57 protein-coding genes and 1 pseudogene (1 of these 58 running past the window's edge) are annotated in these 53,333 nt (G+C 74.6%); 26 read left to right on the top strand and 32 right to left on the bottom strand.

Translation table 11 applies throughout. From position 1 onward, the window contains the following. The 6 genes in view from ACI6QG_RS15215 to ACI6QG_RS15190 are tightly spaced (at most 34 nt apart) and all read left to right on the top strand, a layout consistent with a single transcriptional unit that may run on beyond the window. Positions 1 to 1,314: the 3' portion of an ethanolamine ammonia-lyase subunit EutB gene (locus tag ACI6QG_RS15215; RefSeq protein ID WP_407025428.1), read on the top strand. Its footprint begins 39 nt before the window's first position; 1,314 of the gene's 1,353 nt are visible here — the last part of the coding sequence; the start codon falls outside the window, past its left edge; its stop codon occupies positions 1,312 to 1,314. Next, on the top strand, positions 1,314 to 1,997 hold the full coding sequence (gene eutC, locus ACI6QG_RS15210; RefSeq protein WP_407025427.1) for an ethanolamine ammonia-lyase subunit EutC: 684 nt from the start codon (positions 1,314 to 1,316) through the stop codon (positions 1,995 to 1,997). Before ACI6QG_RS15215 ends, eutC begins: the two co-directional genes overlap by 1 nt. Beyond that, positions 1,994 to 2,926 carry a tripartite tricarboxylate transporter substrate binding protein gene (locus ACI6QG_RS15205; protein WP_407025426.1) on the top strand — a complete coding sequence of 311 codons (933 nt, stop codon included), beginning with the start codon at positions 1,994 to 1,996 and terminating at the stop codon, positions 2,924 to 2,926. Before eutC ends, ACI6QG_RS15205 begins: the two co-directional genes overlap by 4 nt. Next, positions 2,923 to 3,321, top strand: coding sequence for an alternative ribosome rescue aminoacyl-tRNA hydrolase ArfB (arfB, locus tag ACI6QG_RS15200; RefSeq protein WP_407025425.1), 399 nt, complete (start codon positions 2,923 to 2,925; stop codon positions 3,319 to 3,321). The genes ACI6QG_RS15205 and arfB overlap by 4 nt, the downstream gene beginning before the upstream one ends. Before the next feature lie 14 nt (positions 3,322 to 3,335). Beyond that, on the top strand, positions 3,336 to 4,478 hold the full coding sequence (locus ACI6QG_RS15195) for a Gfo/Idh/MocA family protein (protein WP_407025424.1): 1,143 nt from the start codon (positions 3,336 to 3,338) through the stop codon (positions 4,476 to 4,478). 34 nt (positions 4,479 to 4,512) lie between these two features. Further along, the gene (locus tag ACI6QG_RS15190) at positions 4,513 to 5,748 is read left to right on the top strand and encodes an Hsp70 family protein (protein ID WP_407025423.1); all 1,236 of its coding nucleotides are present in this window, start codon (positions 4,513 to 4,515) and stop codon (positions 5,746 to 5,748) included. Between the two features lie 13 nt (positions 5,749 to 5,761). Here the strand turns inward: ACI6QG_RS15190 and ACI6QG_RS15185 are convergent, their stop codons facing one another. Continuing rightward, positions 5,762 to 6,256 carry a hypothetical protein gene (locus tag ACI6QG_RS15185; protein ID WP_407025422.1) on the bottom strand — a complete coding sequence of 165 codons (495 nt, stop codon included), beginning with the start codon at positions 6,254 to 6,256 and terminating at the stop codon, positions 5,762 to 5,764. Between the two features lie 73 nt (positions 6,257 to 6,329). On the opposite strand from ACI6QG_RS15185, the gene ACI6QG_RS15180 reads away from it, so the two are divergent. Next, positions 6,330 to 7,043 carry a HugZ family pyridoxamine 5'-phosphate oxidase gene (locus tag ACI6QG_RS15180; RefSeq protein ID WP_407025421.1) on the top strand — a complete coding sequence of 238 codons (714 nt, stop codon included), beginning with the start codon at positions 6,330 to 6,332 and terminating at the stop codon, positions 7,041 to 7,043. Here ACI6QG_RS15180 and ACI6QG_RS15175 read toward each other — a convergent pair. Continuing rightward, the gene (locus tag ACI6QG_RS15175) at positions 7,018 to 7,725 is read right to left on the bottom strand and encodes a PEP-CTERM sorting domain-containing protein (RefSeq protein WP_407025420.1); all 708 of its coding nucleotides are present in this window, start codon (positions 7,723 to 7,725) and stop codon (positions 7,018 to 7,020) included. The two genes, ACI6QG_RS15180 and ACI6QG_RS15175, sit on opposite strands and share 26 nt — an antisense overlap. Positions 7,726 to 8,051: 326 nt before the next feature. Between ACI6QG_RS15175 and ACI6QG_RS15170 the strand changes: the two genes are divergently transcribed. The 3 genes from ACI6QG_RS15170 (at position 8,052) to ACI6QG_RS15160 (ending at position 10,629) form a co-directional block, all read left to right on the top strand. Continuing rightward, complete coding sequence (locus ACI6QG_RS15170) at positions 8,052 to 9,641, top strand: phosphoenolpyruvate carboxykinase (protein WP_407025419.1); 1,590 nt, start codon at positions 8,052 to 8,054, stop codon at positions 9,639 to 9,641. Positions 9,642 to 9,800: 159 nt separating this feature from the next. Continuing rightward, complete coding sequence (locus ACI6QG_RS15165; protein ID WP_407025418.1) at positions 9,801 to 10,238, top strand: hypothetical protein; 438 nt, start codon at positions 9,801 to 9,803, stop codon at positions 10,236 to 10,238. A gap of 1 nt (position 10,239) precedes the next feature. Continuing rightward, entirely contained in the window at positions 10,240 to 10,629 is a 390-nt protein-coding gene (locus ACI6QG_RS15160; RefSeq protein ID WP_407025417.1) for a DUF2237 family protein, read from the top strand. A 6-nt stretch (positions 10,630 to 10,635) separates the two neighbouring features. Here ACI6QG_RS15160 and ACI6QG_RS15155 read toward each other — a convergent pair whose 3' ends face one another. From ACI6QG_RS15155 to ACI6QG_RS15145, 3 genes are read right to left on the bottom strand one after another with little or no spacing between them, the layout of a single operon-like run. After that, complete coding sequence (locus tag ACI6QG_RS15155; RefSeq protein ID WP_407025416.1) at positions 10,636 to 11,826, bottom strand: MFS transporter; 1,191 nt, start codon at positions 11,824 to 11,826, stop codon at positions 10,636 to 10,638. A 1-nt stretch (position 11,827) separates the two neighbouring features. After that, entirely contained in the window at positions 11,828 to 14,704 is a 2,877-nt protein-coding gene (gene polA / locus ACI6QG_RS15150) for a DNA polymerase I (protein WP_407025415.1), read from the bottom strand. Continuing rightward, positions 14,688 to 14,909 (bottom strand): zinc-finger domain-containing protein, encoded by a 222-nt coding sequence (locus ACI6QG_RS15145; protein WP_407025414.1) that lies wholly within the window; start codon positions 14,907 to 14,909, stop codon positions 14,688 to 14,690. The genes polA and ACI6QG_RS15145 overlap by 17 nt, the downstream gene beginning before the upstream one ends. Before the next feature lie 91 nt (positions 14,910 to 15,000). Here ACI6QG_RS15145 and ACI6QG_RS15140 point away from each other — a divergent pair, with 91 nt between their 5' ends. Beyond that, a complete protein-coding gene (locus tag ACI6QG_RS15140; protein ID WP_407025413.1) occupies positions 15,001 to 16,062 on the top strand; it encodes an alpha/beta fold hydrolase in 1,062 nt (353 codons plus the stop codon). On the opposite strand, the gene ACI6QG_RS15135 is transcribed toward ACI6QG_RS15140, so the two are convergent. Further along, complete coding sequence (locus ACI6QG_RS15135) at positions 16,050 to 16,520, bottom strand: rhodanese-like domain-containing protein (protein WP_407025412.1); 471 nt, start codon at positions 16,518 to 16,520, stop codon at positions 16,050 to 16,052. The genes ACI6QG_RS15140 and ACI6QG_RS15135 overlap by 13 nt on opposite strands. Beyond that, on the bottom strand, positions 16,517 to 16,831 hold the full coding sequence (locus ACI6QG_RS15130) for an ArsR/SmtB family transcription factor (RefSeq protein WP_407025411.1): 315 nt from the start codon (positions 16,829 to 16,831) through the stop codon (positions 16,517 to 16,519). The genes ACI6QG_RS15135 and ACI6QG_RS15130 overlap by 4 nt, the downstream gene beginning before the upstream one ends. 52 nt (positions 16,832 to 16,883) lie before the next feature. On the opposite strand from ACI6QG_RS15130, the gene ACI6QG_RS15125 reads away from it, so the two are divergent. The 4 genes from ACI6QG_RS15125 (at position 16,884) to ACI6QG_RS15110 (ending at position 21,021) form a co-directional block, all read left to right on the top strand. Continuing rightward, positions 16,884 to 17,735 (top strand): MBL fold metallo-hydrolase, encoded by an 852-nt coding sequence (locus ACI6QG_RS15125; protein WP_407025410.1) that lies wholly within the window; start codon positions 16,884 to 16,886, stop codon positions 17,733 to 17,735. Further along, positions 17,732 to 18,403, top strand: a complete 672-nt coding sequence (locus tag ACI6QG_RS15120) for a winged helix-turn-helix domain-containing protein (RefSeq protein WP_407025409.1) — start codon at positions 17,732 to 17,734, stop codon at positions 18,401 to 18,403. Before ACI6QG_RS15125 ends, ACI6QG_RS15120 begins: the two co-directional genes overlap by 4 nt. A 147-nt stretch (positions 18,404 to 18,550) precedes the next feature. Next, complete coding sequence (locus ACI6QG_RS15115; protein ID WP_407025408.1) at positions 18,551 to 19,852, top strand: sensor histidine kinase; 1,302 nt, start codon at positions 18,551 to 18,553, stop codon at positions 19,850 to 19,852. Beyond that, positions 19,849 to 21,021, top strand: a complete 1,173-nt coding sequence (locus ACI6QG_RS15110) for a 3-hydroxybenzoate 6-monooxygenase (RefSeq protein WP_407025407.1) — start codon at positions 19,849 to 19,851, stop codon at positions 21,019 to 21,021. Before ACI6QG_RS15115 ends, ACI6QG_RS15110 begins: the two co-directional genes overlap by 4 nt. Positions 21,022 to 21,033: 12 nt before the next feature. Here ACI6QG_RS15110 and ACI6QG_RS15105 read toward each other — a convergent pair whose 3' ends face one another. Continuing rightward, the gene (locus ACI6QG_RS15105; RefSeq protein ID WP_407025406.1) at positions 21,034 to 21,960 is read right to left on the bottom strand and encodes a pirin family protein; all 927 of its coding nucleotides are present in this window, start codon (positions 21,958 to 21,960) and stop codon (positions 21,034 to 21,036) included. 55 nt (positions 21,961 to 22,015) lie between these two features. Between ACI6QG_RS15105 and ACI6QG_RS15100 the strand changes: the two genes are divergently transcribed. Beyond that, positions 22,016 to 22,897: an HAD family hydrolase gene (locus ACI6QG_RS15100; RefSeq protein ID WP_407025405.1), complete on the top strand. Its 882-nt coding sequence runs from the start codon at positions 22,016 to 22,018 to the stop codon at positions 22,895 to 22,897. Next, positions 22,894 to 23,811, top strand: a complete 918-nt coding sequence (locus ACI6QG_RS15095) for a phosphotransferase family protein (RefSeq protein ID WP_407025404.1) — start codon at positions 22,894 to 22,896, stop codon at positions 23,809 to 23,811. Before ACI6QG_RS15100 ends, ACI6QG_RS15095 begins: the two co-directional genes overlap by 4 nt. Here the strand turns inward: ACI6QG_RS15095 and ACI6QG_RS15090 are convergent. The 13 genes from ACI6QG_RS15090 to ACI6QG_RS15030 all read right to left on the bottom strand — a co-directional run bounded on the left by ACI6QG_RS15090 (position 23,802) and on the right by ACI6QG_RS15030 (position 34,458). Then, positions 23,802 to 24,665 carry a DMT family transporter gene (locus ACI6QG_RS15090; RefSeq protein ID WP_407025403.1) on the bottom strand — a complete coding sequence of 288 codons (864 nt, stop codon included), beginning with the start codon at positions 24,663 to 24,665 and terminating at the stop codon, positions 23,802 to 23,804. The genes ACI6QG_RS15095 and ACI6QG_RS15090 overlap by 10 nt on opposite strands. A 27-nt stretch (positions 24,666 to 24,692) precedes the next feature. Then, entirely contained in the window at positions 24,693 to 25,520 is an 828-nt protein-coding gene (locus tag ACI6QG_RS15085; RefSeq protein WP_407025441.1) for an NAD(P)-dependent oxidoreductase, read from the bottom strand. Further along, entirely contained in the window at positions 25,520 to 26,485 is a 966-nt protein-coding gene (locus tag ACI6QG_RS15080; RefSeq protein ID WP_407025402.1) for a Bug family tripartite tricarboxylate transporter substrate binding protein, read from the bottom strand. Before ACI6QG_RS15080 ends, ACI6QG_RS15085 begins: the two co-directional genes overlap by 1 nt. Further along, positions 26,482 to 27,306 carry an ABC transporter substrate-binding protein gene (locus ACI6QG_RS15075; RefSeq protein ID WP_407025401.1) on the bottom strand — a complete coding sequence of 275 codons (825 nt, stop codon included), beginning with the start codon at positions 27,304 to 27,306 and terminating at the stop codon, positions 26,482 to 26,484. The genes ACI6QG_RS15080 and ACI6QG_RS15075 overlap by 4 nt, the downstream gene beginning before the upstream one ends. Continuing rightward, positions 27,303 to 28,313 carry an amidohydrolase family protein gene (locus ACI6QG_RS15070; protein ID WP_407025400.1) on the bottom strand — a complete coding sequence of 337 codons (1,011 nt, stop codon included), beginning with the start codon at positions 28,311 to 28,313 and terminating at the stop codon, positions 27,303 to 27,305. Before ACI6QG_RS15070 ends, ACI6QG_RS15075 begins: the two co-directional genes overlap by 4 nt. Continuing rightward, positions 28,313 to 29,281: a catechol 2,3-dioxygenase gene (locus tag ACI6QG_RS15065; protein ID WP_407025399.1), complete on the bottom strand. Its 969-nt coding sequence runs from the start codon at positions 29,279 to 29,281 to the stop codon at positions 28,313 to 28,315. The genes ACI6QG_RS15070 and ACI6QG_RS15065 overlap by 1 nt, the downstream gene beginning before the upstream one ends. Before the next feature lie 37 nt (positions 29,282 to 29,318). Next, the gene (locus ACI6QG_RS15060; protein ID WP_407025440.1) at positions 29,319 to 30,269 is read right to left on the bottom strand and encodes a LysR family transcriptional regulator; all 951 of its coding nucleotides are present in this window, start codon (positions 30,267 to 30,269) and stop codon (positions 29,319 to 29,321) included. 32 nt (positions 30,270 to 30,301) lie between these two features. Beyond that, entirely contained in the window at positions 30,302 to 30,694 is a 393-nt protein-coding gene (locus tag ACI6QG_RS15055) for a phasin family protein (RefSeq protein ID WP_407025398.1), read from the bottom strand. 75 nt (positions 30,695 to 30,769) lie between these two features. Next, positions 30,770 to 31,396 (bottom strand): TetR family transcriptional regulator, encoded by a 627-nt coding sequence (locus ACI6QG_RS15050; RefSeq protein ID WP_407025397.1) that lies wholly within the window; start codon positions 31,394 to 31,396, stop codon positions 30,770 to 30,772. A 36-nt stretch (positions 31,397 to 31,432) separates the two neighbouring features. Continuing rightward, positions 31,433 to 32,188, bottom strand: coding sequence for an ABC transporter permease (locus ACI6QG_RS15045; RefSeq protein ID WP_407025396.1), 756 nt, complete (start codon positions 32,186 to 32,188; stop codon positions 31,433 to 31,435). After that, positions 32,185 to 32,913 carry an ABC transporter ATP-binding protein gene (locus ACI6QG_RS15040; protein WP_407025395.1) on the bottom strand — a complete coding sequence of 243 codons (729 nt, stop codon included), beginning with the start codon at positions 32,911 to 32,913 and terminating at the stop codon, positions 32,185 to 32,187. The genes ACI6QG_RS15045 and ACI6QG_RS15040 overlap by 4 nt, the downstream gene beginning before the upstream one ends. Beyond that, positions 32,910 to 33,926: an ABC transporter substrate-binding protein gene (locus tag ACI6QG_RS15035; RefSeq protein ID WP_407025394.1), complete on the bottom strand. Its 1,017-nt coding sequence runs from the start codon at positions 33,924 to 33,926 to the stop codon at positions 32,910 to 32,912. The genes ACI6QG_RS15040 and ACI6QG_RS15035 overlap by 4 nt, the downstream gene beginning before the upstream one ends. Before the next feature lie 73 nt (positions 33,927 to 33,999). Then, entirely contained in the window at positions 34,000 to 34,458 is a 459-nt protein-coding gene (locus tag ACI6QG_RS15030; RefSeq protein WP_407025393.1) for a hypothetical protein, read from the bottom strand. Between the two features lie 75 nt (positions 34,459 to 34,533). On the opposite strand from ACI6QG_RS15030, the gene ACI6QG_RS15025 reads away from it, so the two are divergent. Both ACI6QG_RS15025 and panC read left to right on the top strand, forming a co-directional pair. After that, positions 34,534 to 36,075 carry an acetolactate synthase large subunit gene (locus ACI6QG_RS15025; RefSeq protein ID WP_407025392.1) on the top strand — a complete coding sequence of 514 codons (1,542 nt, stop codon included), beginning with the start codon at positions 34,534 to 34,536 and terminating at the stop codon, positions 36,073 to 36,075. Positions 36,076 to 36,109: 34 nt separating this feature from the next. Further along, positions 36,110 to 36,940, top strand: a complete 831-nt coding sequence (panC, locus tag ACI6QG_RS15020) for a pantoate--beta-alanine ligase (RefSeq protein WP_407025391.1) — start codon at positions 36,110 to 36,112, stop codon at positions 36,938 to 36,940. An 88-nt stretch (positions 36,941 to 37,028) separates the two neighbouring features. On the opposite strand, the gene ACI6QG_RS15015 is transcribed toward panC, so the two are convergent. The 6 genes from ACI6QG_RS15015 to ACI6QG_RS14990 form a co-directional block, all read right to left on the bottom strand. Next, entirely contained in the window at positions 37,029 to 38,720 is a 1,692-nt protein-coding gene (locus tag ACI6QG_RS15015; RefSeq protein ID WP_407025390.1) for a dihydroxy-acid dehydratase, read from the bottom strand. Further along, positions 38,717 to 39,433, bottom strand: a complete 717-nt coding sequence (locus ACI6QG_RS15010) for a ribonuclease activity regulator RraA (protein ID WP_407025389.1) — start codon at positions 39,431 to 39,433, stop codon at positions 38,717 to 38,719. The genes ACI6QG_RS15015 and ACI6QG_RS15010 overlap by 4 nt, the downstream gene beginning before the upstream one ends. A gap of 49 nt (positions 39,434 to 39,482) precedes the next feature. Next, positions 39,483 to 40,403 (bottom strand): bifunctional riboflavin kinase/FAD synthetase, encoded by a 921-nt coding sequence (locus ACI6QG_RS15005; protein ID WP_407025388.1) that lies wholly within the window; start codon positions 40,401 to 40,403, stop codon positions 39,483 to 39,485. Then, a complete protein-coding gene (locus tag ACI6QG_RS15000) occupies positions 40,400 to 40,981 on the bottom strand; it encodes an LOG family protein (RefSeq protein WP_407025387.1) in 582 nt (193 codons plus the stop codon). Before ACI6QG_RS15000 ends, ACI6QG_RS15005 begins: the two co-directional genes overlap by 4 nt. Before the next feature lie 322 nt (positions 40,982 to 41,303). Next, positions 41,304 to 41,705: a MaoC family dehydratase gene (locus ACI6QG_RS14995; RefSeq protein ID WP_407025386.1), complete on the bottom strand. Its 402-nt coding sequence runs from the start codon at positions 41,703 to 41,705 to the stop codon at positions 41,304 to 41,306. A 55-nt stretch (positions 41,706 to 41,760) separates the two neighbouring features. Next, positions 41,761 to 42,234, bottom strand: a complete 474-nt coding sequence (locus ACI6QG_RS14990; RefSeq protein ID WP_407025385.1) for a hypothetical protein — start codon at positions 42,232 to 42,234, stop codon at positions 41,761 to 41,763. 124 nt (positions 42,235 to 42,358) lie between these two features. Here ACI6QG_RS14990 and ACI6QG_RS14985 point away from each other — a divergent pair, with 124 nt between their 5' ends. After that, positions 42,359 to 43,606: a hypothetical protein gene (locus ACI6QG_RS14985; RefSeq protein WP_407025384.1), complete on the top strand. Its 1,248-nt coding sequence runs from the start codon at positions 42,359 to 42,361 to the stop codon at positions 43,604 to 43,606. Between the two features lie 55 nt (positions 43,607 to 43,661). On the opposite strand, the gene ACI6QG_RS14980 is transcribed toward ACI6QG_RS14985, so the two are convergent. Together ACI6QG_RS14980 and ACI6QG_RS14975 are read right to left on the bottom strand one after the other, a co-directional pair. Further along, a complete protein-coding gene (locus tag ACI6QG_RS14980) occupies positions 43,662 to 44,399 on the bottom strand; it encodes an SDR family NAD(P)-dependent oxidoreductase (protein ID WP_407025383.1) in 738 nt (245 codons plus the stop codon). Positions 44,400 to 44,410: 11 nt separating this feature from the next. Continuing rightward, the gene (locus ACI6QG_RS14975; protein ID WP_407025382.1) at positions 44,411 to 45,511 is read right to left on the bottom strand and encodes a TMEM43 family protein; all 1,101 of its coding nucleotides are present in this window, start codon (positions 45,509 to 45,511) and stop codon (positions 44,411 to 44,413) included. A gap of 63 nt (positions 45,512 to 45,574) precedes the next feature. Here ACI6QG_RS14975 and ACI6QG_RS14970 point away from each other — a divergent pair, with 63 nt between their 5' ends. From ACI6QG_RS14970 to ACI6QG_RS14960, 3 genes are all read left to right on the top strand, one after another. Then, positions 45,575 to 47,383: an ABC-F family ATP-binding cassette domain-containing protein gene (locus ACI6QG_RS14970; protein ID WP_407025381.1), complete on the top strand. Its 1,809-nt coding sequence runs from the start codon at positions 45,575 to 45,577 to the stop codon at positions 47,381 to 47,383. Continuing rightward, entirely contained in the window at positions 47,380 to 47,739 is a 360-nt protein-coding gene (locus ACI6QG_RS14965; protein ID WP_407025380.1) for a YkvA family protein, read from the top strand. The genes ACI6QG_RS14970 and ACI6QG_RS14965 overlap by 4 nt, the downstream gene beginning before the upstream one ends. 74 nt (positions 47,740 to 47,813) lie before the next feature. Beyond that, positions 47,814 to 49,271, top strand: a complete 1,458-nt coding sequence (locus ACI6QG_RS14960) for a hypothetical protein (RefSeq protein ID WP_407025379.1) — start codon at positions 47,814 to 47,816, stop codon at positions 49,269 to 49,271. A 14-nt stretch (positions 49,272 to 49,285) separates the two neighbouring features. On the opposite strand, the gene ACI6QG_RS14955 is transcribed toward ACI6QG_RS14960, so the two are convergent. Further along, positions 49,286 to 50,065 (bottom strand): enoyl-CoA hydratase, encoded by a 780-nt coding sequence (locus ACI6QG_RS14955; RefSeq protein WP_407025378.1) that lies wholly within the window; start codon positions 50,063 to 50,065, stop codon positions 49,286 to 49,288. A gap of 83 nt (positions 50,066 to 50,148) precedes the next feature. Here ACI6QG_RS14955 and ACI6QG_RS14950 point away from each other — a divergent pair, with 83 nt between their 5' ends. Together ACI6QG_RS14950 and ACI6QG_RS14945 are read left to right on the top strand one after the other, a co-directional pair. Beyond that, positions 50,149 to 51,321: a CaiB/BaiF CoA transferase family protein gene (locus ACI6QG_RS14950; protein ID WP_407025377.1), complete on the top strand. Its 1,173-nt coding sequence runs from the start codon at positions 50,149 to 50,151 to the stop codon at positions 51,319 to 51,321. Positions 51,322 to 51,325: 4 nt separating this feature from the next. Beyond that, positions 51,326 to 52,501, top strand: a complete 1,176-nt coding sequence (locus tag ACI6QG_RS14945) for an enolase C-terminal domain-like protein (RefSeq protein ID WP_407025376.1) — start codon at positions 51,326 to 51,328, stop codon at positions 52,499 to 52,501. Here the strand turns inward: ACI6QG_RS14945 and ACI6QG_RS14940 are convergent. Continuing rightward, the gene (locus ACI6QG_RS14940) at positions 52,488 to 52,667 is read right to left on the bottom strand and encodes a DUF3606 domain-containing protein (protein ID WP_407025375.1); all 180 of its coding nucleotides are present in this window, start codon (positions 52,665 to 52,667) and stop codon (positions 52,488 to 52,490) included. The genes ACI6QG_RS14945 and ACI6QG_RS14940 overlap by 14 nt on opposite strands. A 50-nt stretch (positions 52,668 to 52,717) precedes the next feature. Between ACI6QG_RS14940 and ACI6QG_RS14935 the strand changes: the two genes are divergently transcribed. Continuing rightward, positions 52,718 to 53,236 (top strand): endonuclease III domain-containing protein, encoded by a 519-nt coding sequence (locus tag ACI6QG_RS14935; protein ID WP_407025374.1) that lies wholly within the window; start codon positions 52,718 to 52,720, stop codon positions 53,234 to 53,236. On the opposite strand, the pseudogene ACI6QG_RS14930 reads toward ACI6QG_RS14935, so the two are convergent. Continuing rightward, positions 53,217 to 53,333 (bottom strand): annotated as a pseudogene (locus ACI6QG_RS14930) (IS5/IS1182 family transposase); the annotation flags it as partial. The gene ACI6QG_RS14935 and the pseudogene ACI6QG_RS14930 overlap by 20 nt on opposite strands.

The raw sequence follows: 53,333 nt of genomic DNA, 5'->3' as shown, positions 1-53,333 counted from the left end.
TTCGACGACCTGCGCGCGCTGCTGGCCAAGGCCACGCCGCCGCGCTCGGGCGACATGCTGGCCGGCGTGGCGGCATCCAGCGCGGGGGAACGCGTGGCGGCGCAGCGGGCGCTCGCCGACCTGCCGCTGCGCCGCTTCCTGCACGAGTGGGTCATCCCGCCGGAGGCGGACGACGTGACGCGCCTCATCATCGCCCAGCATGACGCGGCGGCCTTCGCGCCGGTGGCCTCGCTGACGGTGGGCGCGCTGCGCGACTGGCTGCTGGCGGCGGAACCGCGGCAGGTCTCGGCGCTGGCGCGCGGGCTGACGCCGGAGATGGCGGCCGCCGTCACCAAGCTGTGCCGCGTCAGCGACCTCGTTTCCATCGCGCGCAAGTGCCGCGTGCGCACGCGCTTCCGCACCACGCTGGGCGGCGCCGACACCCTGGCGATCAGGCTGCAGCCCAACCACCCGACCGACGACCCGCGCGGCGTGGCGGCGGCCATCCTGGACGGGCTGCTGCTGGGCGCCGGCGACGCCTGCATCGGCATCAACCCCGCCACCGACAACCTCGACGCCGTGCGCCGCCTGCTGGAACTGCTGGCCGAGGTCATCACGCGCTACGACATCCCCACCCAGGGCTGCGTGCTGTGCCACGTGACGACGAGCCTGCTGGCGATGGAGGCCGGCGCCCCGGTGGACCTAGTGTTCCAGAGCATCGGCGGCACCCAGCGCACCAACGACTCCTTCGGCGTCTCGCTGGCCATGCTGCGGGAGGCGCAGGACGCCGCGCAGGCCCGCCACCCCGGCGCCAACGTGATGTATTTCGAGACCGGCCAGGGCAGCGCATTGTCGGCGAACGCGCATCATGGCGTGGACCAGCAGACGGTCGAGGCCCGCGCCTATGCGGTGGCGCGCCAGTTCGACCCGCTGCTGGTGAACAGCGTGGTCGGCTTCATCGGCCCGGAATACCTGTTCGACGGCAAGCAGATCCTCCGCGCCGGGCTGGAGGACCATTGCTGCGGCAAGCTGCTGGGCCTGCCGATGGGCGTGGACATCTGCCACACCAACCACGCCGAGGCCGACCCCGACGACATGGACGCGCTGCTGCTGGCGCTGGCCGCGGCGGGCGTCACCTACATCATGGGCGTGCCCGGCACGGATGACGTGATGCTGGCCTACCAGAGCACCTCCTTCCACGACGGCCTGACGGCCCGCGCCCTGTCCGGCCGCGGCCCGGCGCCGGAATTCGCCGCCTGGCTGGAGCGCATGGGCATCGGTGACGGCGCGCGCATCCCGGCGGCGCTCTCGCCCGCGCTGATCGGGCTGGCGTGATGCTGCCCGCCCATCTGCGCCGCTTCACCGAGGCGCGCGTGGCGCTGGGCCGCGCCGGCACTGCCCTGCCGACGAAGGCGCTGCTGGACCTCGCCGAAGCGCACGCCGCGGCGCGCGACGCGGTGTGGTCCGCGCTGGACCCCGCGCCCTTCGCCGCGCCCGTGGTGCATTCGCGCGCGCGGGACCGGCGCGAATACCTGCTGCGCCCCGACCTCGGCCGGCAGGCGCGGGCGGAGGACCTGTCCGCCCTGACGCGCAGCGGCGGTATCGTCGTGGTGGTGGCCGATGGCCTCTGCGCCGCGGGCGTGCAGGCGCATGGCCCGGCGCTGCTGCGCGCTTTCGCCGCCGGCTGGCCTGTGGTGGTCGCGTTGCAGGCCCGCGTGGCGATCGGCGACGCCATCGGCGCCGCGATGGGCGCCGAGGCGGTGGTGGTGATGATCGGCGAGCGCCCGGGCCTTTCGGCGCAGGACAGCGTCGGCCTCTACCTCACCTGGGCGCCGCGCCCCGGCCGCACGGATGCCGAGCGCAACTGCATCTCCAACATCCGCCCGGGCGGGATGACGGCGTCGGATGCGGCTGCCAAGCTGCGCTGGCTGCTGCGCGGGGCGCGCGCGCTGGGCGCCACCGGCGTGGCGCTGAAGGACGACATGCCGATGCAGCGCCACCTGGAGGAACCACCATGACGCGCCTGCTCGCCGCCCTGCTGCTGCTCGCCCTGCCCGCCATGGCGCAGGATTTCCCCGCGCGCCCCGTGCAGCTGATCATCCCCTTCCCGCCCGGCGGCAACACCGACCTGATGGCCCGCGCCCTGCAGGCGGAATTGTCGCGCGAACTCGGGCAGACGGTGGTGGCGGTGAATCGCGGCGGCGCCGCCGGCGCCATCGGCAATGCCGAGATCGCCCGCGCCCGGCCGGACGGCTACACCATCGGCATCAGCCCCAACAACGCGATGACCACGCAGCCCTTCCTGCAAGGCGCGTCCTACACGCCCGACAGCTTCCGCACCCTGTGCCTGGTCTATGACAACCCGCAGGTGCTGATCCTCGGCCGCAACGCGCCGTTCCGCGACCTGACGGGGATGATCGCCCATGCGCGCACGGGGCGGGAGGCGCTGGTCTTCGGCACGCCCGGCGTCGGCTCCACCCAGCACATCCTGATGGCGCAGCTGCTGGCGGCGGCGGGCGTGACGGGGCTCAACGTGCCCTTCACCGGGGCGGGGCCGATGGCGCAAGCCGCCTTGGGCGGGCAGATCATGGCCTTCATCGAATCCGCCGCCATCCCGGCCGCCACCGGCCTGCCGGTCGCCGCCGTGCTGGGCGCCGCCCGCCTGCCCGGCCTGCCCGACGCGCCGAGCACCGCCGAGGCCGGCTTCCCGATGCAGGGCACCACCTATGGCGGCCTGATCGCCCCGGCGGGCTTGCCGGATGCCGTGGCCGCCACCATCGAGCGCGCCTGCGAGCGCGCCGTGCGCAGCGAGGGCTTCCGCGCCGCCGCCGAGCGGTTGAACGGCGTGCCCAGCTTCACCGACGGCGCCACCCTGCGCGCCCGCTTCGCCGCCGAGGCCGCCTCCAACCAGGCGCTGCTGCGCCAACTGGGCATCGCGCGCGAATGACGCCCGACCCCGCCCTGATCGAGGAGGATTTCCTGCGCGCCTCCGGCCCCGGCGGCCAGAACGTCAACAAGCTGGAAACCGCCGTGCAGCTCCGCTTCCGCGCCGCCAAGGCGGGCTACGGCGAGCGCATCTGGCTGCGCCTGCGCACGCTCGCCGGCCGGCGCATGACCAAGGACGGCGTCCTGGTCATCACCGCGCAGGAGCACCGCACGCGCGAGCGCAACCGCGAGGAAGCGATGGCCCGGCTGGTGGCGATGCTGGAGGAGGCGCACAAGCCGCCCCCGCCCAAGCGCCGCCCCACCAAGCCCACCCGCGGCAGCCAGACCCGCCGCATGGACAGCAAGACCAAGCGCGGCACCACCAAGGCGCTGCGCGGGAAGCCCACGCCCGACTGAGGCGTTGGGGGCGGATGGATCGCCGCACCCTGCTCGCCGCCGCCCCCGTCCTCGCCGCCGGCGCGGCCGCCGCCCAGCCGGCCGCCCCCGCGCTGGTTGGCCGCCCGATGCCCAAGCTGGAGGCCGAGCCCTTCCTGCCGCCGGAACGCCGCGTCGGCTTCGCCGTGGTCGGGCTGGGCAAGTTCGCGCTGAACCAGATCCTGCCGGCCTTCGGCGCCTGCCGGAAGGCGCGCCTCGCCGCCGTGGTCAGCGGCGACGCCGGGAAGGCGCGGCGAGTCGCCGCCCAGCACGGCGCCCCCGCCACCTATTCCTATGACTCCTTCGAGGAGGTGGCGCGCAACCCCGAGGTGCAGGTGGTCTACGTCATCCTGCCCAACATCTTCCACCGCCCCTTCACCGAGCGCGCGCTGGCCGCCGGCAAGCACGTGCTGTGCGAGAAGCCGCTGGCCACCACCAGCGCCGACGCCCGCGCCATGATCGCCGCCGCGCGCGCCGCCGGCCGCCTGCTGATGACCGCCTACCGCGCGCAATACGAAGGCTTCAACCGCGAGGCCATCCGCCGCGTCCGGGAGGGCGAACTCGGCCCGCTGCGCCTCATCACCTCCGACCACGGCCGCCCGGTGAAGCCGGAGGAACCGGCCGACGAATGGCGCATCCGCAAGGCCATTGCCGGCGGCGGGTCGCTGCACGATGTCGGCATCTACGCCGTCAACGCCATGCGCTACCTCTCCGGCGAGGAACCCGCCGAGGCGCTGGCCACCATGACCACCGACCCCCGCTTCCCCGAGGTGGAGGACCGCGTCACCTGGCAGTTCCGCATGGCGTCCGGCCTGCTGACGCAGGGCAGCACCTCCTACTCCTACCGCGAGACCAAGCGCCTGTCCGTGCTGGGCGAGAAGGCGACGCTGCGCATGGACCCCGCCACCGATTACGACCTGCGCCGCATGTGGATCGCGCCCGAGGGCGAGACGGAGACGGAGGTGCTGCTGCCGCTGCGCAACCAGTTCGCCGCGATGATGGACCACATGGCCGGCTGCGTGCTGGACGGCACCGCGCCCCGCACCCCGGGCGAGGAAGGCCTGCGCGACCTGCTGGCCATCGAGGCCATCCACGAATCCGCCCGCAGCGGAACCTGGGCGCGCGTGGCGGCGATTTGACGCGCGCGCCGGGCCGGGCTTCAACCCGCGCCCCATGCGCGCCAACGCACCCTCGGTCGGCATCGACTTCGGCACCACCAACACCGTCATCGCCCTGCGCGGCGGCGCGACGGACCCTGCGCGCTCCGTGCTCTGCTTCGCGCACGGGCACCCGCCCGCCGCGGGCGCCGCCGCCATCGCGCGCTACCTGGAGGACCCGCTGGCCGCGCGCCTCATCATGTCCATGAAGAGCTACCTCGGCCAGCGCTCCTTCACCGAGACGCGCATCGCCGGCCGCGCCTGGACGCTGGAAGGGCTGGTGGCGCTGTTCCTGCGCGAGGTGCTGGCCCCGCACCGCGAGGCGCTGGCGGGCGCGCGCGTCACCGTCGGCCGCCCGGTGCGCTTCGTGGGCGAGCGCGCCGACCACGAGCTGGCCGAGCGCCGGCTGCGCGCCGCCTGCGCCCAGGCCGGGCTGGACGACGTGAGGCTGGCGCTGGAGCCCGCCGCTGCCGGCCAGCGCTTCGCCGCCACGCTGCACGGGCCGGCGACGGTGCTGGTGGCGGATTTCGGCGGCGGCACCTCCGACTTCTCCGTGCTGCGCTTCGACGGCGCCGAGGTGCGCGCGCTGGGCCATGCCGGGCTGGGGCTGGCCGGCGACGCGCTGGATTTCCGCATCATCGACCACGCCCTGTCGCCCCTGCTGGGCAAGGGCACCACCTACGAGGTGATGGGCCAGCCGATGCCGGTGCCCGCGGGCTGGTACCTGTCCTTCGCGCGCTGGCACCTGCTGTCGCTGATGCGCGCCCCCCGCACCCTGCGCGACATCGAGGCGGTGACGCGCACCGCCGAGCACCCGGAGCGCCTGCGCGCCCTGCTGCGCCTGATCGAGGACGAAGCGGGCTACGCGCTGTACCAGGCCGTCGCCGGCGCCAAGGCCGCGCTGTCCCGCGCCGAGGCCACCACCATCGACTTCGCGCATGAGGGCACGCGGCTGCAGGCCGAGGTGACGCGGGCGCAGTTCGAATCCTGGATCGCGCCCGAGCTGCGCCGCATCGGCGAGGCGGTGGACGCCGCCCTGCGAGACGCCGGCAGCCCGGCGGTGGACCGCGTCTTCCTCACCGGCGGCACCTCCCTGGTGCCCGCCATCCGCCGCCTGTTCGAGGCGCGCTTCGGCGCCGCGCGCGTGGCCGCGGGGGGCGAGTTCACCTCGGTCGCGGAAGGGCTGGCGCTGATGGGCGGCGCGACGCCTCAGACCCCGATGGCGCGTCGCGGGCCAGGTCCCGGCCCTTGACCGCCCCGGCGCGTCACGGCTGGCGGGGCCGCGCCACCACCGGGCCCATCACCTGGCCGTCGCGGTAGACGAACACCACGGGCAGCAGGCTGCCGGCCTCGTGCACCGCCACCGCGCGCCCGTCGGAGGCGGGAGCCAGCGCGTAGGTGCGCGCGCAATCCGGCAGGGGGAAGGAGCGCACGGCCTCGGCGCGCACCGCCACCAGCACGTGGCGCAGCGCGCAGCCGGGCACGCTGCCGGCCAGCAGCGCCAGCCCCTCCTCGCCCAGGCGGGTGGTCGCCACCAGCCGCGCATCCTGCAGGCCGCGCAGCCCGGACACCGGCACCGCGCCCTCCGGCGCGCCCACCAGCACGAAGACGCCGTCGCGCAGCGGCTCGATGCGCCCCTCGCCGCCGCCATGCAGCGGCACCGGGCCGATGGCGGCCGGGAAGGGCTCGGCCGGCGGCGGGGGCGACGCGCAGGCCGCCAGCAGCGCGAGGAGGAGCGGGATGGGCGCATGGCGGGGCATGGGTCCACCCTGCGCCGCCCCGCGCCGGGCGGTCAACGCTTGACCCGCCGCCGCGCCGCGCCACCCTTCCCGCATGACCGAGGACACCGCCTTCCAGGCCCGCCAGCTCATCCGCGCCGCCCGCAGCGCCACCCTCGCCACCCAGGCCGACGGCCAGCCCTTCGCCGCGCTGGTGACGCCCGCCACCGCGCCGGACCTGTCGGTGCTGCTCTGGCTTTCCACGCTCAGCGAGCACACCCGGCAGCTGGGGCGCGAGGGGCGCTGCGCCCTGCTGTTCACCGGCGAGGCGGAAACGGCGAACCCGCAGACCGCGCCGCGCGTCACCCTCACCGGCGTGGCGGAGCGCATCGAGGACGCGGCGCTGAAGGCGCGCTGGCTGGCCCGCCACCCCTACGCCGCCCTCTACGCCGATTTCAGCGACTTCGCCCTGTGGCGGGTCCGCCCGGGCGCCGCCCTGCTGGTGGGCGGCTTCGCCCGCGCCACCCGCCTGCGCGCCGAGGCGCTGGCCCCGGGCCACGAGGCGGTGGCGGCCGCCGAGGCCGGCATCCTGGCCCATGTGAACCAGGACCACGCGGACGCCGTGCGCGCCATCGCCGCCGCGCTGGGCGGCGCCGACGGCCCCTGGCGCCTGTCCGCGGTGGACCCGGAGGGCTGCGACCTGCTGCTGGGGGAAGCGGTGCTGCGCCTGCCCTTCGCCGCCCCGGCCCGCAGCCCGGACGCGGTGCGGGCGGCGCTGGTGCGCGCCGCCCGCGAAGCGCGGCTCAGCCGCGGCGGCGCAGGCCGGTGAGGCCCAGCAGCCCCAGCCCGAACAGCGCCATCGCGCCCGGCACCGGCACGCCCACCGGCGGCGGCGGCGGCGGCACCACCGGGTTGGGGATGGCGATGGCGTAGAAGGTTTCCTGCCCGCCCTGCGCGTCGGACAGCGAGGCGCTGAGGCCGATGCGGGTCAGCGGGTCGCTGAAGGCGGTGCCGGCGGCGGCGATGCCGGCGGCGTCCAGCCCGAAGATGAAGCCGGAATTGCCCGTGCCGGTGTTGGTGTTGGTGAAGGTGATGCCCGCCGCCAGCGACTGCGTGAACAGCGACGTGCCGTTGCTGCCGTAGAGCGTCAGCACCAGCGAGTTGAGGTTGATGGAGCCGCCCGCCGGCTCGGAGGCGTTGAAGACGATGCGCAGCTCATTCGCCTCGTCGGCGCCGATGGCGCCCAGGGTGCGGGTCTGGGTCTGCGAGGCGCCGGTCTGCGCGTCGCCGGTGCGGACGTCCGCGGTGCCGTTCCAGGAGACGGAGCCGGTTTCCGTGGTGGCGCCGCCCCTGCGCTGCAGGGTCAGCACGGTGTTCACCGTGCCCAGCCCGGTGCCGCCGATCTCGCCCTGGCCGAGCAGGACCAGGGCGGCCTCCGCCGGGCGGGGCGCGGCGGACAGGGCGGCGACGGCGGCGGCCGCGAGGGTGAGGGTCTTCCAGGGCGCCTTCATCTTGCGGTTCCTTGCCAAGTCATGCAGCCCGGAGCAAATGGGCCGCCCGCCCAGAAAAGCAATCATCGTGCCAGAAATTGGATGATCTCTGGATTTCTGCTTTTCCAGGGCCTTGCTCAATGTGGGAGCGATGCGGGCCGCTCTTTCGCCCCCGAGGTGTAAACCCCGCCGACTCCCTGCGGCGTCATGGACGCGTGCTGCACCTGCGTCCCCACGCGGTTGACCACCCGCGCGGGCGCGCCGTATTTCCGCCGCAACCGTGTCGGATTGCGAGCGCCGCCGGGGCCTCGCGCGCCGCCGGGCGAACGCAACACTGGGATTCTCGCATGACCGCACCCGCCCTCGCCGGAACCGGCGTCGCCGCTGCCGCCACGGTCCACGCCAACCTGTCCGCGCCGGCGCTGGTGCAGCACGCGCTTTCCCGCAACGAGGGGCGGCTTTCCGCCGACGGTGCCTTCATCGCGCTCACCGGCCAGCACACCGGGCGCTCCGTGCAGGACAAGTTCGTGGTGGACGACCCCGAGGTGACGGCCGAGGTCTGGTGGGGCAAGGTCAACCAGAAGATGGACCCGGCGAAGTTCGCCGGGCTGGCCGGCAAGGTGCGCGGCTGGCTGGCCGCCCGCCCCGTGCTGTTCACCCAGGACCTGTATGCCGGGGCCGACCCGGCGCACCGCATCCGCGTGCGGCTGGTCACCACCAACGCCTGGCACGCCATGTTCGCCCGCAACATGTTCATCCGCCCGCCGGCGGACGAGCTGGAGGGCTTCACCCCCGACTTCACCATCCTGCACGCCCCGGAATACGAAGCCGACCCGGCCGCCGATGGCTGCCGCACCTCCACCTGCATCGCGCTGAGCTTCGCCGCGCGCACCATCCTGATCGCCGGCACCTCCTATGCCGGCGAGATCAAGAAGAGCATCTTCACCGTGATGAACTGGCTGCTGCCGGCGCGCGGCGTGCTGCCGATGCATTGCTCGGCCAATGTGGGCAAGGCGGGCGACACGGCGCTGTTCTTCGGCCTCTCCGGCACCGGCAAGACCACCCTGAGCAGCGACCCCGAGCGCGCGCTGATCGGCGATGACGAGCATGGCTGGAGCGACACCGGCGTGTTCAACTTCGAGGGCGGCTGCTACGCCAAGGTCATCAAGCTGTCCAAGGAGGCCGAGCCGCAGATCTGGGACGCCTCCCACCGCTTCGGCGCCGTGCTGGAGAACGTGGTGGCCGACGAGCGCGGCGCGCTGGACCTGGACGACAACCGGCACACGGAGAACACGCGCTCCTGCTACCCCATCGAGTTCATCCCGAACACGGTGGCGGGCGGCGTGGCCGGGCTGCCGCGCAACGTGGTGATGCTGACCGCCGACGCCTTCGGCGTGCTGCCGCCCATCGCCAAGCTGTCGCCCGCCCAGGCGATGTACCACTTCCTCAGCGGCTACACCGCGCGCGTGGCCGGCACGGAGAAGGGGCTGGGCAAGGAGCCGCAGGCCACCTTCTCCACCTGCTTCGGCGCCCCCTTCCTGCCGCGCCACCCCGAGGTGTACGGCCAGATGCTGGCCGAGCGCATCGCGCGCGACGGCGCCGATTGCTGGCTGGTGAACACCGGCTGGACCGGCGGCGCCTACGGCACCGGCAGCCGCATGTCCATCAAGCACACCCGCGCCCTGCTGCGCGCGGCGCTCGACGGCTCGCTGGCGCAGGTGGAGTTCGTGCAGGACCCGTTCTTCGGCCTGATGATCCCCAAGTCGGTGCCCGGCATCCCGGCCGAGGTGCTGAACCCGCGCGACGCCTGGGCCGACAAGGCCGCCTATGACCGCACCGCGCGCGAGCTGGTGGCCCGCTTCGAGCAGAACTTCGAGACCTTCGCCGGCGCGGTGGGCGAGGACGTGAAGGCCGTCGCGATCAAGGCGGCCGCCTAAGCGGCCGCCTTGATCGCCCTTTTTTGTGCCCTCACCGCAGCGGCCGAAGGCCGCTGCTACGCCGGGCGGCGGGCATCCGCCCGCCTTGGCTTCGCCACCCTGAAGGGTGGCGGCGTCCGCCGTGCGGCCGCATGCTCGGGGGGCGTCGCTTTGCTTGCCTTGGGAGCGCTGGTTGCGCTTCCGGTCATCGCTGCGCCTGCTTTCGCCCAGGCGCCCGCCCCGCCCGACTGCCGCAACGCCCGCGCCGCCCTGCGCGACATGGGCCTGCGCGCCGTCGAGTCGCAGACGCTGCGCGAAGCCTGCGGCCTGCGCGAGCCGCAGGTGATGGCCCAGGCCGCCGCGCTGGAGGAACAGGTGCTCGCCATCCTCGCCCGCATCGCGCCCGACTGGCCGAACGACGCCGTGCGCACCGACTTCGCCCGCGCCCGCGCCGCCCTGCGCCGCCAGTGGCGCACCGACACCGCCAGCCCCATCCGCCCGGATTCCTGCGGGCGCGAGGAACCGCAGCCCCAGCGCCTCGCCCGCCTCGCCGAGGCCCGCGCCGTGCTGGAGGCCGAACAGCGCCCCGGCGGCGCCCTGGCCTGCATGCCGCGCTGAGATGCCCGACGGCGCCTCCTTCGGCGGCGGGCCCTCGCCGCGCAACGTGCTGGGCGGGCCGCTGGCCGATTGCTCGCACGACCCCCTCACCGGCTGGCACCGCGACGGCTGCTGCCGCACCGACGCGCAGGACCACGGCTCGCACACCGTCTGCGCGGTGATGACGGCGGAGTTCCTGGCCTTCTCGCGCGCCGCGGGCAACGACCTCTCGACGCCGCGCCCCGCCTACCCCTTCCCCGGGCTGCACCCCGGCGACCGCTGGTGCCTGTGCGCGATGCGCTGGGAGCAGGCGCGCCAAGCCGGCTGCGCCCCGCGCGTGGTGCTGGACGCGACCAACATGGCCGCCCTGCGCCACTGCGCGCTGGAGGATCTGCGCGCCCACGCGGCCTGACGCAGGCTACTCCGCCGCGGCCGCCACCCGCACGGCGCGCCGCCGCTCGCCCCACAGCGCCATCGCCACCGCCAGCCCCATGAAGCCCGCCGCGCCGGCGAACACCCCCTGCGGCTGCCCGTGGTCCAGCATCCAGCCCCAGATGGGCGGGCCCACCACGCCGCCGATGTTGAAGCCGGTGCTCACCACCCCGAACACCGCCCCGGCCTGGCCCGGCGGGGCGGCGGCGCGCACCAGCATGTCGCGCGAGGGCATGATGAGACCGGACAGGAAGCCCGAGGCGCCCATCACCGCCACCAGCGGCGCCACCCCCATCGGCACCAGCCCGCCCAGCAGGATCAGCGCCCCGGCCGCCGCGAAGCCGCCGGCCGCCACCAGCCCGTGCCGGCGCGTGCGGTCGGCCACCCAGCCGCCGGCCAGCACCCCGGCCGCGCTCATCGCCAGCCAGGCGGTCAGCGCCATGTTGCCGTGCACCAGCGACAGCCCCTGCCCCTGCTCCCAGGCCGAGACGGCGAAGGAGCCGACGGCGCCGGAGCTGAGGGCGATCATCACGAAGAAGCCGGTCATCAGCAGCACGGTGGGCGACAGGATGCGCGGCGCCCCGGCGGCGGCGGCGGCGCGGGGCGGGCCCATGCGCTCGCCCGCGGCCTCGCGCAGCAGGGGCAGGGCGGCCAGCGGCCCCAGCAGCCCCACCGCCACCAGCGCCCCCGCCGCGCCGAACAGCCACGCAGCCCCCAGCATGAAGGCCGGCGCGACGGCGGAGCCGAGGTAGCCGGCGAAGGTGTGCAGCGAGAAGGCGCGCCCCACGTGCTTCTCCGCCACCGCGGCGCCCAGGATGGCGTAGTCGGCGGGGTGGTAGACGGCGTTGGCCAGCCCGGCCAGCACCGCGGCCAGCAGCAGCCCGGCGTAGCTGCCCATCAGCCCGGCCAGCACGAAGGCCAGCCCGCCCAGCAGCAGCCCGCCCACCAGCGCCCGGCGCGGCCCGAAGCGGTCCACCCAGAAGCCCATGGGCGCCTGGGTCAGCGCGCTGACCACGTTGAACAGCGTCAGCACCAGCCCCAGCTCGACGAAGCCCACCCCGAAGGAATCGCGCAGCAGCGGGAACAGCGGTGGCAGCGCCAGGATGTGCACGTGCGAGACGAAATGCGCCCCCGACACGCTGCCCAGGATCCGCCGCTCCTCCCGCGCGAAGCTCACCTCAATGCGCCTCCGCCCAGGTGCGGCCGTGGCCGATCTCCACCAGCAGGGGCACGCGCAGCGCCGCCACCCCCTCCATCACGCCCTTCAGCAGGGCGGCGGTGGGCTCCACCTCCCGCTCCGGTACCTCCAGCACCAGCTCGTCATGCACCTGCAGCAGCAGGCGCGCGCCCAGCCCGGCCTCGTCCAGGGCGCGGGGCACGCGCACCATGGCGCGCTTGATGACCTCCGCCGCGCCGCCCTGGAAGGGGGCGTTGATCGCCTGGCGCTCGGCGCCGGCGCGGAAGGCGGGGTTGCGGTCGTCGATGTTGCGGATCCACAGCCGCCGCCCGAAGGGCGAGAGCACGTGCTTGCTGGCCCGCGCCTCCTCCTTGATGCGCTCCATCGCCGCCAGGATGCCGGGATAGCGGGCGAAATAGGCGTCGATGACGCCCTTGGCCTCGCCGGTCGGGATGCCCAGCCGCCCGGCCAGCCCGAAGGCGCTCATGCCGTAGATGATGCCGAAGTTCAGCGTCTTGGCGCGGCGGCGGGCCTCCTTGTCCACCGCTTCCAGCGGCAGGCCGAAGATGTCGGCCGCCGTGCGGGCATGGATGTCCTGCCCCGCCTGGAACGCCTCGACCAGCGAGGGCACCTCGGCCAGGTGCGCCAGCAGCCGCAACTCGATCTGGGAATAGTCGGCGGCCATCAGCACGTGCCCGTCCTCGGCGATGAAGGCGCGCCGCAGCCGCGCGCCCTCCTCCGTGCGGATGGGGATGTTCTGCAGGTTGGGCTCGGTGCTGCTCAGCCGCCCGGTGCTGGTGATGGCCATGGAGAAGTCGGTGTGCACGCGGCCATCGGCGGCGATCTGCGCCGTCAGTCCCTCCACGTAGGTGGATTTCAGCTTGGCCAGCTGGCGCCATTCCAGCACGGCGCGCGGCAGGGCGTGGCCCTGGGCGGCCAGGTCCTCCAGCACCGCGGCGTCGGTGGAATAGGCCCCCGTCGCCTTGGACTTGCGGCCGCCCTTCAGCCCCATCTCCTCGAACAGGATCTCGCCCAGCTGCTTGGGCGAGCCGATGGCGAAGGGCCGCCCGGCCAGCTCGTGGCAGCGCGCCTCCAGCACCACCAGGCGCTCGCTGAAATCGGCGCCGATGCGCTCCAGCTCGGCGCGGTCCAGCCGGATGCCGCGCTGCTCCATCGCCATCAGCACCGGCACCATGCGGCGCTCCACCTGCTCGTAGGTGGCCAGCGCCTTCTCCGGCAGCAGGCGGGGCTTCAGCAGCTGCCACAGGCGCAGCGTGACGTCGGCGTCCTCGGCGGCGTAGGCCACCGCCTTGTCCAGCGGCACCTGCGCGAAGGGGATGCGCGCGCGCCCGGTGCCCGTCACCTCGTTGTAGGACAGGCAGGCATGGCCCAGGTGCAGCTGCGCCAGCTCGTCCATGCCATGCCCGTGGCGCCCGGCATCCAGCGCGTAGGACACCAGCATCACGTCGTCGAAGGGGGCCACGCGCAGCGCGCCGTTCTGCGCCTGGGCCAGCACCTCCAGGTCGTACTTGGCGTTCAGCAGCAGCTTGAGGACCGTGGGGTCCTCCAGCACCGGGCGCAGCGCGGCCGCGGCGTCGTCGAAGGCAATCTGGCGCGGCGCCTCGGGCGCGGCCTCGCCCGGCGGGGCGGCGGGCTCGCCGCCCAGGCCGCCCAGGCTGCCCTGCGCCGCCGCGCGCGGGTCCGCGGGGCCGGGCCCGTGGCGCAGCGGCACGTAGGCGGCCTCGCCCGGTGCGACGGCGAGGCAGATGCCGATCACGCGGGCGTGCAGCGCGTCCAGGCTGTCCGTCTCGGTGTCCAGCGCCAGCACGCCGGTCTCGCGCGCGCGCAGCAGCAGCTGGTTCAGCGCGTCGAGGTCCTGGATGGCGCGGTAGGGGCCGAAGGACAGCGCCGTCACGTCCACCGCGGCGGGCGCGGGTGCCGCGGCCGGGGCGGCGCTGCGGCGGAAATCCTGCTTGCCCTCGGCGGCCGCCCCCAGCCCGGTGCGGCCGAGGATGGAGCGGAAGTTGTTCTCCTCCAGGAAGGCGCGCAGCCGCGCCGGCTCCGGCGCGCGGGTCGCCAGCGCCTCGACCGGCTGGGGCAGCGGCGCGTGCTCGTCCAGCGTCACCAGCTTCAGCGAGATGCGGGCGTTCTCCGCATGGGCCAGCAGGGTTTCGCGCCGCTTGGGCTGCTTGATCTCCGCCGCGCGGCTCAGCAGCGTCTCCAGGTCGCCATACTCGGCCAGCAGCTGGGCGGCGGTCTTGACGCCGATGCCGGGCACGCCGGGCACGTTGTCCGTCGCGTCGCCGGCCAGGGCCTGCACCTGGGCCACCATGGCGGGCGCCACGCCGAACTTCTCCCTCACCTGCGCCTCGCCGATCTCGGCGCGCTTGATGGGGTCCTGCATCACCACGCCGGGGCGGATGAGCTGCATCAGGTCCTTGTCGCTGCTCACGATGGTGACGCGCCCGCCCTGGGCGGTGAACGCCCGCGCATAGGCGGCGATCAGGTCGTCGGCCTCGAAGCCCGGCTGCTCCACCTGCGCCACGCCGAAGGCCTCGGTCGCCTCGCGGATCAGGGCGAATTGCGGCACCAGCTCCGGGTCGGGCTCCGGGCGGTGGGCCTTGTATTGCGGGTAGATCTCGCTGCGGAAGGTCTTGCGGGCGGCGTCGAACACCACGGCCAGGTGGCTGGCCGTGTGCTCGCGCAGGAAGCGCTCCAGCATCTGGGAGAAGCCGAAGACGGCGTTGACCTGCGTGCCGTCCGGCCGCGTCACCGGCGGCAGGGCGTGGTAGGCGCGGAAGATGTAGCCCGACCCGTCCACCAGGACGAGGTGCGGCTGCTCCGCCTCCGTGGTGCCGGCCTCAGTGATGGTCGTCATGCCCCGCGCCCTCGGCCAGCACGAAGGTGCGCGAGCAGTAGGGGCAGGTGACGCTGTCGCCCTCGATGCGCAGCGCCACCTTGGGGTGGCCCAGCGCCACCGAGCCGCCGTCGCACATCGGGGTGCGCGTGGTGACCATGATGCGCTCGGCCGGCGTCACGCCGGGCACGGGGCGGGGGGAGTAGCCGGTGGTCTTGTCGCGCATGGGTGGGGAACATCCGTCGGGGCGTTGCGTCGCGCCCGACCATAGCGCGGCGGGGTTCGACGGGCGACCCCGCGCCCCTATGCTGGGGGGCGTGACCCGCCGCGCCGCCCTGCTCTGCCTCGCCCTGCTGCCCGCCTGCACCCCCGTCACCCGCGGCGCCGGGCCGCCGGTGGGCCCGGCGCGCGTGGAGCCCGGCTGGAGCGCCCCGCTGCCGCGCGCCGCGCCGCGCCTGGGCTGGGCCTTCGGCACCCAGCCCCCCCTGCCCCGCCCCGCCGGGCCGGACCCGGTGGCGGCGCTGGTGATGCCCGACGGCATGCGCCTGCCGCTGCGCCGCTGGCAGCCGCCGGGGCCGCCGCGCTTCGTGGCGCTGGCGCTGCACGGGCTGAACGACCACGGCGGCAACTTCCTGGAGGATGCGGGCCCCATCCTGGCCGCCGGCGGCGTGCTGCTGCACGCCATGGACCACCGCGGCTTCGGCTGGACCGCCACCCGCGGCTTCTGGCCCGGCACCGCGGCGATGGTGGAGGACGCGCGCACCGCCGTCGCCCTGCTGCGGGCGCAGCACCCGGGCCTGCCCTTCTTCGTGCTCGGCGAATCCATGGGCGGCGCGGTGGCGCTGCTGGCCGACCCGCCGGGGGTGGCGGGGGTCATCCTCTCGGCGCCGGCCATCTGGGGCGGGCCCTACCTGTCCGGGCTGCTGCGCGCGCCGCTGGGCCTGGCGCAGCGCGTGGTGCCGGCCATGGCGGCCAGCGCCGGGGTGGGCGGCATCGCCGCCAGCGACAACCGCGCCGCGCTTGAGCGCTTCGCGCGCGACCCGCTGACCCTGCGCGAGATCCGGGTGGACGTGGTGGGCGGCATGGTGGGGCTGATGGACGCCGCGGTGGCCGCCCTGCCGGAACTGGCCACGCGCGCCACGCCCACCCTGGTGATGGTGGGCGCGCGCGACGCCGTGGTGCCCGCCGCCATCGCCCGCCGCGCCCTGCGCGACGCCGGGGCGCCGCGGGTGGCCCTGTACCCCGAGGGCTGGCACCTGCTGCTGCGCGACCGCCTGCGCAACGAGGTGGCGGCCGACATGCTGCGCTTCATGGAAAGCCCCGCCACCCCCCTGCCGGCCGAGGCGCGTGGCGCAGCGTGGCTGGCTCAGGCGCCCTGACGGTTCCAGGGCATCGCGCCCAGCACCCGCGCCATGCCGCAGAAGCCGGTGAGGCCGGCGAAGACCAGCCCGGCGCCGACGAAGCCCGCCAGGGCGTAGAAGCCCGGCGCCACCAGCGCCCCGCCCAGCACGCCGGCCAGCACCAGCGCGCCCGCCGCCACCTGCACCTGCCGCATCAGGGGCAGCGGCGCCTTGGCATCCCGCGCCACCGGCAAGCCGGCGCGCTCCCAGGCCGCCAGGCCGCCCTCCAGCACCGGATGCGCGGCGGCCAGCGGGGCGCAGCGCGCGCCGGACTGGCACATCACCACCGCGCCGGGCGGCAGGGCGGCGGCGTCCAGCCGCGACAGCGGGTGGTTCACCGCGCCGGGCACGTGGGCGCGGCGGAACTCGTCGGCCTCGCGGATGTCCACCAGGGGGGTGCCGGCGCGCAGGGCGGCGGCGGTCTCGTGCGGGGTCATGTCTCGTCCTCGGGGCAGAAGATGGCGCGCATGGCGGCCAGCAGCGCCGCCACGCGCGGGTCGGCCAGGCGGTAGAACACCTGCTGCGCGTCGCGCCGCGCCGCCACCAGCCCGTCCTGCCGCAGCCGGGCCAGGTGCTGGGACAGCGCGGGCTGCGACAGGCCGACCAGCGCGGCCAGGCGGTTGACGCTGGCCTCGCCCTCGCCGGCCAGGTGGCACAGCAGCAGCAGGCGGTTCTCGTTCGCCAGCAGGCGCAGCACGCGCGCGGCCTCCGCCGCCTTCGCCTCCATGCCCTGCATCACCATGTCCATGCTTGCGATGTAGATAAGCACTTGCTTATATGCAAGCCCGGAGGACACCGCCATGCCAGCCGCCATCCGCGCCTTCTTCCACCCCGGCACCAACACCGTGTCCTATCTGGTGTGGTGCCCGGATACCCGGCAGGGCGCCGTGCTGGACCCCGTGCTGGACTGGGACCAGGCGGCGGGCGAGGCCGGCACCGCCGCCGCCCAGGCCATCCTCGACGCCGCGCGCGCCGAAGGCGTCACGGTCACCCGCATCCTGGAGACGCACGCCCACGCCGACCACCTCACCGCCGCGCCGTGGCTGAAGGCGCGCACCGGCGCGCGCATCGGCATCGGCGCGCGCATCACCGAGGTGCAGCGCATCTTCCGCCCGGTGTTCGACACCGAGGCCGGGCCGGAGGACTTCGACGACCTGTGGGCGGATGGCGCGCGCTTCCCCCTGGGCGCGCTGGAGGTGGAGGTGCTGCACGTGCCCGGCCACACCCCGGCCGACATCGCCTACCGCATCGGGGACGACGTCTTCGTCGGCGACACCCTGTTCATGCACGACTACGGCACCGCCCGCTGCGACTTCCCGGGCGGCGACTGCCGCGCCCTGTGGCGCTCCATCGGGCGGCTGCTGGCGCTGCCGGACCACACGCGGCTGTGGATGTGCCACGACTACAAGGCCCCGGGCCGCGACGAGTTCGCCTGGCAATCCACCGTGGCGCTGCAGCGGGCGCACAACCCGCACCTGAAGCTGGGCGAGGACGGCTTCGTGCGCTTCCGCCAGGAGCGCGACGCCACGCTCAGGCCCCCCGCCTTGCTGCTGCCCTCCATCCAGGTGAACATCCGCGCCGGGCGTTTCCCGGAGGCGGAGAGCAACGGCGTGCGCTACCTGAAGCTGCCGGTGAAGGGCGTGGTGGAGTGAGGATCCTCGTCATCGAGGACGACAAGGCCACCGCCGACTACGTGGCCAAGGGCCTGCGCGAGGACGGGCACGTGGTGGAGGTGGCGCGCCAGGGCCGCGACGGCATGTTCATGGCGCTGAACGAATCCTTCGACGTCATCGTCACCGACCGCATGCTGCCCGGCGCCGACGGCCTGTCCATCGTGCGCGCCATGCGCGCCAGCCAGGTCGCCACCCCGGTGCTGATGCTCACCGCGCTGGGCGAGGTGGAGAAGCGCGTGGAAGGGCTGGAGGCCGGCGCCGACGACTACCTGGCCAAGCCCTTCGCCTTCACCGAGCTGCGCGCCCGCGTGCGCGCCCTGGCCCGCCGCCCCGCCGCCCCCGCCGCCGCCGACGCGGTGCTGGAGCACGCGGGCGTGCGCATGGACCTGCTGGCCCGCCAGGTGACGCGCGGCGCCCGGCGCATCGAGCTGCTGCCCACCGAATGGCGGCTGCTGGAATTCTTCCTGCGCCACCCCGGCCAGGTGCTGACGCGCACCATGCTGCTGGAGAAGGTGTGGGACTACGCCTTCGACCCCACCACCAACGTGGTGGACGTCCATGTCAGCCGCCTCCGCCGCAAGCTGGACGGCCCCGGCGAGCCGCCGCTGCTGCGCACCGTCCGCGGCGCCGGCTATGCCCTGGGCTGAGCAGGCCGCGCAGGGCGTGGCCCGCCGCCAGCCGGCCCGTGCCGCCGCGGCGCGGCGCCAGGCCAGGCCCCGGAGGGGCGGCCCGGCGCCTGGGGGCAGGATGGCGCCTCGCCGCCACGTCGCCGGCTGCGGGGCGGCGGGGCGGCGGTGAGGCGCTCCTCCTTCGCGCTGCGCGCCGCCGCGCTGTCGGGCACGGTGATGCTGGTGCTGGCGCTGCTCGGCTCCGGCTGGGCGTTCTGGCGGGGCGAGCAGGCGCTGCGCCAGCAGCTCGACCTCACCATCGCCGGGGAGGCGGAGGCCTTCGCCCGCGAATACGAGGAGCTGGGCCTGGGCGCGCTGGCGGTGGCGGTGGACAGCCACGCCCGCCGGCGGGGGCCGATGCAGGTGGCGCTGCTGGGCCCCACGGGGCAGCGGCTGGCCGGCCACCTGCCCGGCGCGCCCCCCGCCCTGCAGGGCTTCGCCACCCTGCCCGCCGGCGGCGGCCAGCCGCGCCGCCGCGCCCTGGGCGCCCGGCTGCCCGGCGGCGGCACCCTGGTGCTGGCCACCGACCTGAGCGCGACCGACCGCGCCGCCGCCGCCCTGGCCGTGGTGCCGCCGCTGGCCGGCGGCATCGCCGCGCTGCTGGCCCTGGCGCTGGGCTTCCTGGCCGCCGCGGGCATGGAGCGCCGCCTGGGCGAGGCCAGCCTGGCCGCCCGCGCCATCATGGACGGCGACCTGTCGCGCCGCCTGCCCCTGGGCACGCCCACGGACGAGATGGGCCGGCTGACCGCCACGGTGAACGCCCTGCTGGCGCGCATTGAGGCGCAGAGCATCGCCCAGCGCCAGGTGACGGACGACATCGCGCACGAGCTGCGCGCCCCGCTGTCGCGCCTGCGGCAGCTGCTGGAAGGCGGCGGCGCGCGCGAGGCCGCCATCGCCGAGCTGGACCGCGTGCTGGCCACCTTCGCCGCCCTGCTGCGCATCGCCCGCGCCGAATCCGGCGCGCTGGCCGCCGGCTTCCGCCCGGTGGACCTGTCCTCCCTGTGCCACGAGGCCGCCGAGACCTTCGGCGCGGTGGCCGAGGAGGCCGGCAAGGCGCTGGAGGCGCGGGTGGCGCCGGGCGTGACGCTGCCCGGCGACGCCGCCCTGCTGCGCCAGGCCCTGGCCAACCTGCTGGAGAACGCCATCGCCCACGGCGGCGCGCGCATCCTGCTGGAGCTGGCGCCCGGCCCGGTGGTGCGCGTCAGCGACGACGGGCCGGGCATCCCGGAGGGCGAGCGCGCGGCGGTGCTGCGCCGCTTCCACCGGCTGGACCAGGCGCGCGCCACCCCCGGCACCGGGCTGGGGCTGGCGCTGGTGGCCGCCGCCGCCGCCGCCCATGGCGGGCAGGTGCGGATGGAGGACGCCGCCCCCGGCACCCGCGCCGTGCTGGACCTGCGGCGCGAATCCGTGTCCGCTGCCGCCCCATGAAGGACATCCTCGTGGCCGGCGGCGGCATCGGCGGGCTGGCCGCCGCCCTGGCGCTGGCGCGCGCCGGCTTCCGCGCCACCGTGCTGGAGAAGGCGCGCGAGCTGGGCGAGATCGGCGCGGGCATCCAGCTCGGCCCCAACGCCTTCCACGCCTTCGACGCGCTGGGGGTCGGCCCGCAGGCCCGCGCCATGGCGGTGCAGGTGGACGCGCTGCGCCTGATGGACGCCGTGACGGCGCGCGACATCGCCACCATCGCGCTGGACGCGGAGTTCCGCGAGCGCTTCGGCGCCCCCTACGCCGTGGTGCACCGCGGCGAGCTGCACGGCGTGCTGCTGCGCGCCTGCCGGGAGCACCCGCTGGTCACCCTGCGCACCGCTGCCGGGGTGACGGGCTACGCGCAGGACGGCGCCGCCGTCCAGGCGCGGCTGTCCGACGGCACGGCGGCGGAGGGCGCGCTGCTGGTGGGGGCGGACGGCCTGCACTCGCGCGTGCGGGCGCAGATGCTGGCCGACGGCGCGCCGCGGGTGTCGGGGCACACCACCTACCGCTCGGTCATCCCGGTGGAGATGATGCCCGAGGCGCTGCGCTGGAACGCCGCCACCCTGTGGGCGGGGCCCAAGTGCCACATCGTCCACTACCCGCTGTCGGGCTGGAAGCTGTTCAACCTGGTGGTGACGGCGCACGACCACGCCAGCGAGCCGGTGGCGGGCGAGCCGGTGGAGCGCCAGCGGGTGCTGGACGCCTTCGCCCACGTCCACCCGGTCGCGCAGGGCATCATCGCCGCCGGCCCCGAATGGAAGCGCTGGGTGCTGTGCGACCGCGAGCCGGCGGAGCGCTGGCAGGACGGCCGCGTGGCCCTGCTGGGCGACGCCGCCCACCCCACCCTGCAATACCTGGCGCAGGGCGCCTGCATGGCGCTGGAGGACGCGGTGGTGCTGGCGCGCGAACTCGCCGCCACGCCGGACGCGCCGGAAGGCGCGCTGGCGCGCTACCAGGCGGCGCGGCTGCTGCGCACCGCGCGGGTGACGCTGCAATCCCGCGCGGTGGGCGACCACGTCTACCACCCCGCCGGCACCCACGCCGCGCTGCGCGACGCCGTGATGGGCGCCAAGACCCAGGGCCAATGGCGCGAGGCCATGGCCTGGCTCTACGACTCGCCGCTGCGCTGAGGCGGCGCGCCTTCAGCTGGTGGGCGAGCCCTCGGCGACGTGCCGCCCCTCGGCGCGCAGGCTCACGCGGCCTTCGGGCAGGGGGATGAACTCGCCCTCGTCGCCCGGCACGGTGCCGAAGCGGCCGCCCTTCCAGTCGGCCTTGGCCTGCTCGATGCGCTCGCGCGAGGAGGAGACGAAGTTCCAGAACAGGAAGCGCGGGCCGTCCATGGCGGCGCCGCCCAGCAGCAGCAGCCGCGCCCCCGCCGGCCCGGCATGCAGGGACAGCCGGTCGCCCGCGCGGAACACCAGCAGCCGCCCGGCCGCGAAACCCTGGTCGGCCACCCGCACCTCGCCGGTCGAGACGTAGGCGGCGCGCTCCTCGTGCCCGTCGGGCAGGGGCACGGCGGCGCCAGGGGCCAGCACCACGTCGGCGTAGAACAGCGGGGAGGAAACAGCGACGGGCGCGCGCAGGCCCCAGCCCTCGCCCGCCACCAGGCGCAGGCGCATGCCGCCATCCTCGGCGAAGGGCAGCTCCTCCGCGGCGTGGTGGAAGAAGGCGGGGGCGGTTTCCTCCGCGTCCCTGGGCAGCGCCACCCAGGACTGGATGCCGAACAGCCGGTTGGCCTGGCCGCGCTGGCCGGGGTCGGTGCGCTCGCTGTGGGCGATGCCGCGGCCGGCGGTCATCCAGTTCACCTCGCCGGGGCGGATGGGCTGGCGCACCCCCAGCGTGTCGCGGTGCAGGATCTCCCCCTCGTACAGGTAGGTCAGGGTGGACAGGCCGATATGCGGGTGCGGGCGCACGTCCAGCCCCTGCCCGGACAGGAACTCGCCGGGGCCCATCTGGTCCAGGAAGATGAAGGGGCCGACCATCTGGCGCTGCCGGGCCGGCAGGGCGCGGCGCACCTCGAAGCCGCCCAGGTCGTGCGCGCGGGGCAGGATGACGGTCGCGGGTTCCATGGGGATGAATATGGAGCGCGTGACACCTTTCCCAAGCCCGGCGCGTTGCGCGCGCATGGACGACATCCTGGCAGAATTCCTGCGCGCCTCGCGCTTCCGCGAGGCCGGCGCCGTCATCACCGACCTGGACGGCACCGCGCTGGACGAGCGCGAGGGGCGGCTGCGCGTCGAGCCCTCGGTGGCGCTGGGCCTGAAGCGCCTGGCCGAGCAGGGGCGGCCGGTGGCGCTGAACACGCTGCGCTTCCCGCTCAACGTCATCCGCACCTTCGGCCGCGCCTGGGCCGAGATCACGGAGGAGCCGCTGCCCCTGGTCTCGCTCAACGGCGCCGTCGCCGGCCACCTGGTCCATGCGGGCGAGAGCGTGGTGTTCGAGGAGCTGGACGCCGTGCCCCTGGGCGGCGGCGAGGTGGAGGAGGTGCTGGCCGGCATCCGCGGCCTGCGCGGCAACGGCGTGGACGACCTGCTGGTCTTCGCCTACCCGCGCGACTGGACGGCGGGCGAGGAGATCTGGGCCCCCGACGCCGCCCGCGCCGACGCCGCCCGCGCCAAGTACCGCTCCGCCTCCGAGGTCTGGACCGGCGAGGTGGCGGAGCTGGAAGGCCGGCTGCACGCGCGCGACCACTGCATGGTGTTCCTGCTGGTGGAGATCCCCGAGGACCGGCGCATGGCCTTCCAGCACGCCCGCCCCTCCTCCTTCGTGACGCATGGCGGGGTGGACAAGCTGGACGGCGCGCGGCGGCTGGCTGCCCGACTGGGCTTCGCGCTGGAGGACAGCGTGGGCTGCGGCGACACGCCGATGGACAGCTTCCTGGCCGGCTGCGGCCTGGCGGTGCAGGTCGGCCCGCAGGCGCTGGAGCACAAGGGCGTGCACGCCACCCTGCGCGTGCCGGCGCCGCGCGACATGGGCACCGTGCTGGACCGGCTGGCGCGGGCATGACCGCCGCCGCCGCGCGCCGCGCCCGCGCCCAGGCGCAGGCCATCCTGGGCCAGCTGCTGGGCAGGGCGCCGCGCGGCCTGCGCGCCCTGGGCGGCGGGCTGAGCAACCACGTGTTCCAGGCCCGCCACGGCACGGACACCTTCGTGATCCGCCTGAACGACGAGCCGGGCAAGGTGAAGGACTACCTGAAGGAGCAATGGGCGATGGCCGCCGCGCGCGCGCAGGGCGTGCCGGTGCCCGAGGTGCTGGAGGTCGGCGCCGCGCCCATCCCCTTCATGGTGTCGCGCTCCGTGCGCGGCGAGGAGGCGACGCACCACCGCCGGCGCCGGGCGGTGCTGCGCTCCTTGGGCGGGCTGCTGCGGCGGGTGCACGCGGTGCCCACCAGCGGCTTCGGCCAGACCTTCGACTGGTCGGGCAACCTGCTGTCGCGCCGGGAAAGCTGGGCCGAGTACCTCCAGCGCGAATACCGGGGGGAGGAGCGCATCGCCGCCCTGCGCCGCCACGGCGTGCTGGAGGAGGCGCAGGCCCGCCGCCTGCGCGCCACCCTGCGCGAGGTGGCGAAGTGGGAGGTGGAGCCGGCGCTGAGCCACGGCGACCCCCGGCTGAAGAACGTGCTGGCCGATGCGGAGGGCACCGTCACCGCCCTGCTGGACTGGGAGTTCTGCACCTCCCACGCCGCCCCGTGGTGGGACCTGTCCCTGGCGCTGCACGATTTGAGCGTGGACGCCAAGGAGGCACTGCTGGAAGGCTACGGCCTGTCGCCGGCCGAGGTGCGCGAGCGCAGCCCCGCGCTGCGCCTGTTCAACGTGCTGAACTACGCCGCCGCGGCCGGCAAGGCGGCGAAGGAGAAGGACAAGGCGGCGCTGGGCTGGATCGGCGCCCGGCTGGCCGGCGCGCTCGACCTCTACGGCTGACGCGCGCGCTCGCGCGCCAGGATGTACAGCCCCGCGGCGACGATCACGGCTGCGCCGGCCAGGGTGCGCGGCCCCGGCACGTCGGCGAAGACCAGCCAGCCCAGCGCCACCCCCCACAGGATGCCGGTGTACTGCCAGGGCACCACGGCGGCCGCCGGCGCCAGGGCCAGCGCCTTGTTGACGAAGCCGTTGCCCAGCAGCGAGCCCAGCCCCAGCAGCGCCACCGGCAGCAGCTCCAGCAGCCCCGCCGGGCGCCAGCCCTGGGCCAGCACCAGCCCCAGCCCCAGCAGCGCCGTGGCCGCCACCTGCCAGCCCAGCAGCGCCACCACCGGCGTGCCGGCCAGCCGCCGGGTGGCGATCACGAACAGCGCGTAGGTGAAGGACCCCGCCACCGCCACCAGCGAGCCCCAGCCCAGCGCCCCGCCGCCCGGCCAGGCCGCCAGCACCACCCCGGCGAAGCCCGCCAGCACCGCCAGGCCGCGCCGCCAGCCCACCGCCTCCCTCAGCAGCCAGGGCGACAGCGCGGTGACCCAGATGGGCGCCGCCATGTAGATGGTCACCACCTCGGCCAGCGGCAGGAAGGACAGGGCCAGGAAGAACAGCGCCGATTCGCCCGCGTGCAGCGCGGCGCGCCCCGCCATGCGCCCGGCCGGCGCGCGGCGGAAGGCGCCCGGCGCGCGCCACGCCGCCGGCGCCAGCAGCGCCATGCCCGCCACCGAGCGCACCAGCAGGATCTGGCCGATGGCGAAGCCGCCCACCAGCCACTTCCCCAGCGCGTCGTTCAGCGCGAAGCAGGCGACGCCCGCCAGCATGCAGGCGATGCCGGCGGCGCGCGGCGAGATGGTGCCTCCCATCCCGCACCCTTGCCCGGCGGCGCGCCCTCAGTCCAGCCGGCGGATGGCGTCCAGCAGCGCCTCCAGCGGCGCCGCGCCGTCCCAGGCGGCGCGGCGCCCGGCGGCCCAGTCCTGGCGCCCGGCGGTGGCGGCGGCCATCAGCGGCTCCAGCCCGGCCTCGGCCACGGTGCGCGCTGCCTCGCGCATCTCCTCGGCGCGGCGCTTTCCGTGCACCAGGGCGCGGCCGATCATGTAGCGCGCCAGTTCCGGCGCATCCACGCCGGGCAGCAGCTCCGCCAGGCTGTCCAGCACCGCGCGCTCGACGCCGTGGTGGCGGGCGGCCAGCAGGCTCTCCGCCCACAGCGCCTCCAGCCCCTTCACCATCACCGAGCGGCACATCTTGACGGCGGAGGCGCCGCCCAGCGGGCCGGCGAACACCTGGGCGTCCAGCCCCAGCGCCGCCGCCACCGGCAGGAAGGCCCCGGCGTGCGGCCCGCCCAGCAGCATGGGCGTGCGCAGCCGCCGGGGCGGCACCGGGGCCATCACCGCCGCCTCCACCATGCGCGCGCCCCGCCCTTCCACCACGGCGGCGATGGCGCGCTTGGTTTCCGGCGCGCAGGAATTCAGGTCCAGGAACCAGGCATCCGGCGCCAGCCCCGGCGCGGCGTCGCGCGCCGCCCCCTCCGCCGCCGCGGCGGTGACGGCGGAGATGACGAGCTGCGCGCCCGCCACCGCCTCGGCCGCGCCGGCCGCCAGCTCCACGCCCTTGTCCGGCCGCGCGGGGTCGAAGGCCCGCGCCACCGGCCAGCCGCGCGCCGCGAGGTCGGCCGCCAGGATGCCGCCCACCTCGCCCAGCCCCAGCAGGGCGATGCGCATCACTGCACCCGGATGTTGCGCGCCCGCACGAAGTCGCGCCACTTGTCGGCCTCGGCGCGGAAATAGGCCGGCCATTCGGCGAAGGGCCGCGCCTCCACGCTCAGCGCCATCGCCGCCAGGCGCGGCGCCATGTCGGGGGCGCGCAGGGCTGTGGCCGAGGCGTCGTTCAGCCGGCGCAGGATGGTTTCGGGCGTGCCGGCGGGGGCCAGCATCGCCACGTGCTCCACTACCTCGAAGCCGCCGAAGCCGAGTTCCTGCATGGTCGGCACCTCGGGCGCGTAGCGGCTGCGCTGGAGGGTGGTGGCGGCCAGCGCCCGCAGCTCCCCGGCCGCCAGCTGCGGCATGGCGGCGGCGGCGGGCAGGCAGAAGATGTCCGTCTCGCCGGCCAGCATGGCCTGGATGGCCGGACCGCCGCCGCGATAGCCCACCTCCTCAATGGTGATGCCGGCGCCCTGTATGAACATCTCCATCGCCAGGTGGCTGGTGGAGCCCACCCCGCTGTTGGCGTAGGTGACGCGCGCGCCGGGCCGCTTCGCCGCCTCGGTGAACTGCGCCAGCGTGCGGTGCGGCGAGTTGCCCCGCACCATGATGAACAGCGGCGAGGACACCAGCAGCCCGACGCCGACGAAGGCGCGCTCGGCGTCGTATTGCAGCGGGTAGAGGTGCTGCGCCACCGCGTAGGTGCTGTTGGGCGTGATGACCAGGTTGTAGCCATCCGGCCGCAGCCGCGCGGCCTGCGCCATGCCGATGGTGCCGTTGGCGCCGCCGCGGTTGTCCACCACGAAGGGCCGGCCGAGGTCGGTGGACAGGCGCTGGCTGAACAGCCGCGCGAAGGCGTCGGTCGGCCCGCCCGCCGGCCAGGGGACCACCACGTTGACCGGGCGGGCGGGATATTCCTCCTGCGCGCGGGCGGCCAGGGGGGCCAGCAGCAGCGGCGCGGCCAGCAGGGTGCGGCGGTTCATCATGGCGGGGGGTTCCTCGGGTCGTGCAGCAGCGCCGCGGGCGTGCCGGCCCAGGCGTCGTCGGGGGACAGCGCGCGGGGCGTGAGGCCCTGCGCGTGGCAGAGGCGCCCGGCCAGCGCCAGCACCGGGTCCAGCGCCGCGCGCGGGGCGAAGGCGCAGCCGGCTTGCAGCAGCGCGGCGGTGAAGGCGCGCAGCGCGTCCGGCCGCTCGCGCGCCACCTCGGCGCGGGCCACCAGCAGGTGGTTCACCGGCGTGAAGCCGTGGCGCGCCACGAAGGCGCGGCCCGCCGCCGCCGGGTCGGGGAAGACGGTGCGGAAGCCCGGCGGCACCTCGCTGCCGAAGATCGCGGCGTCCAGCGCGCCGTCGCGCAGCAGGGCGGCGATGTCGCTGCCCGGCGGGGCGCGTTCGGCCCAGGGCGGGTCCTGGTAGCCGTCCAGGTGGGCGTCCTCGAAGGTGATCCAGCGCATCGCCTCGGGCGGCAGGCCATGGGCTTCGGCCAGGGTGCCGCGCAGCCACATCCCCGTGGTCTGGGAATAGGCGCGCACGCCGATGCGCGCGCCGCGCAAATCCTCCGGCGCGCGTACCGGCGAATCCGCGCGCACCAGCAGCGCGCCTTCCTGCGCGCGGGCGGAGAACACCACCGGCAGCAGCACCAGCGCCCGCCCCGCCGCCTTGGCCATCAGGAAGGTGGCGATGGCCATCTCGGAAGCGTCGTAGCGGCCGTCGCGCACCATCGGCGCGAAGGCGCGCGTCACGTTCGCCAGCCCCGCATCCTGCCAGCGCGGGTCCGGCGGGGTGCGGCTGGTGGCGACGAAAAGCGTCACCGCCCCTGCGCCTTCAGGATGGCGTCCAGCCGCGGATAGACGCGGCGGGCATTGCCCTCGAACACCTTGTGGCGGTCGGCGTCGGACAGGTTCAGCGCGTCCACGTAGCGCCTGGTGTCGTCGAAGAAGAAGCCCGTCTCGGGGTCTATTCCGCGCACCGCGCCCACCATCTCCGAGCCGAACAGGATGTTGTCGAGGTCGATCACCTTGAACAGCAGGTCAATGCCCGGCTGGTGGTAGACGCAGGTGTCGAAGAAGACGTTGCGCATCACGTGCTCGCGCAGCGGCGGGCGGCCCAGCATGTCGGCCAGCCCGCGGTAGCGCCCCCAGTGATAAGGCACCGCGCCGCCGCCATGCGGGATGATGAAGCGCAGCGTCGGGAAGTCGCGGAACAGGTCGCCTTCGAGGAATTGCATGAAGGCGGTGGTGTCGGCGTTGATGTAGTGCGCCCCCGTGGCGTGGAAGCAGGCGTTGCAGGAACCGCTGACATGCACCATCGCCGGCACGTCCAGCTCCACCATCGCCTCGTAGAACGGGTACCAGGCGCGGTCGGTCAGCGGCGGCGCCGTCCAGTGCCCGCCCGAGGGATCGGGGTTCAGGTTGCAGCCGACGAAGCCCAGCTCCTCCACGCAGCGGCGCAGCTCCGCCACGCTGTTGGCGACGGAGACGCCGGGCGATTGCGGCAGCTGGCACACGCCGACGAAGTAGCGCGGGAACAGCGCCACCACGCGGGCGATCAGGTCGTTGCAGCGGCGCGTCCAGGCCTGGCTGACCGCCTCGCTGCCCAGATGATGCGCCATGGCCGAGGCGCGCGGGCTGAACACCGTCAGGTCGGCGCCGCGTTCGCGCAGCAGGCGCAGCTGGTTGGCCTCGATGCTCTCGCGGATCTCGTCGTCGCTGATCGCCGGGTAGGGCGGGTCGGCGTCCGGGCCGCCGGTCTGCACGGCGCGCCAGCGGTCGTGCTGCCTGGGCGCGGTGGTGTAGTGGCCGTGGCAGTCAATGATCATCAGCGGTGTCCTTCGGGCAGCGGCGGGGTGCCGTGGGTGTGGAAGCTCTCGATGGTCTTCAGCCCCCAGGCCTGGCCCTTCTTCCGCTCGGCTTCCGTCCAGGTGATGGTCTTCCAGTCGGGCGCGAGGATGAGGCGCGCGCCGGCATGCGCCACCTCGATGCGGTTGCCGCCGGGCTCGTAGACGTAGAGGAAGAAGGTCTGCTGCACGGCGTGCTTGTGCGGCCCCGTCTCGATGTGCACGCCGGCTTCCAGGAAGGTGTCGGCGGCCTGGAGGATGGCCTCGCGCGAGTCCAGCGCGAAGGTCAGGTGATGGAAGCGGCCCGGCACGCCATGCGCCTCCTTGGTGAAGGCGAAGTCGTAGCTCTTGTTGTTGGAGGTGAGCCACATGCCCGCCTCCTCGCCGCTGTCCAGCTCGATGCGCTCGGTGCAGCGCAGGCCCAGGGTGCGCTGGAAGAACCCGCGGCAGGCGCGCACGTCCACCGCCAGGCAGTTGAAGTGGTCCAGGCGGCGCACGTTCACGCCGCGGGCCGGGTAGCGCTCGGCCTGGTTCTTCAGCGAGGGCTTGCGGTCCGGCGGCGCCTGGTACCACTGCGTGTCGTAGTACAGCTCGAACAGGTGCCCGTCCGGGTCGCGGAAGCGGAAGGCGCGGCCATGGCCGAAGGAACGCGCCACCTCCTCCACCGCCGCGCCGTCGGCGCGCAGCGCCGCCACGCGCCGCTCCAGCGCCTGCGGCGAGCGGCAGCGGAAGGCGGCGTGGCCGAGGCCGGAGGTGGCAGAGGCGGTGAGCTGGAGCGAATAGGTTTCGTAGTCGTCCCAGCCGCGCAGGAAGGCGCTGCCGCCCTCGCGCCCGCTCTCGGTCATGCCCATCACCTCGGTGAAGAAGCGCAGGGATTCGTCGAAGCGCGGCGTCAGCAGCTCCACGTGGCCCAGGTGGGCGACGTCCATGATGGGTTCCGGCTGGTCCATGCGCGTCCTTCCCCCGCCCCCGGGCGGCGGGCGCAGCCTAGGCGCGGCGGCGGCGCCCCGTCCCATCGGAAATCGGGCGCGCGGTATCAGCTTCCGGCATGACGCCCAGCCCGTGCGGCGCCAGCAGCGCCGCCTGGGCGCGCAGCGCCGCCAGCAGCGCCGCCACCGCCGGCCCGGGCGGCGGCCCGGCGGGCAGGATGACGCCGGCCGGGCGCGGCGGCGCCTCCAGCGGCAGGGCCAGGGCGCGCAGGGCGCCGCGCAGCAGGTCCCCCGCCATCAGCGAGGCCGGCATGATGGACACCGTGTCGCCCTCCAGCAGCAGCTCGCGGATCAGCCCGGTGGAGGAGGCGCGCAGCGCGGCCCCGGCCGGCAGGCCCAGCCGCTCGGCCAGGGCCGCGACCTCCTGGCCCAGGCGCTGGGTCGGGGTGGGCAGGGCCAGCGGGTGGCGGGCGATGCGCGCCGCCGTCAGCCGGCCGCGCGCCAGCGGGTGCCCGGCGCGCAGCAGCAGCCGCACCGGCTCCTCCCACAGCGGCAGGCGCAGCAGCCCGTCCGGCGCGGCGGGGGCGTAGAGGCGGCCGACCACCGCGTCCACCTCGCGCGCCAGCAGCAGGGGCAGCAGCTCCTCCGTGCGGCCCTCGCGAAGTGTCACGCGCAGGGCGGGCTGGGCGTCGCGCAGGCGGGACAGCGCGCCGGGCAGCACGCCCACCGCGGCCACCGGCAGCACGCCCACGCGCAGCGCGCCGCCCGGGGCGTCCAGCTCCTCCTCGGCCCGGCGCAGCTCGGCCAGGATGCGGCGCGCCAGGCGGATCACGGCGACGCCGGCCGGCGTGGGCCGCACGCCGCGCGGGTGGCGGTCGAACAGGGGGGCGCCCACCACCCCCTCCAGCTCCCGCAGGGAGCGCGAAAGGGCGGGCTGGGTCACCCCCAGCACCCCGGCCGCCTTGAGCAGCGAGCCGTGGGCGTCCAGCGCGTCGGCGACGCGAAGCAGGGAAAGCTTGAGGCGGCGGTCGAGGTGGCGCCTCAGCCCTTCATCATCCCCTTCACTTCCTCCATCGCCTCGGCGAAGCGGCGGTTCAGCACGCCCACCGCCTCCCCGTTCGACTTCTGGATGAGGTCGGCGATCTCCTTCATGTTGGCCACCGCCTTCTCGTAGGCGGCCTTCATCACCTCCGCCTGCTGGGCGGCCTTGGCCTGGGGCGAGGCCTCGGGGCTGGCCATCTTCTGGGCCACCTCGGTCATCTCGGCCACGGATTGCTGCAGGATCTCCATGTTGCGCTTGGCGATGGCCTGCGCGCCTTCCAGCGCCACGCGGTTGGCCTGGGCCAGCGCCTCCAGGTTGCGCTTCTGCGCCTCGGCGAAGGCCGACATGTCGGGCATCCTCATCTGCCCGAAGCCCTTCATCATCTCATCCATGTTGAAGCCCGACATGCTGTCATTCCCCTTGGCGACCATGCGCCGGCAAAGGTTAGGTGCCGGGCGGGGGGCGGGTCAAACGGCTTCGGTCGCCCCGGACGCCGGGGGCTCGGCCACCGGCGGCGCCTCCGCCTCCGGCCCGTCCAGCCGCAGCCAGCGCGCCGCCTTCTCCGCGCGGTCCAGCGCCTTGTCCAGCGCGGCCATGGTGGCCGACAGGTCGGTGCTGTCATCCTCCTGCCAGGCGCGCACGGCGGACAGCCACACCAGCGTCAGCCCCTGGATGCGCGCCAGCCCCTTGGGCCCGCTCGCCTCCAGCCCCGCCGCCTCCAGCATCCAGGCCATGGAGGCCGCGAGGTGCGGCGCCAGCGCCAGCGCCGCCAGGGGGGCGCGCGGCAGGTCGTCCAGCAGGCGCACCACGCCGGGGCGGTGGCGCTGCATCTCGTCCAGCCGGCGCATCAGCACGTCGAACAGGCGGTCGCGCGCCGTGCCCAGCGGGTCGGGCACCGTGCCTTCCAGCACCGCGGCATCCGTCGCGCGGCCGTGCGCCACCAGCACGTCCAGCGGGGTGGCGAAGCGGCGGCGCAGCGCGGCGGGGCTCACCCCGGCCTCCGCGGCCACCTGGCGCATGGACAGGCCATGCCAGCCGGTGGCGGCCAGGGCGCGCCAGAATCCGGCGATGAGGGCGTCGTCGTTCTCGCTCATGCGGGGCAAGGTGGGCGCGGCGCGGCCTTCCCGCAACTACCGGCCCGCCCAGCGCCGCAGCGCCAGCCGCTGCGCCAGCCCCAGCGCGCCGTGGATGGCGACCCCGGCCAGCGAGATCAGCGCCAGTGCGGCGAACATGCGCGGGATGCGCAGCTGGTAGCCCGCCTCCAGGATGCGGAACGCGAGGCCGGAGCCCGCGCCCCCCGCCCCGGCCACGAACTCCGCCACCACGGCGCCGATCAGCGCCAGCCCGCCGGCCACCCGCACCCCGCCCAGGAAGAAGGGCAGCGCCGAGGGCAGGCGCAGCCACAGCAGGGCCTGCCAGCGCCGCGCGCCGTGCAGGCGGAACAGCTCCTCCAGCTGCGGGTCGGCGGCGGACAGGCCCTGCAAGGTGCCCGACAGCACGGGAAAGAACGCCACCACCGCGGCGCAGGCCAGCAGGGCGGGCAGCACCGAATCGAACCAGATCAGCAGCAGCGGCGCGATGGCCACCACCGGCGTCACCTGCAGCACCACCGCCAGGGGCAGCACCGCGCGCTCCAGCACGCGCGACTGCGCCAGCAGCAGCGCCAGCCCGCCCCCGGCCGCCACCGCCAGCGCCAGCGCCAGGCCGGCCAGCCGCAGCGTCGCCAGCAGCGAGGGCCACAGCAGCCCCCAATCCGCCACCAGCGCCCGCCCGATGGCCAGCGGGCCGGGCAGCACGTAGGGCGGCACGCCGTGGAAGCGCACCAGCCCCTCCCACAGCGCCAGCAGGGCGGCCAGCAGCGCGGCGGGCAGCAGCCAGGCCCTCACGCCGCCTCCAGCGCCTCGGCGGTGGCGCGCAGCCGCGCGGCGTAGGCGGGCTCGCTGCGGAAGTGGCGGCCGCGCCCGGCGGGCGGCAGCTCCAGCACCGCGCGCAGCCGGCCCGGGCGCGGCGAGAGCACGGCGACGCGGTCGGCCAGGTAGGCGCTCTCGGCGGTGGAATGGGTGACGAAGGCCACGGTGGTGCCGCGCGCCGCGCGCAGGGCCAGCAGGTCGTCGTTCAGCTTCCAGCGGGTGATCTCGTCCAGCGCGGCGAAGGGCTCGTCCATCAGCAGTAGCGGCGGCTCCGTCACCAGGGCGCGGGCCAGGGAGACGCGCATGCGCATCCCGCCCGACAGCCGCGCCGGGAAGGCGCGCTCGAACCCTGCCAGCCCGGCGGCGCGCAGGGCGGCGGCAGCGCGCTCCTGCCGCTCGGCGCGGCCCACCCCCAGCAGGCGCAGCGGCAGGGCGGCGTTGTCCAGCGCCCGCGCCCAGGGCATCAGCGTCGGCTCCTGGAACACGAAGCCGATGCGCGGGCGCCCGCCGGGCCATTCCACCGCCCCCTCCGACGGCGCCAGCAGCCCGGCCAGCACCCGCAGCAGGGTGGACTTGCCGCAGCCCGAGGCGCCCAGCAGGCACAGGAACTCGCCGCGGCGCACCTCCAGCGTCACCCCCTCCAGCGCGCGCACCCCGCCCGGGAAGACGTGGCCGACGCCGCGCAGGGTGGCGAGGCTCAACCCCGCCCGATTCCCTTGTTCACCAGCGACGCGTCGAAGGCGGCGCGCCAGTCCAGGGCGCGCGGCGCCACCTCCGCCTCGGCCATGGCGGCGTGGAAGCGCTGCCACCGCGCCTCCGTCATCGCGCCGATGCCCAGCGCCAGCGCGTCGCCCGAGCGCACGATGCCCGCCTCCGTCATCATGCGGCGCCCGAAATCCAGCAGGTCCTCGCCCATCTCCGGGTTGTCGCGGCGGATCAGGGCGTGGGCGTCGGCCACGCTGCCCGCCGGGTCCAGGTACTGCGCCCAGCCCTGCAGGGTGGCGTCCACGAAGCGCTGCACCACCTCGCGCCGGTTCGCCAGCGTGGCGCGGCCGACCTGGATGGTGGTGTTGTAGTTCTCGAACCCCGCGTCGGAGAGCATCAGCACCACCGGCTCCACCCCGGCCTGGCGCAGGGTGAAGGGCTCGCTGCCCAGGTAGCCCTGCTGCACCAGCAGGCGGTCGGCCAGGAAGGGCTGCGGGTTGAAGGTGTAGGGGCGCACCTGCTCGTCGCGCAGGCCGTAGCGGCGGCGCAGGAAGGGCCACCACGTCGTGCGCGCCTGGGCGCCGACCAGGATGGTGCGCCCGCGCAGCGCCTCGAACCCGGTCAGCCCGGTGCCGGGGTGGCCCAGCAGCACCTGGGCCTCCTTCTGGAAGATGGCGGCCACCGTCAGGAAGGGCAGCCCCTCGCGCACGAAGTTGAAGCTTTCGAGGGCGGAGCCCATGGACATGTCCACCCGCCCGGCCACCAGCAGCTGCGCCGGGTTCACCTGCGGCCCGCCGGTGCGCAGCTCCACCTCCAGCCCGGCGGCGCGGTACAGCCCGGCGGCCTGCGCCTGGTAGAAGCCGCCGTGCTCGGCCTGGGCGCGCCAGTCGGTGAGGAAGGTGACGCGGTCGGGCCGCGCCTGGGCGCGCGGGCGGGCGGGGGCGGCCAGCAGCAGCGGGCCGGCGGCCAGCCCCAGCGCGGCGCGGCGGTTCACCAGGAGGCGGGTCATCGGCGGGGGACTCCGGGGGTTCGGCCGCAGCATCCACGCGGCGGGCGCGCCGCGCAATCGGCGCGTGGGGGCGTCAGTCCCTGGGCGCCCACTGGTGGCGCATCCGCAGCGCGCCCAGCGGCTTGATCTCCACCACGCGCAGCAGCAGGGCGCAGCCCCAGCCGAAGCCCGCCCCGGCCAGCGCCGCGCGCGCCACCTCCGGCCCCTGGTCCAGCACGGAAGGCACGGCGGCGCCGGCCACCACCCCCAGCAGGGCGCCGCCCAGCAGGTCCGGCACGGGGGTCCAGCGCAGCAGCGCCGCCAGCAGGATGCCCCACAGCCCGCCCACCGCCGCCTGCGCCGCCAGCAGCGGCACGTCCCGGCCCGGCACGTCGCGCAGCAGGTCCCAGCCGGGAAAGGGCGGGCGGCCCACCGCTTCCAGCAGGGCGGGCCACAGGTGGCCCTGGTGGAACAGCAGGAACAGCGTGCCCTGGTGGAACACCCCCGCCGCCAGCGCGCCCATGACGAAGCCGCCGAAGATCACCTTGTTCACCCATGGCCCCCGTCTGGACGCGGCGGCATCTTCGGGGGAGGCTCTGCGCGCGTCCATATCCCGCCGGAGAACCCCGTGAACGGTGCCGAATCCCTGGTCCACACCCTGCTGAAGTCAGGCGTGGACACCTGCTTCGCCAATCCCGGCACCAGCGAGATGCACTTCGTCGCTGCGCTGGACCGCATCCCCGGCATGCGCTGCGTCCTCGGCCTGCAGGAGAACGTGGTCACCGGCATGGCCGACGGCTACTGGCGCATGGCCGGCAAGCCCGCCGCCACCCTGCTGCATTGCGGCCCCGGCCTGGCCAATGGCCTGGCCAACCTGCACAACGCGCGGCGCGCGCGCTCGGGCATCGTCAACTGCGTGGGCGACCAGGCCACCTACCACCGCCCCTTCGACGCGCCGCTGACGGCGGACACCGAGGGCTTCGCGCGCGGCGTCTCCGCCTGGGTGCGCACCAGCGCCAAGGCCAGCGAGGTGGGGCGCGACGCCGCCGCCGCCGTGCAGGCCGCGCGCACCGCGCCGGGCCAGGTGGCCACCCTCATCCTCCCCTCCGACACCTGCTGGGACGAGGGCGGCGCGGTGGCCGAGCCCCTGCCCGTGCCCGAGGTCCAGCAGGCCGACCCGCTGGCGGTGCGCAACGCAGCCCGCGTGCTGCGGGAGAAGCGCAACGTCCTGCTGCTGCTGGGCGGCAGCGACGCCCTGACCCCCGGCGCGCAGGAGCAGGCCTGGCGCATCGTCGCCGCCACCGGCTGCGACATCCTGGCCGAGACCAGCAACGGCCGCTTCGCGCGCGGCCGCGGCCGCCCGCAGGTGGAGCGCGTGCCCTACCCGGCCGACGTCGCCATCGCCCGGCTGGCGAAGGTGGAGCACATCATCCTGGTCGGCTCCCGCGGGCCGGTCGGCTTCTTCGCCTACCCGGACAAGCCGTCCCGGCACTACCCGGAAGGCGCCACGCTGACCGTGCTGTCCCGCCCCGAGCAGGCCAGCGAGGCCGCGCTGCGCGCCCTGGCGGAGGAGCTGGGCGCCGCCGCCGCCGCCATCCCCGACCCCGGCCCGCGCCCGGAGGCCGCGCGCGGCGCCCCGACGCCCGAAGGGCTGGCGCGCACCGTGGCCGCCCTGATGCCCGAGCACACGGTGGTGGTGGACGAGAGCGTGAGCTACGGCCGCGGCTTCTTCCCCGGCACCCACGCCGCGCCGGCGCATGACTGGCTGATGATCACCGGCGGCGCCATCGGCTGCGGCCTGCCGCTGGCCACCGGCGCGGCCATCGGCGGCGGCGGGCGGCGCGTGCTGAACCTGCAGGCCGACGGCTCGGCCATGTACACCGTGCAGGCGCTGTGGACCCAGGCGCGGGAGAAGCTGCCGGTCACCACCGTCATCCTCAGCAACCGCAAGTACCAGATCCTGCTGGGCGAGTACCAGAATGTCGGCGCCAATCCCGGGCGCACCGCCATGGACATGCTGGACCTGGGCAACCCGGACATCGGCTGGGTGGGCATGGCCAACGCCCTGGGGGTGGAGGCCGCGCAGGCCACCAGCATGGAGCAGCTGGCCGACCTGCTGCGCCAGGGCTTCGCCGCCCCCGGCCCCTTCCTGGTCGAGCTGATGGTCTGATGCGCGCCGGGCCGATGCGGCGGCGCGCCCGCCCATGACCCGCCTGGACGTGGCGCGCGACGTGCCGGCCCTGCGGGCCGCCGTCGCGCGGCTCGGTCGCGTCGCGCTGGTGCCCACCATGGGCGCGCTGCACCCCGGCCACCTGGCCCTGGTGCGCGAGGCGCGGCGCCGCGCCGACGCGGTGGTCGCCTCCATCTTCGTCAACCCGCTGCAGTTCGACGCCGGCGCCGACCTCGCCCGCTACCCGCGCGACGAGGCCGCCGACCTGGCGCAGCTGGAGGCCGCCGGCTGCGCCCTGGCCTGGCTGCCGGAGCCGTCGGCGATGTACCCGCCCGGCTTCGCCACCGCCGTCGAGGTGCCGCCCCTGGCGGCGCGGTGGGAGGGCGAGCACCGCCCCGGCCATTTCCGCGGCGTCGCCACCGTGTGCTGCAAGCTGTTCACCCAGGTCGCCCCCGCCCTGGCCGTGTTCGGCGAGAAGGACTGGCAGCAGCTGCAGGTGGTGCGCCGCATGGCGAGGGACCTGGACCTGCCGCTGGAGGTGGTGGGCCACCCCACGGTGCGCGAGGCGGACGGGCTGGCCATGTCCTCGCGCAACCGCTTCCTGTCGGCGGAGGAGCGCGCCAGCGCCGCCGCCCTGCCCCTGGCGCTGCGCGAGGCCGCTTCGCTGCTGGCCGATGGCCGCCCCGCCGCCCCGGCCCTGGCGGCGGCCGGGGCGCGGCTGCGCGCGGCCGGCATGGGCACCGACTACCTGGCCCTGGTGGACGGCGCGACGCTGGAGCCGCTGGGCCGCGCGCAGCCCGGCGCCCGGCTGCTCGCCGCCGCGCGCCTGGGCTCCGTGCGGCTGCTGGACAACTGGGCGGTCTGAATCATGGTCCGCAAGCGCGGATCATGATTCAGCCTTTGCTGAGGGGACGGTTCACCGCCTTGATGATTCCACCAAGGCGGATCGCGCTCTAGCCGTCCTCGTCCGTGCCCTTCAGGAAGGCGAAGTCGCAGCCTTCGTCGGCTTGCAGCACCTCCTGCTGGAACAGCCGGGCATAGCCGCGCCTGGGCAAGGGCGGCGCGCCCGTGAAGGCGGCGCGCCGCGCCTCCAGCTCCGCTTCGTCCACCAGCAGCGTCAGCTCCCGCGCCGCCACGTCCAGCCGGATGCGGTCCCCGGTGCGGACCAGGCCCAGCGGGCCGCCCACCGCGGATTCCGGCGTCACGTGCAGCACGATGGTGCCGAAGGCGGTGCCCGACATCCGCGCGTCGCTGATGCGCACCATGTCCTTCACGCCCGCGGCGGCCAGCTTCTTCGGGATGGGCAGGTAGCCCGCCTCCGGCATGCCCGGCGCGCCCTTCGGCCCCGCGTTCTGCAGCACCAGGATGTCGTCGGCCGACACCTCCAGCGCCGGGTCGTCCACCCGCTCCGTCATGTCGCGCACGGAGGTGAACACCACCGCGCGGCCTTCATGCGCCATCAGCGCCGCCGAGGCCGCGCTGTGCTTGATGACCGCGCCGCCGGGGCAGAGGTTGCCGCGCAGCACCGCCATGCCGCCCACCGGCTTGATGACGCGGATGACCGTCTGCCCCGGCACCTCCTCCGCCGCGTCGGCGTAGTCCTGCAGGGTGCCGCCGGTCACGGTCGGCGCCGTCATGTCCAGGTGCGGCGCCAGTTCCCGCAGCAGGCGCGGCACGCCGCCGGCATGGTGCAGGTGCTCCATGTAGTGCTCGCCGGAGGGCTTGAGGTCCACCAGCACCGGCACCTCGCGCCCGATGCGGTCGAACTCGTTCAGGTCCAGCGCGATGCCGGCGCGGCCGGCGATGGCCGTCAGGTGGACCAGCCCGTTGGTCGAGCCGCCGGTGGCCTGCAGCAGCACCATGGCGTTGCGCACGGAAGCGGCCGTCACCAGCGCGCGCGGCCGCGGCCCGCCGCCGGTGGCCAGCGCCACCGCCACCTTGCCGCTCGCCTCGCCGCAGCGCAGCCGCTCGGCATGGGGCGCGGGGATGCAGGCGCTGTTGGGCAGCGACAGCCCCATCGCCTCGATCAGGATCGCCATGGTGGAGGCGGTGCCCATCACCATGCAGGTGCCCACGGAGGGCGCCAGGCGGCCGGAGACCACCTCCACCTCCGCCTCGTCCATCCTGCCGGCGCGGTGCAGGCCCCACAGGCGGCGGCAATCGGTGCAGGCGCCCAGCACCTCGCCGCGATGGTGGCCCACCACCATGGGGCCGACCGGGACCGTCACCACCGGCACGTCGGCGGACACCGCGGCCATCAGCGCCGCCGGCAGCGTCTTGTCGCAGCCGCCGACGATGACGGCCGCGTCCATCGGCTGGGCGCGCAGCATCTCCTCCGTGTCCATCGCCATCAGGTTGCGGAGGTACATGGAGGTCGGGTTGGCGAAGCTTTCCCCGATGGAGATGGTGGGGAAGCGCATCGGCAGCCCGCCGGCCAGCATGATGCCGCGCGAGATGGCGTCGATCAGCTGCGGCGCGTTGCCGTGGCAGGGGTTGTAGTCGCTTTCCGTGTCGGTGATGGCGATGATCGGGCGTTCCAGCGCGTCCTCGCCATAGCCGGCGGCCTTGATGAAGGCCTTGCGCAGGAACAGCGAGAAGCCGGCATCGCCGTAGCTCGTCAGGCCCTTCCGCAGCCCCTTGCTCACCGGCCGCGGCTCTTCTCGTAGCGCGCCTTGTTCTCGGCGTTGGGCGGGTAGAGGCCGGGCAGGGAAGCGCCGCCCTCCACCTCGCCCATGATCCAGGATTCCAGCGCCTCCTGCTCCTCCGCCGTCGCCATCACCGCGTCCAACAGCTTGGCGGGGATCAGCACCGCGCCGTCATCATCCACCACCACCACGTCGTTCGGGAACACCGCGACGCCGCCGCAGCCGATCGGCTCCTGCCAGTTCACGAAGGTCAGCCCGGCGACGGAGGGCGGGGCGGCCGCGCCCTGGCACCATACCGGCAGGCCGGTGCCCAGCACGCCCGCGCGGTCGCGCACCACGCCGTCGGTGATCAGCGCCGCCACCTTCCGCTTGGCCAGCCGGGCGCAGAGGATGTCGCCGAAGATGCCCGCATCGGTCACGCCCATGGCGTCGGCCACGCAGATCACGCCCTCGGGCATCGCCTCGATGGCCGCGCGCGTGCTGATGGGGTTGGACCAGGATTCCGGCGTCGCCAGGTCCTCGCGCGCCGGGACGAAGCGCAGGGTGAAGGCGCGGCCGACCAGCCGGGGCTGGCCCTCGCGGATCGGGCGGGTGCCGCGCATCCACACGTTGCGCAGCCCCTTCTTCAGCAGCACCGTGGTCAGCGTGGCGGTGGAGATGCCGGACAGGACCTCGATCACCTTCGGGTCCAGCGGCTGCACGTCAACGGTCATGGGGCGTTCCTCTCGGTTGGTTCCGCCATAGCGCCGCGCGCGGGATGCGTCACGCCCCCAGCGCGGCGCGCGCCGCCGCCGCATCCACCGCGATCTGCACCTTCAGCGCCTCGAAGCTCTCGAACTTGCGCTCCTCGCGCAGGAAGCGCTCCAGCGCCACGCTCGCCTCCTGCCCGTAGAGGTCCCCGCTGAAGTCGAACAGGTGCGCCTCCAGCCGGGAAACGGGGTCGCCCCCCGCGGTCGGGCGCCGGCCGAGGTTCGCCACGCCGGGCACCACGCGGCCATCCGCCAGCGTGGCGCGCACGGCATAGACGCCGCGCGCCGGCTCCAGGTGGCGGCCCAGCGGGATGTTCGCCGTGGGGAAGCCGATGGTGCGCCCGCGCTTGTCGCCGTGGCTGACCGTGCCGGTGATGGCGAAGGGCCGGCCCAGCAGCAGGGCCGCGCGCTCCGGGTAGCCATCCTGCAGCAGCCGCCGGATGCGGGTGGAGGAGATCGGCCCCTCCGCGTCGTCCAGGTGCGGCACCACGGAAAGCCCGATGCCCCGCGCCTCCGCCGCGCCGCGCAGGAAGGCGACGTCGCCGCCGCGGCGGTGGCCGAAGGCGAAGTCGGCGCCGCAGGCCAGGTGCCGCGCGCCCAGGCCCCGGTGCAGCACCTGCTCCACGAACTCCTCCGCGCCCATCGCCGCCAGCTCGGCGCCGAAGGGCAGGGCATGGACATGCGCCACCCCCAGCGCGCGCAGCGCCGCCGCCTTGGCGGGCAGCAGCGTCAGGCGGAAGGGCGGGTCCTCCGGGCGGAAATGCTCGCGCGGGTGGGGTTCGAAGGTCAGCGCCGCCAGGGGCAGCTCGGGGCGGGCGGCGTGGGCGGCGCGCAGCACCGCGGCGTGGCCCAGGTGCACGCCGTCGAAATTGCCCAGCGCCACGGTGCCGCCGCGCGCGGCGTCCGGCACCTCGCGCCAGTCGCCGTGGATCATGCCTCGCGCGGCTCCATCCAGCGCGTCACCGCCGGCGGCACCCAGGCGGCCAGCAGGTCCAGCGCCTCCTCCGGGCTGCTGGCGCGCAGGGCCAGGCCGGCGTGGTGCGGGCGCACGAAGCCGCCCGCCACCATGCGCTCCAGCAGGGCGAAGAAGGGGTCCCAGGTGCCGTCGCCGCCATCGAGGTAGCACAGCCCCTTGCCGTGGATGCCCAGCTGCGCCCAGGACTGCACCTCCACGCTTTCCTCCAGCGTGCCGATGCCGCCGGGCAGCACGATGAAGCCGTCCGACAGGTCCAGCATGGTCTGCTTGCGGACATGCATGGAGGGCACGACGCGCAGCTCCGTGCAGCCGCCATGGCCCAGCTCGCGGTCCATCAGCGCCTCGGGGATGACGCCGATCACCTCGGCGCCGGCTTCCAGCGCGGCGTCGGCGATGATGCCCATCAGCCCCACCTTGCCGCCGCCATAGACCAGCCCCAGCCCGCGCGCGGCGATGGCGCGCCCGGTGGCGGCGGCGAGTGCCGCATGGGCCGGGTCCAGCCCCGGCTGGGCGCCGCAGAAGACGCAGATCCTCATGCGGGCGGCCCGGAGGGCGTGCCGGTGGCGAGGGTGCGCGGTGCCGCCCGCATGAGTGTTTTCGTGCCCTCAGGCGCCGGGCGCGCGCTCCGCGCGCTTGGCTTGCGCCGCGCCACTGGTGCGCCGAGGGGGAGGTCGGTTGGGCGGCGGGCCGCGCCGTGCGCGGCCGGCATCGGGGGATGCGGGCGGGCGTCCGGCAGGCGCCGCGCCGCGGATGCGCGGGTGGCGCGGCTGGTTTGGCGGCGGGCCGCGCCGTGCGCGGTCGGCCTCGAGGCGAGGGGGCGCGTCTCCGGCAGGTGCCGCGCGGCGGGCACGGGATGCCTCAAGGCAGCATCACCCCGGCCTCGCCCTCCAGCACCGCCTTGCCTTCCACGGTGCAGCGGGTGGCGAGGGTGGCGCGCTTCTTGGCGGGGTCCAGCGCCGTGACCTCCACCGTCGCCGTCACCGTCTGGCCGATCCTGACCGGCGCCTTGAACTTCAGCGTCTGCGAGAGGTAGATCGTCCCCGGCCCCGGCAGCCGCGTGCCCAGCACGGTGGAGATCAGCGAGGCGGAGAGCATCCCATGCGCGATGCGCTCGCCGAACATGGAGGCCTTGGCGGCCTCGGCGTCGATGTGCACCGGGTTGGTGTCGCCCGAGACGGCGCAGAACAGCAGGATGTCCGCCTCGGTGATGGTCTTGGCGAAGGAGGCCGTCTGGCCCACCGCCAGCTCGTCGAAGGTCATGGATGCCGGTCCCGCGGATGGAGGCCGGCATCATGCCAGGGTTGCCGGGCGGCGGCTATGCCGCGGCCGGGGCCGCCGCGCCCTCGGGCGCCTTGCGCGCCTCCAGCCGCCACACCGCCCAGGAAACCAGCAGGCCCGCCGCCACCAGGGCGAAGTTCGCCATGCCGGGCTGCACGAAGGGGTTGCGGTTGCCGGTCTGGCGCACGATCTCGGCCCGCACCTCGCTCCAGGCATAGACGGCGCTGATGAAGGCGGAGACGGAGGGCACGAACACCATGATCACCGCGAAGGCGGCCATCGGCAGGCGCCACTTCGCCAGCTGCGGCAGGAAGGCGGCGGCCAGCAGCAGGCCCAGCGCCAGCAGCTTCACCTTGGTGAACCAGGGCAGCACCTGCCAGGCGGTGAGGCGCAGCACCCCCGACTGGCCCGGCACCTGGAGCACGGGCAGCAGCGTCGCCACCACCGCCAGCGTCACGCCGATGATGAGCGTCGCCACCGCCGCGTCGTCGCGGCCATTCATCGCCGTCATGGACCCTACTCCCGCGTTTTTTGTGATGACGAAACAGTAACCATACGGCCATGCCGATGCAAGCACCTTCCCCGTGCCGCCGGCGAATCTTGCCGAAGCGCCGCCGCACCCGCAGATGGGCGGGATGATCCGCGTCCTGCTCGCCCTGCTCCTGCTCGCCCTGCCCGCCGCCGCCCAGGAGTTCCGCGGCCATGGCGGGCCGGTGCGGGCGCTGGCGGTCACGGGCGGCCTGCTGGCCTCCGGCGGCTTCGACCAGGCGGTGATCTTCTGGGACCCCCATACCGGCCAGGCCCGCCGGGTGCTGCGCTGGCACCAGGGCGCGGTGAACGCGGTGCTGGCTTTGCCCGACGGCCGCCTGGCCACGGCGGGCGAGGATGCACGCATCGCCATCTGGGGCCCCAGCGGCGAGGCGCCGGAGCGCGTGCTGGAAGGCCACAGCGAGCCCGTGGCCGGGCTGGCGGCGCAGGGCGGCCTGCTGGCCTCCGCCGGCTGGGACGGCACGGTGCGCCTGTGGGACCTGGCCACCGGCACGGCGCGGGTGCTGGAGGGGCACGGGGGCACCGTCAACGCCGTGGCCTTCGCGGCCGATGGCGCGCTGCACAGCACCGGCCAGGACGGTACGCTGCGCCGCTGGGAGGCGGATGGCGCCTCCAGGCTGCTGGCCGAGTTCGGCCTGCCGCGCACCGCCTTGCTGGCCCTGCCGGATGGCACGCTGGCCGCGGCGGGGGTGGATGGCACGGTCAACCTCGTTTCGCCCGACGGGGCGGCGCGGGAGCTGCGCGCCGGCCCGCGCCCGGTGGTGGCGCTGGCCGCCACGGCGGATGGCGGCACGCTGGCGGTAGGCAGCATCGGCGGCAGCGTGGGGCTTTATGCCCTGCCGGAAGGGCGCCTGCGCGCCACGCTGGAAGGGCCGGGCCTGCCGGTCTGGTCCGCCGCCTTCGCCCCCGATGGCCGCGTGCTGTGGACCGGCGGCCAGGACCGGCTGCTGCGCGCCTGGGACGTGGCGACCGCCCGCCCCCTGGCCCCTGCCGCCGTCCCGGTGGCCGAGGCGCTGCCGGCGGGGCTGGACCCGCTGGGCGCCGAGGTGTGGCGCGCCTGCCAGGCCTGCCACGCCCTGCGCCCGGATGACGGCCCGATGGCCGGGCCACACCTGCACCGCCTGTTCGGCCGCCGCATGGGCACCGTGCCCGGCTACCAGTATTCCGAGCGGCTGGCGCGCGGCGACATCACCTGGACCGCCGAGACGGTGAGCGACCTGTTCACCCGCGGGCCGGACGTGGTGACGCCCGGCACCCGCATGCCGGTGCAGCGCGTGGGCAATGCGGAGGAGATGGCGGCGCTCCTCCGCTTCCTGGAGGCGGCGACGCGATAGCGTTGTCTTCACGCATGTTCGAGTCGCCAAGCGATTCCGCTTGGCTTGAACATGCTCAGCCCAGCAACTGCCCCCCATCCACCACCACCGTGTGCCCCGTGACCCAGGACGCCAGCGGCGAGCACAGGAACAGCACCACGTTGGCCACCTCCTCCGGCGTGCCCAGGCGGCCAAAGGGGATGCTGTTCAGGATGCGGTTGTAGAGCGCGGGGTCCGACGACTTCCGTGCCTCCCACGACCCGCCCGGGAACTCGATGGAGCCCGGCGCCACGCCGTTCACCCGGATGCCGTCGGGCGCGAACATCGCCGCCTGGGACTGGGTGTAGTTGATCAGCAGCGCCTTCACTGCCGCATAGGCCGGCGTGCGCAGCGACGGCCCGTAGCCGGAGATGGAGCTCAGGTTCACCACGCAGCCGCGCGAGGCCTTCAGCGCCGGCAGCGCGGCGCGGGTGGCGCGGAAGGTGGCCAGCACGTCCACGTTCAGGCTGGCGGCCCAGCCTTCCTCCGTATCCGCCGCGCCGAAGCCGCTGGCGTTGTTCACCAGCACGTCCACCCCGCCCAGCGCGGCCTCGGCGGCGGCGACGTAGCGGCGCACCGCCTCGCCATCGCCCAGGTCGCAGGGCATGGCGTGGGCGCCCGCGCCCAGTTCGGCCCGCGTGCGCTCCAGCGCCTCCGCCCCGCGCGCGCAGATGCTCACCCGCGCCCCGGCCTTGGCGAAGCCCAGCGCCACGCTGCGCCCGATGCCCTTGGAGCCGCCGCACACCACCACGCGCCTGCCGCTGAAATCGAACATCCCCGTCCCCTTCATGCCACCGCCGGCCGCGATGCGCGCCGCCAGCGCAGGGCAGCGTAGGCGGCCAGCGCGCCCCCGGCCAGCAGCGCCACGGCCAGCACGGGCCGCACCGCGAGCCAGGCCAGCGCCACCAGCGCCGGCGCCACCAGCAGCGTCAGCAGCAGCGCCACGAAGCCGGTGCCGAAGCCCACCACGGCGCCCAGCGGCGGGATGACGTCCGCCAGCACCTTCAGCGGGTTCAGCAGCAGCGCGAAGCCGATGAACACCATCAGCGCCATGCCGGCGCGCAGCGCCCAGGTCAGCACCGCATTCTGCCCCTCGGCGGCGCGGAACATCGCCGCCGCCGGCACCTGCCCGGTTTCCAGCAGGAAGAGCCGGTCGCCGGCCCGCGTGGGATAGGGGCCGAAGCCCTCGCCCATCTGCGCCGCCACCACGCTCAGCGCTTCCGGCCGCGCCACGCGCCAGGCCACCCGCAGGTCGCCGATGCGCGGGTTGGCGGGGTCGGCGCCGATGAAGCGGGGTTCGCCCAGGGCTTCCTCGGCCGGGATCGCCTCAAGCTGCTGCGCCGTCAGCCGGAAGCCGCCCAGCATCGCCCCGGGCGCGGTGAAGGCGCGCGAGGCATGGGTCGGCTGCGGGTTCTCATGCCCCTCGGGGCGGCGGAAGCGGCTGCTGTCCACCCGGCCTTCCTGCCAGCCGCGCGCGTAGCTGTAGGTGGTGACGGTCTCGGTGCCGCCGCCCAGGCGGGTGCGCGTCTCGCTGCGCTCCTCCTCGCGCCACTGGAACATCTCGACCGTGCGGACCAGGCGCAGCGTGCCGGGCGGGGGCGCCGTGCCCAGCAGCCCGTCGCGCGCGACCTCCGCCACCCGCACCGGGGCGGCGACGTGCACCAGCGCGCCGTTGCGCGCCGGGTCGGGCCGGGCGGCGTCCACACTCACCACCAGCCCCGCGCCCTCGCTCAGGGAGCTCGCGGTGGTGATGGCCCGCCCCTCGTTCCAGAAGGCCAGCCAGCCGGCGATGGCCAGCAGCAGCAGCCCGAACATTACGCCCCCCAGCGCCCCGCCGAGGCGCGACAGCCAGGATTGCGTGGTGGTCTCGGAGAACTGGTCGCTCATGCCCCGCATGGGAAGGTGGGCGCGGCCTTGACGCAAGGGGGCGCGCCGCGCACTCCGCCCGGCATGGCCCCGCCCCCTGTCCTCCTCCTCGACGCCATCCGCTTCACCCTGGGCGGCAAGCCGCTGCTGGAAGGCGCCGCCCTGGCCGTGGCGCCGGGCGAGCGGCTGGCGCTGGTGGGGCGCAACGGCTCGGGCAAGTCCACCTTCCTGCGCATCGCCGCCGGCGAGCTGGAGGCCGAGAGCGGCACCCGCTTCGTGCAGCCCGGCACCACCATGCGCTACCTGCCGCAGGAGCCCGACCTGTCCGGCCACGCCAGCGTGGAGGCCTATGTCATGGCCGGCCTCGGCCCCGCCGACGACCCGCACCGGGCGCGCACCCTGCTGGAATCGCTGGGCCTCTCGGGCCAGGAGGACCCGGCGCGCCTCTCGGGCGGCGAGGCGCGGCGCGCCGCGCTGGCCCGGGCGCTCGCGCCCCAGCCCGACATCCTGCTGCTGGACGAGCCGACCAACCACCTCGACCTCCCGGCCATCGAATGGCTGGAGGGCGAGCTGGCGGCCTTCCGCGGCGCGCTGGTCCTCATCAGCCATGACCGCCGCTTCCTGGGCGCCCTGTCCCGCGCGACGCTGTGGCTGGACCGCGGCGTGACGCGCCGCCTCGACCGCGGCTTCGCCGGTTTCGAGGAATGGCGCGACACCGTGCTGGCCGAGGAGGAGACCGCCGCCCACAAGCTGGGCCGGCAGATCGCGCGCGAGGAGCACTGGCTGCGCCACGGCGTCTCCGGCCGCCGCAAGCGCAACATCCGCCGCGTCGGCGAATTGCACGCGCTGCGCCAGGCGCGGCGGGACCGCGTGCGGCCGCAGGGCAACGTCACGCTGGTGGCGGCCGAGGCCGCGCCATCCGGCGCGCTGGTGGTGGCGGCCGAGGGGCTGGAGAAATCCTTTGGCGGCGCCCCGGTGGTGCGCGGCTTCGCCACCCGCATCCTGAAGGGCGACCGCGTCGGGCTGGTGGGCCGCAACGGCGCCGGCAAGACCACCCTGCTGCGGATGCTGGTGGGCGCGCTGGCACCCGATGCCGGCACGGTGCGCCTGGGCACCAACCTGCGGATGGCGACGCTGGACCAGATGCGCGCCGCGCTGGACCCCAATGCGACGCTCGCCGACACGCTGACCGAGGGCCGCGGCGACCAGGTCTGGGTGAACGGGCAGCCGCGCCACGTCATCGGCTACATGGGCGACTTCCTGTTCGCCCCCGAGCAGGCGCGCACCCCGGTCGGCAAGCTTTCGGGCGGCGAGCGCGGGCGGCTGCTGCTGGCCCGCGCGCTCGCCGCGCCCTCCAACCTGCTGGTGCTGGACGAGCCGACCAACGACCTGGACCTGGAAACGCTGGACCTGCTGGAGGAGATGCTGGGCGACTACGCCGGCACCGTGCTGGTGGTGAGCCACGACCGCGACTTCCTGGACCGTGTCTGCACCAGCGTGATCTTCGCGGAAGGCGACGGCCGCTGGACCGAATATGCCGGTGGCTACAGCGACCTGCTGGCCCAGCGCGGCAGCGGCGTGACGGCCAGGGCCACGGAGGCCAGGCCCGCCGCCGCGCCGAAGCCCGCCTCCGCGCGCGCCGCCGCAACCGCGCCGGCGAAAATGTCCTTCAAGGACCGCCACGCGCTGGAGACGCTGCCGGCGAGCATGGCGAAGCTGGAGAAGGAAATCGCCGTGCTGCGCGACTGGCTGGCCGACCCCGGCCTCTACGCCCGCGACCCCAAGGGCTTCGAGGCCAGGACCAAGGGCCTGGCCGAGCGCGAGGCCGCCCTGGCCGCCGCCGAGGAGGAATGGCTGCGGCTGGAGCTGCTGCGCGAGGAGCTGGAGGGGTGAGCTTCCTGCTGCGCCTGCGCCGCCTGCCCGGCGCGCTGGGCGTGCTGTGGACCGCGCTGTGGGACCGGCGCACCCCCTGGCGCGCCCGGCTGCCGGCCGTCCTCGCCGCGCTCTACCTGGTCTGGCCGCTGGACCTGCTGCCGGACTTCATCCCGCTGGCCGGCTGGCTGGACGAGCTGGTGCTGGTGCCGCTGCTGCTGGGCCTGGCCCGCCGCGCCATGCCGCCGGAGGTGCTGGCCCGCGCCGAGGCGGCGCCGCGCGCCCGGCGGAGATGGGTATCACCAGCCCTTGCGGCGGTGGCGGCCATCCTCCTGCTGGCGCTGCTCGGCGTGTGGCTGGGGAATTGGTCAGCTTAAATTACGTTGACGACAAGGGTTGATTGAGGCGAGCCTGTGTTGAGGGGTGCTCTGCGGAATGCAGGAGAGGCACCATGCGCGTCCCCTTCGCATCACTGGTTGCCGCCGGCGTGGCTCTCGCGGGCTGCGGTCTTCCCCAGCCGCCCTCGTTGAACGCCGAACGGCAATGGACCGCTTCCATTGCTAACCTTGGCCTGTTCGCGATCTATCCGCCTTCGGAGGACGTCATGCTGGGCGACGTGTTCCTGCACGTGCCCAATGCCCGCTACTTCGACTTGGTCCGCATCACCGCAGCCCCGCCGACGATCCTGGCACGGACGCTGCTGCGCCAGGAATGCGACAGGTTTGTGCCGGACGCGACCGCGGACGGTTCAAGCGGCGTCATCCCGCGGGAGAACTGCCCCCGCGTGTTCGAAGGAGGCAGCCATTCCGAGGTGCAAGGGCTCCGGCGCATTTCGGGTTCCCATGCGGCGCCTGGAAATGCCCACGCGATCCGCATGAGAGAGGCGGACCTGCCGAACGTGGATGTCGGCCGCTTCACCGAGGGTGACTTGGCAGGTGCGGGGCTGATCGGCACGGTCGGCGCAGCCCTTGGCATCGGCCGTTCGGGGGCCGCGGCGGTGGATGTGACGCTGACCGGCCTGCGCTCCCTAACCCTGGATGAGGTGCGCGCCTCGGAGTTCATCGAGTTCGTGGCGGTCGAGCGCCTGCAACGGGTGAGTGGGCGTGATGATGGTCGAGACTTCGACGACGCGCTGACACCGCTGATGCTGCTGCGCTCGCTTTCACTTTCTGACGCCCGAAACGGCACGGACACCGCCCGGCGTTTCTGCATGGGTGAGTTCGAGTGGCTGAATGCGCGCGGCCACCGCATAGTGGTGGCAAACCGCATCCTCTACGCTACCGGAATTGCCTTCGATTACCGCTCCCGCGACCTGCTCGCCGCCCGTGCCGCACTGGACTTGGCCGGGTTGACCCAGGCCGGGCCGCGCCCGACGACACCGCCAGTCCTGCCCGCAGCGGCGGCAGCCGCGCCGATCGTCCGCCCGCTCCCGCGTGGCCCTGCGGCCGCGCGCGCAGAGGCGGAGGCCAAGCGGCGCGATGAGGAGGAGAAGCAGGCCGCGGCTGCCCTGGCACGCATCCAGCAGGCGACGAGCACGCCAATGGGCTTCAGCGGCCGCTTCACCACGGGGCGTCATGGCAACCTCGCGATGCTCAGCGCCTTTCAGCGCCCGGCGGCGGTCGGCATGGGTGCGGCGCTGCACTTCGCCCTGCAGGATGCGGCCGTGCCGGCCAGCCTCGAGCAAGTGGAGGACGCCCAGCAGTTCTGCCGGTTCACCGGCGGCTATTCAAACCGGATGACCAATCAACTGCACCGCAACTTGGCCTGGGCGGCGTTCCTTGCCAGTCGGCGCGGATATCAGGTGGACCCAGCCATCACCTCCATCACGGCCCCGGCGCTCAATGCGCCACCCCCATCACGCCAGTTGACCCCCTTGGCTCCGAATGCGTCCCTGAGGGTGCGGCTTTAGGCCGTGCCCGCCGCCTAGCGCCCCGCCCACCGCGCCGGCCGGCGCGCCAGGAAGCTCTCCACGCCTTCGCGGAAATCCTCGCTGGTGAAGCACATCGCCACCAGGTCGTCGCCATCGGGCAGGCCGCCCCGGGCGCGCAGCCGGCGCAGCGCCTGCTTGGTGGCACGCAGCGTCAGCGGGGCGTGGCCGCCCACCTGTTCCGCCAGCGCCCAGGCGCGGGATTGCAGCGCCGCGTGGTCCGGCAGGATCTCGCCCAGCAGGCCGGCGGCGCGCATCTCCTCGGCCTCCATCAGCCGGGCGGTGAAGATCAGGTCGGTCACGCGGGCGGGGCCGAGCAGCGCCGCCAGCCGCGCGTGGTTGGCCATGGACAGCGTGTTGCCCAGGGTGCGGGCGATGGGGAAGCCGAAGCGCGCATTGGCGGCGCCGATCCGCAGGTCGCACACCGCGGCGATGGCGGCACCCCCGCCGGTGCAGGCCCCGGCGATGGCGGCGATGGTGGGCTTGGTGCAGTCCTCGATGGCGGACAGGATGCGGTCCACCCTGGCCTCGTAGGCCAGGGCGTCCCCGGCGGTGCGGAACCCGGTGAACTGGCCGATGTCGGTGCCGGCGGCGAAGGCCTTGTCGCCGGCGCCGGTCAGCAGCACGGCCTGGATGGCGTCGTCGGCGCTGGCCTCGGCGCAGGCGCGCGCGATGCCCTCGTACATGCCGAAGGTCAGGGCGTTGCGGGCCTGGGGGCGGTTCAGCGTCAGCTTCAGCACGCCGCCCCGGCGCTCGCTCAGCAATTCCTCGGTCATGGCGGGTCCCCTTTCGCCGCCGGAGGGTTGCAGCCTTCCCCGCGCAGTGGAAGATGCGCCGACCGCCGAGGAGGAACGCCCCCATGATGCCCCTGTCCCACATCCGCGTGCTCGACCTCACGCGCGTGCGTTCCGGCCCCACCTGCGTACGCCAGCTGGCCGACTGGGGCGCCGACGTCATCAAGATCGAGGCGACGGACGAGGTGGACACCGGCAAGGGCCTGGGCGGCGAGCGCCACGGCCCGGACTTCCAGCACGTGCACCGCAACAAGCGCGGCATCACGCTGAACCTCAAGGCCCCCGAGGGCCGCGCCGCCTTCCTGCGGATGGTCGGGAAGGCCGACGTGGTGGTGGAGAATTTCCGCCCCGACGTGAAGACGCGCCTGGGCATCGACTACGACGCGCTGGCCAAGGTGAACCCGCGCATCGTCTATGGCTCCATCAGCGGCTTCGGGCAGGACGGCCCCTATGCGAAGCGCCCGGGCTTCGACCAGATCGCGCAGGGCATGGGCGGGCTGATGAGCGTCACGGGGCTGCCCGGCCAGGGCCCGGTGCGCGCCGGCATCCCGGTGGCGGACCTCACCGCCGGGCTCTACTGCGCGCTGGGCATCATGGTGGCGCTGCTGGAGCGCGAGCGGACCGGCAAGGGCCGCTGGGTCCATGTCTCGCTGCTGGAGGCCATGGTGGCGATGATGGACTTCCAGGCCACCCGCTGGACCATGAAGGGCGAGGTGCCCAAGCAGGCCGGCAACGACCACCCCACCACCATCCCCACCGGGCTGTTCCGCACTAGCGACGGCGTGGTGAACATCGCCGGCGGCGGCGGCGAGATGTGGAAGCGCATCGTGTCCGTGCTGGGCATCGAGGAGGAGGCGAAGGACCCTGAGCTGGCCACCGACAAGCTGCGCAGCGCCAACCGCGCCAAGACCAATGCGGTGATCCAGGCGAAGCTGGAAACCCGCACCAGCGCCGAATGGGTCAGCGCCTTCAACGAGGCCGGCGTGCCCTGCGGCCCGGTCTATTCCATGGACCAGGTCTTCGCCGACGAGCAGGTGAAGCACCTGGGGCTGGAGATGCCGGTCGAGCACCCGCAGCTTGGCACGATCAACCTGGTGCGCGCGCCAATGCAGATCAGCGGCGTGGACTGCGCCCGCAACCCGACGCCCGAGCGCGGCGAGCACACCGACGCCGTGCTGGCGGAGTTCGGCTTCTCCGCCGACGAGGTGGCGGCGCTGCGCGCGGCGAAGGCGATCTGACGCCATGAAGGTCACGCGGGTGCGCCAGGGCGTGGTGCCGATCAGCAGCGCCATCGCCAATGCCTACATCGACTTCTCCAAGATGACGGCGAGCGTGGTGGCGGTGACGGTGGAAAGCGGCGATGGCCGCACCGCCACCGGCTACGGCTTCAACAGCAACGGTCGCTACGCCCAGGAAGGCCTGCTGCGCGAACGCTTCATCCCGCGGCTGGAGGAGGCGGGCGAACTCCCCGCCCACCCCGATGGCGGCTTCGACCCCATCCCCGCCTGGACGGCGCTGATGAAGAACGAGAAGCCCGGCGGCCATGGCGAGCGCTCGGTGGCGGTGGGCGTGCTGGACATGGCGCTGTGGGACGCCGCGGCCAAGCTGGCCGGGGTGCCGCTGTGGAAGCTGCTGAGCGACCGCTACAACAAGGGCCAGCACGACAAGGAAGCCTGGATCTACGCCGCCGGCGGCTACTACCACCCCGGCAAGGACGTGGACGCGCTGGTGGAGGAGGTGAAGCGCTACCTCGGCCTCGGCTACTCCGTGGTGAAGATGAAGATCGGCGGCTCCCCCGGCATGCCGCTGCGCGAGGCGCTGCTGCTGGACCTCCAGCGCATCGAGGCCGTGCTGAAGCTGCTGGACGGCAACGGCACGCGGCTCTGCGTGGACGTGAACGGGCGCTTCGGGCTGCACGCCGCGCTGTCCTACGCCGCCAGCATCCAGCCCTTCGGCCTGCGCTGGTACGAGGAGCCGCTGGACCCGCTGGACTACAGCACCCACGCGACGCTGGCCGAGCACTACCTGCCGCCCATCGCCACCGGGGAGAACCTGTTCTCCATGGCCGATGCGCGCAACCTGATCCGCCATGGCGGGCTGCGGCCGGACCGCGACGTGCTGCAATTCGACCCCGCGCTGTCCTACGGGCTGGTGGAATACCTCCGCACGCTGGAGATGCTGCGCGCCCATGGCTGGAGCCCGCGCCGCTGCGTGCCGCATGGCGGGCACCAGTTCGCGCTGAACATCGCCGTCGGCCTGGGCCTGGGCGGGAACGAGAGCTACCCGGAGGTCTTCGCGCCCTTCGGCGGCTTCGCCGACAGCACGCCGGTCGAGAACAGCCGCATCCGCATGCCCGACGCGCCGGGCATCGGCTTCGAGGCGAAGAACGACCTGTGGGCGGTGCTCAAGGACCTTTGAGCTTCGCCCGCACGTCCTTGGCCATCGGGCCGACGGCCTTCACCGCCTCGGCCAGTTGCTCCTTGGTCACGCCCAGCGCCTTGGTCCAGTAGGCGACCTCGTGCGCCTCGCTCAGGCTGATGCGCTGCGCGTCCTGCGGGGAGCGCTTGGTGGGGTCGTCGGCCATGTGCCGTGCCTCCTGCTGCCGCAAGGTGAACCCCGGAGGGGCGTGGCGCGTTGCGTGCCGTCATGGAGGCGGCGGAGAAACTGCGGGCGGTGCACGCGCGGCTGTGCCGGGAATTCGGCTGCCCCATCACCTACCACCACGCCCTGTCGCCGCTGGACGAACTGGTCTCCTCCCTGCTGTCCCACCGCACCCGCAACGCCGACAGCCGCCGCGCCTTCGGGAACCTGCGCGAGCGCTTCCCCGACTGGGCGGCGGTGCGCGACGCCCCCACCGCCGCGGTCGAGGACGCCGTCTCCCCCTGCACCTGGCCCGAGGCCAAGGCGCCGGCCCTGCAACGCACCTTGCGCGCCATCACCGAGGCGCGCGGCGCGCTGGACCTCGACCACCTCGCGGGGATGGAGACGGAGGCCGCCCGCGCCTGGCTGCTGGCCCTGCCCGGCGTCGGGCCCAAGACCGCCGCCGCCGTGCTCTCCTTCTCCGCCCTGCGCGGCCGGGCGCTGCCGGTGGACAGCCACCACCACCGGGTGGCGCAGCGCCTGGGTTGGGGACTCATTTGCTCCATTCGGTGACGGCAGTGACGAGGGCGAGTGCGGCGAGGAAGTTTCGGGCGAGGCGGTCGTAGCGCGTGGCGATGCGTCGCCAGTTCTTGAGCCTGCAAATGAGGCG

Source organism: Sabulicella flocculans (assembly GCF_045449635.1).
Taxonomy (GTDB): Bacteria; Pseudomonadota; Alphaproteobacteria; order Acetobacterales; family Acetobacteraceae; genus Roseococcus.
The sequence above is the reverse complement of the archived record's forward strand: the minus strand, read 5'-3'. Positions and strand labels throughout refer to the sequence as shown.

Coding starts and splice junctions, on each gene's coding strand:
- eutC (WP_407025427.1), top strand. CDS start 1,314: ATGCTGCCCGCCCATCTGCGCCGCTTCACCGAGGCGCGCGTGGCGCTG.
- ACI6QG_RS15205 (WP_407025426.1), top strand. CDS start 1,994: ATGACGCGCCTGCTCGCCGCCCTGCTGCTGCTCGCCCTGCCCGCCATG.
- arfB (WP_407025425.1), top strand. CDS start 2,923: ATGACGCCCGACCCCGCCCTGATCGAGGAGGATTTCCTGCGCGCCTCC.
- ACI6QG_RS15195 (WP_407025424.1), top strand. CDS start 3,336: ATGGATCGCCGCACCCTGCTCGCCGCCGCCCCCGTCCTCGCCGCCGGC.
- ACI6QG_RS15190 (WP_407025423.1), top strand. CDS start 4,513: ATGCGCGCCAACGCACCCTCGGTCGGCATCGACTTCGGCACCACCAAC.
- ACI6QG_RS15185 (WP_407025422.1), bottom strand. CDS start 6,256: ATGCCCCGCCATGCGCCCATCCCGCTCCTCCTCGCGCTGCTGGCGGCC.
- ACI6QG_RS15180 (WP_407025421.1), top strand. CDS start 6,330: ATGACCGAGGACACCGCCTTCCAGGCCCGCCAGCTCATCCGCGCCGCC.
- ACI6QG_RS15175 (WP_407025420.1), bottom strand. CDS start 7,725: ATGAAGGCGCCCTGGAAGACCCTCACCCTCGCGGCCGCCGCCGTCGCC.
- ACI6QG_RS15170 (WP_407025419.1), top strand. CDS start 8,052: ATGACCGCACCCGCCCTCGCCGGAACCGGCGTCGCCGCTGCCGCCACG.
- ACI6QG_RS15160 (WP_407025417.1), top strand. CDS start 10,240: ATGCCCGACGGCGCCTCCTTCGGCGGCGGGCCCTCGCCGCGCAACGTG.
- polA (WP_407025415.1), bottom strand. CDS start 14,704: ATGACGACCATCACTGAGGCCGGCACCACGGAGGCGGAGCAGCCGCAC.
- ACI6QG_RS15145 (WP_407025414.1), bottom strand. CDS start 14,909: ATGCGCGACAAGACCACCGGCTACTCCCCCCGCCCCGTGCCCGGCGTG.
- ACI6QG_RS15135 (WP_407025412.1), bottom strand. CDS start 16,520: ATGACCCCGCACGAGACCGCCGCCGCCCTGCGCGCCGGCACCCCCCTG.
- ACI6QG_RS15130 (WP_407025411.1), bottom strand. CDS start 16,831: ATGGACATGGTGATGCAGGGCATGGAGGCGAAGGCGGCGGAGGCCGCG.
- ACI6QG_RS15125 (WP_407025410.1), top strand. CDS start 16,884: ATGCCAGCCGCCATCCGCGCCTTCTTCCACCCCGGCACCAACACCGTG.
- ACI6QG_RS15110 (WP_407025407.1), top strand. CDS start 19,849: ATGAAGGACATCCTCGTGGCCGGCGGCGGCATCGGCGGGCTGGCCGCC.
- ACI6QG_RS15105 (WP_407025406.1), bottom strand. CDS start 21,960: ATGGAACCCGCGACCGTCATCCTGCCCCGCGCGCACGACCTGGGCGGC.
- ACI6QG_RS15100 (WP_407025405.1), top strand. CDS start 22,016: ATGGACGACATCCTGGCAGAATTCCTGCGCGCCTCGCGCTTCCGCGAG.
- ACI6QG_RS15095 (WP_407025404.1), top strand. CDS start 22,894: ATGACCGCCGCCGCCGCGCGCCGCGCCCGCGCCCAGGCGCAGGCCATC.
- ACI6QG_RS15090 (WP_407025403.1), bottom strand. CDS start 24,665: ATGGGAGGCACCATCTCGCCGCGCGCCGCCGGCATCGCCTGCATGCTG.
- ACI6QG_RS15085 (WP_407025441.1), bottom strand. CDS start 25,520: ATGCGCATCGCCCTGCTGGGGCTGGGCGAGGTGGGCGGCATCCTGGCG.
- ACI6QG_RS15080 (WP_407025402.1), bottom strand. CDS start 26,485: ATGATGAACCGCCGCACCCTGCTGGCCGCGCCGCTGCTGCTGGCCCCC.
- ACI6QG_RS15070 (WP_407025400.1), bottom strand. CDS start 28,313: ATGATCATTGACTGCCACGGCCACTACACCACCGCGCCCAGGCAGCAC.
- ACI6QG_RS15065 (WP_407025399.1), bottom strand. CDS start 29,281: ATGGACCAGCCGGAACCCATCATGGACGTCGCCCACCTGGGCCACGTG.
- ACI6QG_RS15055 (WP_407025398.1), bottom strand. CDS start 30,694: ATGGATGAGATGATGAAGGGCTTCGGGCAGATGAGGATGCCCGACATG.
- ACI6QG_RS15050 (WP_407025397.1), bottom strand. CDS start 31,396: ATGAGCGAGAACGACGACGCCCTCATCGCCGGATTCTGGCGCGCCCTG.
- ACI6QG_RS15035 (WP_407025394.1), bottom strand. CDS start 33,926: ATGACCCGCCTCCTGGTGAACCGCCGCGCCGCGCTGGGGCTGGCCGCC.
- panC (WP_407025391.1), top strand. CDS start 36,110: ATGACCCGCCTGGACGTGGCGCGCGACGTGCCGGCCCTGCGGGCCGCC.
- ACI6QG_RS15010 (WP_407025389.1), bottom strand. CDS start 39,433: ATGACCGTTGACGTGCAGCCGCTGGACCCGAAGGTGATCGAGGTCCTG.
- ACI6QG_RS15005 (WP_407025388.1), bottom strand. CDS start 40,403: ATGATCCACGGCGACTGGCGCGAGGTGCCGGACGCCGCGCGCGGCGGC.
- ACI6QG_RS15000 (WP_407025387.1), bottom strand. CDS start 40,981: ATGAGGATCTGCGTCTTCTGCGGCGCCCAGCCGGGGCTGGACCCGGCC.
- ACI6QG_RS14995 (WP_407025386.1), bottom strand. CDS start 41,705: ATGACCTTCGACGAGCTGGCGGTGGGCCAGACGGCCTCCTTCGCCAAG.
- ACI6QG_RS14990 (WP_407025385.1), bottom strand. CDS start 42,234: ATGACGGCGATGAATGGCCGCGACGACGCGGCGGTGGCGACGCTCATC.
- ACI6QG_RS14985 (WP_407025384.1), top strand. CDS start 42,359: ATGATCCGCGTCCTGCTCGCCCTGCTCCTGCTCGCCCTGCCCGCCGCC.
- ACI6QG_RS14980 (WP_407025383.1), bottom strand. CDS start 44,399: ATGTTCGATTTCAGCGGCAGGCGCGTGGTGGTGTGCGGCGGCTCCAAG.
- ACI6QG_RS14975 (WP_407025382.1), bottom strand. CDS start 45,511: ATGAGCGACCAGTTCTCCGAGACCACCACGCAATCCTGGCTGTCGCGC.
- ACI6QG_RS14970 (WP_407025381.1), top strand. CDS start 45,575: ATGGCCCCGCCCCCTGTCCTCCTCCTCGACGCCATCCGCTTCACCCTG.
- ACI6QG_RS14960 (WP_407025379.1), top strand. CDS start 47,814: ATGCGCGTCCCCTTCGCATCACTGGTTGCCGCCGGCGTGGCTCTCGCG.
- ACI6QG_RS14955 (WP_407025378.1), bottom strand. CDS start 50,065: ATGACCGAGGAATTGCTGAGCGAGCGCCGGGGCGGCGTGCTGAAGCTG.
- ACI6QG_RS14950 (WP_407025377.1), top strand. CDS start 50,149: ATGATGCCCCTGTCCCACATCCGCGTGCTCGACCTCACGCGCGTGCGT.
- ACI6QG_RS14945 (WP_407025376.1), top strand. CDS start 51,326: ATGAAGGTCACGCGGGTGCGCCAGGGCGTGGTGCCGATCAGCAGCGCC.
- ACI6QG_RS14940 (WP_407025375.1), bottom strand. CDS start 52,667: ATGGCCGACGACCCCACCAAGCGCTCCCCGCAGGACGCGCAGCGCATC.